The sequence below is a fragment of the Bacillus litorisediminis genome (assembly GCF_022808645.1).
In the GTDB taxonomy this organism is placed as follows: domain Bacteria; phylum Bacillota; class Bacilli; order Bacillales; family JC228; genus Bacillus_BF; species Bacillus_BF litorisediminis.
This window is the reverse complement of the sequence record NZ_JAKZKT010000032.1, coordinates 1-53476: the sequence shown is the minus strand read 5'-3', so window position 1 is coordinate 53476 and position 53476 is coordinate 1. Positions and strand designations below refer to the sequence as shown.

At 39.0% G+C, this 53476-nt stretch carries 54 protein-coding genes, 2 tRNA genes and 3 rRNA genes; 56 read left to right on the top strand and 3 right to left on the bottom strand.

Features of this window, described 5'->3' with window-relative positions:
- From MLE14_RS15735 to rsmI, 13 genes are all read left to right on the top strand, one after another.
- A 23S ribosomal RNA gene (locus MLE14_RS15735) occupies window positions 1–104 on the top strand; the annotation flags it as partial.
- Between the two features lie 81 nt (window positions 105–185).
- A 5S ribosomal RNA gene (gene rrf / locus MLE14_RS15730) occupies window positions 186–302 on the top strand.
- 229 nt (window positions 303–531) lie between these two features.
- On the top strand, window positions 532–735 hold the full coding sequence (locus tag MLE14_RS15725; RefSeq protein ID WP_243299368.1) for a sigma factor G inhibitor Gin: 204 nt from the start codon (window positions 532–534) through the stop codon (window positions 733–735).
- 158 nt (window positions 736–893) lie between these two features.
- Window positions 894–2324: an aminotransferase class I/II-fold pyridoxal phosphate-dependent enzyme gene (locus MLE14_RS15720; protein ID WP_243299367.1), complete on the top strand. Its 1431-nt coding sequence runs from the start codon at window positions 894–896 to the stop codon at window positions 2322–2324.
- Window positions 2325–2337: 13 nt separating this feature from the next.
- Window positions 2338–2982: a dTMP kinase gene (tmk, locus tag MLE14_RS15715; protein WP_243299366.1), complete on the top strand. Its 645-nt coding sequence runs from the start codon at window positions 2338–2340 to the stop codon at window positions 2980–2982.
- A gap of 203 nt (window positions 2983–3185) precedes the next feature.
- The gene (locus MLE14_RS15710; protein WP_243299365.1) at window positions 3186–3515 is read left to right on the top strand and encodes a cyclic-di-AMP receptor; all 330 of its coding nucleotides are present in this window, start codon (window positions 3186–3188) and stop codon (window positions 3513–3515) included.
- Window positions 3516–3622: 107 nt separating this feature from the next.
- On the top strand, window positions 3623–4063 hold the full coding sequence (locus MLE14_RS15705) for a YaaR family protein (RefSeq protein WP_243299364.1): 441 nt from the start codon (window positions 3623–3625) through the stop codon (window positions 4061–4063).
- Between the two features lie 14 nt (window positions 4064–4077).
- Window positions 4078–5076 carry a DNA polymerase III subunit delta' gene (holB, locus tag MLE14_RS15700; protein WP_279326342.1) on the top strand — a complete coding sequence of 333 codons (999 nt, stop codon included), beginning with the start codon at window positions 4078–4080 and terminating at the stop codon, window positions 5074–5076.
- 2 nt (window positions 5077–5078) lie between these two features.
- Complete coding sequence (locus MLE14_RS15695; RefSeq protein WP_243299363.1) at window positions 5079–5894, top strand: PSP1 domain-containing protein; 816 nt, start codon at window positions 5079–5081, stop codon at window positions 5892–5894.
- A gap of 27 nt (window positions 5895–5921) precedes the next feature.
- Window positions 5922–6281, top strand: a complete 360-nt coding sequence (gene yabA, locus MLE14_RS15690) for a DNA replication initiation control protein YabA (RefSeq protein ID WP_243299362.1) — start codon at window positions 5922–5924, stop codon at window positions 6279–6281.
- 104 nt (window positions 6282–6385) lie between these two features.
- Window positions 6386–7129: a tRNA1(Val) (adenine(37)-N6)-methyltransferase gene (locus tag MLE14_RS15685; RefSeq protein ID WP_243299361.1), complete on the top strand. Its 744-nt coding sequence runs from the start codon at window positions 6386–6388 to the stop codon at window positions 7127–7129.
- On the top strand, window positions 7116–7403 hold the full coding sequence (locus MLE14_RS15680; RefSeq protein ID WP_243299360.1) for a GIY-YIG nuclease family protein: 288 nt from the start codon (window positions 7116–7118) through the stop codon (window positions 7401–7403). Before MLE14_RS15685 ends, MLE14_RS15680 begins: the two co-directional genes overlap by 14 nt.
- Window positions 7381–8253: a 16S rRNA (cytidine(1402)-2'-O)-methyltransferase gene (gene rsmI, locus MLE14_RS15675; RefSeq protein ID WP_243299359.1), complete on the top strand. Its 873-nt coding sequence runs from the start codon at window positions 7381–7383 to the stop codon at window positions 8251–8253. The genes MLE14_RS15680 and rsmI overlap by 23 nt, the downstream gene beginning before the upstream one ends.
- Window positions 8254–8485: 232 nt before the next feature.
- Here the strand turns inward: rsmI and MLE14_RS15670 are convergent, their stop codons facing one another.
- On the bottom strand, window positions 8486–8773 hold the full coding sequence (locus MLE14_RS15670) for an AbrB/MazE/SpoVT family DNA-binding domain-containing protein (RefSeq protein WP_243299358.1): 288 nt from the start codon (window positions 8771–8773) through the stop codon (window positions 8486–8488).
- Window positions 8774–9389: 616 nt separating this feature from the next.
- On the opposite strand from MLE14_RS15670, the gene metG reads away from it, so the two are divergent.
- The 26 genes from metG to MLE14_RS15540 all read left to right on the top strand — a co-directional run bounded on the left by metG (window position 9390) and on the right by MLE14_RS15540 (window position 34786).
- Window positions 9390–11351 (top strand): methionine--tRNA ligase, encoded by a 1962-nt coding sequence (metG, locus tag MLE14_RS15665; protein ID WP_243299357.1) that lies wholly within the window; start codon window positions 9390–9392, stop codon window positions 11349–11351.
- A 259-nt stretch (window positions 11352–11610) separates the two neighbouring features.
- A complete protein-coding gene (locus MLE14_RS15660) occupies window positions 11611–12378 on the top strand; it encodes a TatD family hydrolase (RefSeq protein WP_243299356.1) in 768 nt (255 codons plus the stop codon).
- Window positions 12379–12516: 138 nt separating this feature from the next.
- Entirely contained in the window at window positions 12517–13800 is a 1284-nt protein-coding gene (locus tag MLE14_RS15655; protein ID WP_390629005.1) for a ubiquitin-like domain-containing protein, read from the top strand.
- A gap of 158 nt (window positions 13801–13958) precedes the next feature.
- Window positions 13959–14519 carry a ribonuclease M5 gene (rnmV, locus tag MLE14_RS15650; RefSeq protein WP_243299354.1) on the top strand — a complete coding sequence of 187 codons (561 nt, stop codon included), beginning with the start codon at window positions 13959–13961 and terminating at the stop codon, window positions 14517–14519.
- Complete coding sequence (gene rsmA, locus MLE14_RS15645) at window positions 14516–15400, top strand: 16S rRNA (adenine(1518)-N(6)/adenine(1519)-N(6))-dimethyltransferase RsmA (RefSeq protein ID WP_243299353.1); 885 nt, start codon at window positions 14516–14518, stop codon at window positions 15398–15400. Before rnmV ends, rsmA begins: the two co-directional genes overlap by 4 nt.
- Window positions 15401–15558: 158 nt before the next feature.
- On the top strand, window positions 15559–16461 hold the full coding sequence (gene yabG / locus MLE14_RS15640) for a sporulation peptidase YabG (RefSeq protein WP_243299352.1): 903 nt from the start codon (window positions 15559–15561) through the stop codon (window positions 16459–16461).
- 312 nt (window positions 16462–16773) lie between these two features.
- A complete protein-coding gene (gene veg, locus MLE14_RS15635) occupies window positions 16774–17043 on the top strand; it encodes a biofilm formation stimulator Veg (RefSeq protein WP_243299351.1) in 270 nt (89 codons plus the stop codon).
- A gap of 147 nt (window positions 17044–17190) precedes the next feature.
- Window positions 17191–17370, top strand: coding sequence for a small, acid-soluble spore protein, alpha/beta type (locus MLE14_RS15630; protein ID WP_243299350.1), 180 nt, complete (start codon window positions 17191–17193; stop codon window positions 17368–17370).
- A 327-nt stretch (window positions 17371–17697) separates the two neighbouring features.
- Window positions 17698–18567, top strand: coding sequence for a 4-(cytidine 5'-diphospho)-2-C-methyl-D-erythritol kinase (gene ispE, locus MLE14_RS15625; protein WP_243299349.1), 870 nt, complete (start codon window positions 17698–17700; stop codon window positions 18565–18567).
- A 95-nt stretch (window positions 18568–18662) separates the two neighbouring features.
- Window positions 18663–19472 carry a pur operon repressor gene (purR, locus tag MLE14_RS15620; RefSeq protein WP_243299348.1) on the top strand — a complete coding sequence of 270 codons (810 nt, stop codon included), beginning with the start codon at window positions 18663–18665 and terminating at the stop codon, window positions 19470–19472.
- Window positions 19473–19500: 28 nt separating this feature from the next.
- Window positions 19501–19875: a 2-iminobutanoate/2-iminopropanoate deaminase gene (gene ridA, locus MLE14_RS15615; RefSeq protein ID WP_243299347.1), complete on the top strand. Its 375-nt coding sequence runs from the start codon at window positions 19501–19503 to the stop codon at window positions 19873–19875.
- A 149-nt stretch (window positions 19876–20024) separates the two neighbouring features.
- Complete coding sequence (spoVG, locus tag MLE14_RS15610; RefSeq protein WP_097160767.1) at window positions 20025–20318, top strand: septation regulator SpoVG; 294 nt, start codon at window positions 20025–20027, stop codon at window positions 20316–20318.
- A gap of 289 nt (window positions 20319–20607) precedes the next feature.
- Window positions 20608–21981, top strand: a complete 1374-nt coding sequence (glmU, locus tag MLE14_RS15605) for a bifunctional UDP-N-acetylglucosamine diphosphorylase/glucosamine-1-phosphate N-acetyltransferase GlmU (protein WP_243299346.1) — start codon at window positions 20608–20610, stop codon at window positions 21979–21981.
- A 15-nt stretch (window positions 21982–21996) separates the two neighbouring features.
- Window positions 21997–22950, top strand: coding sequence for a ribose-phosphate diphosphokinase (locus MLE14_RS15600; protein WP_243299345.1), 954 nt, complete (start codon window positions 21997–21999; stop codon window positions 22948–22950).
- A 95-nt stretch (window positions 22951–23045) separates the two neighbouring features.
- The gene (locus tag MLE14_RS15595) at window positions 23046–23696 is read left to right on the top strand and encodes a 50S ribosomal protein L25/general stress protein Ctc (RefSeq protein ID WP_243299344.1); all 651 of its coding nucleotides are present in this window, start codon (window positions 23046–23048) and stop codon (window positions 23694–23696) included.
- A 144-nt stretch (window positions 23697–23840) separates the two neighbouring features.
- Window positions 23841–24398, top strand: a complete 558-nt coding sequence (pth, locus tag MLE14_RS15590) for an aminoacyl-tRNA hydrolase (RefSeq protein WP_243299343.1) — start codon at window positions 23841–23843, stop codon at window positions 24396–24398.
- 120 nt (window positions 24399–24518) lie between these two features.
- Window positions 24519–24749, top strand: a complete 231-nt coding sequence (locus MLE14_RS15585) for an anti-sigma-F factor Fin family protein (protein ID WP_243299342.1) — start codon at window positions 24519–24521, stop codon at window positions 24747–24749.
- 82 nt (window positions 24750–24831) lie between these two features.
- Window positions 24832–28365 carry a transcription-repair coupling factor gene (gene mfd / locus MLE14_RS15580; RefSeq protein WP_243299341.1) on the top strand — a complete coding sequence of 1178 codons (3534 nt, stop codon included), beginning with the start codon at window positions 24832–24834 and terminating at the stop codon, window positions 28363–28365.
- Window positions 28366–28688: 323 nt separating this feature from the next.
- The gene (gene spoVT / locus MLE14_RS15575) at window positions 28689–29225 is read left to right on the top strand and encodes a stage V sporulation protein T (RefSeq protein ID WP_243299340.1); all 537 of its coding nucleotides are present in this window, start codon (window positions 28689–28691) and stop codon (window positions 29223–29225) included.
- 129 nt (window positions 29226–29354) lie between these two features.
- Window positions 29355–30917, top strand: a complete 1563-nt coding sequence (locus MLE14_RS15570) for a putative polysaccharide biosynthesis protein (protein ID WP_243299339.1) — start codon at window positions 29355–29357, stop codon at window positions 30915–30917.
- 11 nt (window positions 30918–30928) lie between these two features.
- Window positions 30929–32419, top strand: a complete 1491-nt coding sequence (locus tag MLE14_RS15565; protein ID WP_243299338.1) for a bifunctional methyltransferase/pyrophosphohydrolase YabN — start codon at window positions 30929–30931, stop codon at window positions 32417–32419.
- Window positions 32420–32436: 17 nt separating this feature from the next.
- Window positions 32437–32700: an RNA-binding S4 domain-containing protein gene (locus MLE14_RS15560; protein WP_243299337.1), complete on the top strand. Its 264-nt coding sequence runs from the start codon at window positions 32437–32439 to the stop codon at window positions 32698–32700.
- A 171-nt stretch (window positions 32701–32871) separates the two neighbouring features.
- Window positions 32872–33114 (top strand): sporulation protein YabP, encoded by a 243-nt coding sequence (gene yabP, locus MLE14_RS15555; RefSeq protein ID WP_243299369.1) that lies wholly within the window; start codon window positions 32872–32874, stop codon window positions 33112–33114.
- Window positions 33111–33746: a spore cortex biosynthesis protein YabQ gene (gene yabQ / locus MLE14_RS15550; protein WP_243299336.1), complete on the top strand. Its 636-nt coding sequence runs from the start codon at window positions 33111–33113 to the stop codon at window positions 33744–33746. Before yabP ends, yabQ begins: the two co-directional genes overlap by 4 nt.
- Before the next feature lie 144 nt (window positions 33747–33890).
- Window positions 33891–34280, top strand: a complete 390-nt coding sequence (locus MLE14_RS15545) for an FtsB family cell division protein (protein WP_243299335.1) — start codon at window positions 33891–33893, stop codon at window positions 34278–34280.
- A gap of 74 nt (window positions 34281–34354) precedes the next feature.
- Window positions 34355–34786 carry a S1 domain-containing RNA-binding protein gene (locus MLE14_RS15540; RefSeq protein ID WP_097160754.1) on the top strand — a complete coding sequence of 144 codons (432 nt, stop codon included), beginning with the start codon at window positions 34355–34357 and terminating at the stop codon, window positions 34784–34786.
- Window positions 34787–35031: 245 nt separating this feature from the next.
- On the opposite strand, the gene MLE14_RS15535 is transcribed toward MLE14_RS15540, so the two are convergent.
- Together MLE14_RS15535 and MLE14_RS15530 are read right to left on the bottom strand one after the other, a co-directional pair.
- Window positions 35032–35103: transfer RNA gene (locus tag MLE14_RS15535), tRNA-Glu, on the bottom strand.
- Between the two features lie 26 nt (window positions 35104–35129).
- Window positions 35130–35203 (bottom strand) — tRNA-Met (locus MLE14_RS15530).
- Between the two features lie 340 nt (window positions 35204–35543).
- On the opposite strand from MLE14_RS15530, the gene spoIIE reads away from it, so the two are divergent.
- The 17 genes from spoIIE to MLE14_RS15445 all read left to right on the top strand — a co-directional run.
- Entirely contained in the window at window positions 35544–38015 is a 2472-nt protein-coding gene (gene spoIIE, locus MLE14_RS15525) for a stage II sporulation protein E (protein WP_243299334.1), read from the top strand.
- A gap of 91 nt (window positions 38016–38106) precedes the next feature.
- A complete protein-coding gene (locus tag MLE14_RS15520; RefSeq protein ID WP_243299333.1) occupies window positions 38107–38850 on the top strand; it encodes a VWA domain-containing protein in 744 nt (247 codons plus the stop codon).
- Complete coding sequence (locus MLE14_RS15515) at window positions 38822–39820, top strand: protein kinase domain-containing protein (RefSeq protein WP_313897768.1); 999 nt, start codon at window positions 38822–38824, stop codon at window positions 39818–39820. The genes MLE14_RS15520 and MLE14_RS15515 overlap by 29 nt, the downstream gene beginning before the upstream one ends.
- 195 nt (window positions 39821–40015) lie before the next feature.
- The gene (tilS, locus tag MLE14_RS15510; protein ID WP_243299331.1) at window positions 40016–41395 is read left to right on the top strand and encodes a tRNA lysidine(34) synthetase TilS; all 1380 of its coding nucleotides are present in this window, start codon (window positions 40016–40018) and stop codon (window positions 41393–41395) included.
- Between the two features lie 11 nt (window positions 41396–41406).
- Window positions 41407–41952: a hypoxanthine phosphoribosyltransferase gene (hpt, locus tag MLE14_RS15505; RefSeq protein ID WP_243299330.1), complete on the top strand. Its 546-nt coding sequence runs from the start codon at window positions 41407–41409 to the stop codon at window positions 41950–41952.
- 118 nt (window positions 41953–42070) lie between these two features.
- Entirely contained in the window at window positions 42071–44047 is a 1977-nt protein-coding gene (ftsH, locus tag MLE14_RS15500) for an ATP-dependent zinc metalloprotease FtsH (RefSeq protein WP_243299329.1), read from the top strand.
- A gap of 166 nt (window positions 44048–44213) precedes the next feature.
- Window positions 44214–44996 (top strand): type III pantothenate kinase, encoded by a 783-nt coding sequence (locus MLE14_RS15495; RefSeq protein ID WP_243299328.1) that lies wholly within the window; start codon window positions 44214–44216, stop codon window positions 44994–44996.
- Between the two features lie 24 nt (window positions 44997–45020).
- The gene (hslO, locus tag MLE14_RS15490; RefSeq protein ID WP_243299327.1) at window positions 45021–45902 is read left to right on the top strand and encodes an Hsp33 family molecular chaperone HslO; all 882 of its coding nucleotides are present in this window, start codon (window positions 45021–45023) and stop codon (window positions 45900–45902) included.
- Window positions 45903–46022: 120 nt separating this feature from the next.
- A complete protein-coding gene (locus tag MLE14_RS15485; protein WP_243299326.1) occupies window positions 46023–46910 on the top strand; it encodes a peptidyl-prolyl cis-trans isomerase in 888 nt (295 codons plus the stop codon).
- A gap of 158 nt (window positions 46911–47068) precedes the next feature.
- Complete coding sequence (cysK, locus tag MLE14_RS15480; RefSeq protein WP_243299325.1) at window positions 47069–47998, top strand: cysteine synthase A; 930 nt, start codon at window positions 47069–47071, stop codon at window positions 47996–47998.
- A 161-nt stretch (window positions 47999–48159) separates the two neighbouring features.
- Window positions 48160–48999: a dihydropteroate synthase gene (folP, locus tag MLE14_RS15475; protein ID WP_243299324.1), complete on the top strand. Its 840-nt coding sequence runs from the start codon at window positions 48160–48162 to the stop codon at window positions 48997–48999.
- Window positions 48992–49354 (top strand): dihydroneopterin aldolase, encoded by a 363-nt coding sequence (folB, locus tag MLE14_RS15470; RefSeq protein WP_243299323.1) that lies wholly within the window; start codon window positions 48992–48994, stop codon window positions 49352–49354. Before folP ends, folB begins: the two co-directional genes overlap by 8 nt.
- On the top strand, window positions 49351–49878 hold the full coding sequence (folK, locus tag MLE14_RS15465) for a 2-amino-4-hydroxy-6-hydroxymethyldihydropteridine diphosphokinase (protein ID WP_243299322.1): 528 nt from the start codon (window positions 49351–49353) through the stop codon (window positions 49876–49878). The genes folB and folK overlap by 4 nt, the downstream gene beginning before the upstream one ends.
- Window positions 49830–50042, top strand: coding sequence for a helix-turn-helix domain-containing protein (locus MLE14_RS15460; protein WP_243299321.1), 213 nt, complete (start codon window positions 49830–49832; stop codon window positions 50040–50042). Before folK ends, MLE14_RS15460 begins: the two co-directional genes overlap by 49 nt.
- A 14-nt stretch (window positions 50043–50056) precedes the next feature.
- Entirely contained in the window at window positions 50057–51058 is a 1002-nt protein-coding gene (dusB, locus tag MLE14_RS15455; RefSeq protein ID WP_243299320.1) for a tRNA dihydrouridine synthase DusB, read from the top strand.
- Between the two features lie 200 nt (window positions 51059–51258).
- Window positions 51259–52743 carry a lysine--tRNA ligase gene (lysS, locus tag MLE14_RS15450; RefSeq protein ID WP_243299319.1) on the top strand — a complete coding sequence of 495 codons (1485 nt, stop codon included), beginning with the start codon at window positions 51259–51261 and terminating at the stop codon, window positions 52741–52743.
- Window positions 52744–53274: 531 nt separating this feature from the next.
- Window positions 53275–53476, top strand: a 16S ribosomal RNA gene (locus MLE14_RS15445); the annotation flags it as partial.

Here is a 53476-nt window from a genome sequence, read left to right as displayed (position 1 = left end):
TATGCAAGTAAGATCCCTTGAAGATGACAAGGTAGATAGGTCTGAGGTGGAAGCACGGTGACGTGTGGAGCTGACAGATACTAATCGATCGAGGACTTAACCAAGTTTATGGTGATTTTGGTCCTTACCTTATTCTTTAGTCGTTATCTAGTTTTGAGAGAACGATGTTCTCTGCATTGATAAGGTCTGGTAGCTATGGCGAGAAGGTCACACCCGTTCCCATCCCGAACACGGAAGTTAAGCTTCTCAGCGCCGATGGTAGTTGGGGGCTCTCCCCCTGCGAGAGTAGGACGTTGCCAGGCAAAGCAAAACAACCTAGGGTTTTGATCCTAGGTTGTTTTTTTATTGTCCGAAGGACAAACCGATTAGGTTTGACTAAAAAGTTTGATCCCGACCCGCTCCAATCAGGACATACACGTAATTAAACATAGATCCATACTGTATCTTAGAATGTAAACGATTCAAAAAAGAAGGTAAATTTTGAATAGTTGCTGGGGGATTTGTCCATCCTATCAATATGGAGGTGGAGATATGAGTACAATGCAAAACTCTGGGAAAATAAAGGAATTGTGCATCATCTGTGAAGAAGAAAAAGAACACGGGATTCATTTGTATACATCTTTTCTTTGTTGTGAATGTGAGAAACAAATGCTTACTTTAGAGCCTGGTGATCCATTTTATCAATATTTTATTGAAAAAATGAGAAAGATAAAAAATATCCAGATTTATTCATAGCTTAAAAGAATGATAATGTATGAAGGAAGAACAAACGATTGCTCGGATACGCAATCGTTTTTTGCATGTTAATCTATGACCAAACCATCATGTAACCTTGTTGAATTAGAAAATCGTTGATACAATGAATATATTTGAAAGAATAAGGAGTTTATCCGATGAATGGTCAGGAGCAAATGCCTCTTTACGAAGCTCTACAGCATCACATACAATCTAATCCTCTTTCATTTCATGTTCCTGGTCATAAGGGTGGATTATTATTTAAAGAAAAATCTAAGCTTTTTGCTGCAGATATAACTGAGATTACAGGAATGGATGATCTGTATCATCCGACAGGTATTTTATTGAAGGCCCAAAAACTTTTGACTGATTTGTACGGAAGCGATAATAGTTTATTTTTAGTTAATGGATCAACAGTTGGCAATTTAGCGATGATATATGGGACATGCTCAGAAGGAGATCTCGTCCTTGTTCAGCGTAATTGTCATAAATCCATTATCCATGGTTTAATGCTGGCAAAGGTACGGCCTGTGTTTCTAGAACCAGAATATGAACGGGATTGGGGCATTGCGAAAGGAATATCGATTCAAACACTAGCTGATGCCCTAAAGCTGTATCCAGAAGCAAAAGCCTTAATAGTAACCTATCCTAATTATTATGGAATGGCTGATAAAATTGAGGATTTAATCAAACTTGCCCATAAATATAAAATTCCTGTGCTCGTTGACGAAGCACATGGTGCTCATTTCATTGGAAAGGATCCATTTCTTCGTTCATCTTTACAGCTAGGTGCAGATGTTGTGGTTCAATCGGCTCATAAAACATTGCCTTCGTTAACGATGGGGGCTTATCTTCATATTAGGGAAGGCTTGATTAGGGCAGAATCTATACAACAAGCTCTTTCAATTCTGCAGACAAGCAGTCCTTCTTATTTAATTATGGCATCGCTTGATTATGCAAGATCTTATATAGGGACTTTTACGGAAAATGACCTTCAATTCTGGAGAAAATATAAAGAAGAAATACATGAGCGCCTCAGTGCGATTTCAGGAATTAACATTTATCAGGATCCATTTACAGATCCATTAAAGGTCACTTTAAAATTAACGAATGGAGATAGCGGACAGACTTTTCAGAGGTTATTGGAGGAACAAGGGATATATCCGGAATTTTCAGATCCGGCGAATGTTTTATTGATCTTTCCTTTATTTAAAAAAGCACATGAAAAAGAAGCACTTGCTTATCTAAATGTGTTGGAAGATGCCTTAAAAAAAATAACTATTTATACTGCCAAAGAAAGAGAAAAAAAGCATTCCCCATTTCAGAGCAGCAGTAATCGGGTAAGAACACCTGAAGTGCCTCTTTATCAGGCAAAGGTGTCGGATAAAAGGTGGATACCGATAACTGAAGCACCTGGAAAGGTTTCTGGAGGCATGATTATTCCCTATCCGCCAGGCATTCCTTTGATTATGCCAGGAGAAAGTATTGAGCAACGTCATATAGAGGAATTGAAGCGATTATTGGAACATAAGACACATATCCAAGGTGATGGATGGAATGAAAATCATCAGATACTTGTATTAGCGTGAGGAGAGACCTATTGTGACAAAAGGTTTATTTATTACATTTGAAGGCCCAGAGGGAGCAGGAAAGACAACGGTTCTTCAAATGTTAGCGGAAAATTTACAAGCCAAGTACCCCATTATTGTGACAAGAGAACCTGGGGGTATAACGATAGCAGAGAAAATAAGGGAAGTTATACTGAGTCCCTTACATACAGAAATGGATTCAAAAACAGAGGCATTACTTTATGCAGCATCCCGGCGCCAGCATCTTGTCGAAAAGGTGATTCCAGCTCTTAATAGCGGGAGAATTGTGCTTTGTGACCGGTTTGTTGATGCTTCCCTTGTTTACCAAGGATATGCGCGAGGAATCGGAATTAATGAAGTTTTAGAAATCAATCAATTTGCGATAGAAAATCTTATGCCTGATTTAACGATTTATTTTGATATTCGTCCAGAAATCGGAATGGAACGGATTCAAAAGCATAAAGGCCGAGAAGTAAACCGATTAGATTTGGAGAAAATGGAGTTTCACGAAAAAGTCCGTGAAGGCTACCAAATCGTTGCAAATCGCTTTCCTGAAAGAATAGTTACGGTTAACGCTGAATTATCATTAGATTCAGTTTATAGCCAAGTAGAAAAAACGGTGATGCTTCAATTGGATCAGTGGAGAAGGCACCCTTAATTTTCATAAGGAAAGGAGGATTTTAAGCTATTTTCCACGAAAACATAAGAGAAATTATATTTTAGGATGAAACGTTTTGACATCCGTTCTTCAGGTTATTGGTAAACATGGAAGATGGACATATCATCAGTTCGTTCACCTATGTTTCGTCCCAATAATATATTGGTATAATACAAGATAAAAGAAGAAACGGAGGAAAGGGAATGAAACTCATTTTGGCTGTTGTTCAAGACCAGGATAGTAACCGCCTGCTTAATGCATTGGTAGAAAATAATTTCAGGGCAACGAAGCTTGCATCAACCGGCGGATTTTTAAAATCAGGCAATACAACTTTTTTAATTGGAACTGAGGATATTCGTGTCCAAAAAGCATTAGATATTATAAAAGAAAATTGCAGATCACGAGAACAGCTGGTAGCACCTGTATCACCAATGGGAGGAAATGCAGATTCATATGTGCCTTACCCTGTTGAAATCGAAGTAGGGGGAGCCACCGTATTTGTTCTTCCTGTTGATCAGTTCATGCATTTTTAGTTAAAATTTTAGAAAATCCAAGGTTTTGACAAAGAGAAAAGTAAATGGCCAAGTGCCATTTTCTTATTTGCGCTTAGATTTTATCGCTGAGAATAGGTGATGGGACAGTGAAAATACAACAGGATATCAGAGTTGGGCTTGATTCACTTAAGTTAGAGCAAAAAGCAGCCTATAATCAAAGAAATTCCTTTCAATCGATGATTGAAAAGCAAGGAAGCCGTTTAAAAACAGAAGAACTGGGACGTTTATTGAAAGACATAGATGTGGCCGGACAAAGACTTGCCCGTTCACGCCAGTTTCAGGATTTAGCTAAGTTCAAGACGCTTGTTAAGAGGTTTGTTAAAGAGGCTGTTGATTTTGGTTTTAATTTGAAGCAGTCAAAGAGCTGGAGCGGCTATGGGGAAAATCGGACGCTTCGACTGATTGAAACAATAGATGAAAAGCTCATTTCTTTAACAGAAGAGTTAAGACTGGGTGAAAAGGATTCGCTCAATCTCCTGGAACAAATCGGAGAAATTAAGGGTTTGCTGATAAACCTGTATACATAAAGAGGTGAATACCTTTGAGCGCACAATGGGAAGAATTTAAAGCGAAACAGCCAACAGCAGAGAAGATGCTGCGAAATGCTTTACAGAGAGATCGGTTGGCTCATGCCTATTTATTTGAAGGAATAAAAGGAATCGGAAAGGTACAAGCCAGTAAACTACTTGCCCAAAGCTTTTTCTGTATAAATCAAATAGATCATTATCTGCCATGTGGAGAGTGTCATCACTGCAGAAGAATAGAAAGTGGTAATCATCCTGATGTACATATTATTGAACCTGATGGCCAGTCTATTAAAAAAGGACAAATTCAGGCATTGCAAATGGAGTTTTCAAAATCCGGGATGGAATCAGCAAAAAAATTCTATTGCCTTGTGCATGCAGACCGAATGACAACAAATGCAGCAAATAGCTTATTGAAATTTTTAGAAGAACCGCAAGCTCAAACGATGGCTGTATTAATTACTGAACAGCTCCATAACATGTTAAGTACCATCCTGTCACGTTGTCAGGTTGTTTCATTTAAACCTTTGTCTGCTAATCTTCTAATTAAACAGTTAATCTCAAACGGAATACCACAAGATATGGCTCCCCTTCTTTCCCAATTAACACAAAATGTAGATGAGGCACAACAATTATTTTCGGATGAGTGGTTTGCACAAGCACGAAAAAAAGTGGTAAAATTATATGAAGCCCTACAAAAAAGTGATGAAGAAGCACTTTTGTGGCTTCAGCAAGAATGGTACAAGCATTTCCAAGATCGGGAACAGGTGAATATGGGCCTGCAAATGCTCTTATTTATATATAGAGATCTCTTATCGATTCAGCTGAATCGTAAGGAAAAATTAATTTTTCCCTTTATCATAGGTGATTTAGAGCGATCTGCCTTAAGTATTTCACAGACCACTATCTTAAAATCTATAGAAACCATTTTGAATACCAAGCGGATGTTAGATGCACATACTAATCATCAGCTCCTGATGGAACAAATGGTACTCAGCTTAAAGGAGGGATCGTGAGAGTGTATAAGGTTGTAGGTGTCCGGTTTAAGAAAGCTGGAAAAATCTATTACTTCGATCCAGGGGATTTGCTACTTCAAAAGGACGATTTTGTAATTGTTGAGACTGTCCGAGGTGTTGAATATGGAAGAATTGTCATTGGTCCCAAAGAGGTGGGGGAACATGACGTTGTCCTTCCATTAAAAAAGGTTCTTCGGATTGCAGATCATAAGGATCGTCTTATCGTCGAAGAAAATAAGCAGGCAACAAGAGAGGCTTATCAGGTATGTTGTGAGAAGGTTGAAGAACATGGGCTGGATATGAAGCTGGTCGATGTTGAGTATACATTTGATCGGAATAAAGTTATATTTTATTTTACTGCTGATGGCCGGGTAGATTTTAGAGAATTAGTTAAGGATTTAGCAGCGATTTTCCGGACTCGCATTGAACTGCGTCAAATAGGAGTGCGTGATGAAGCAAAAATGCTAGGCGGAATCGGTCCATGTGGCAGAATGTTGTGTTGTTCAACGTTTTTAGGTGATTTTGAACCCGTTTCTATTAAAATGGCAAAGGATCAAAATCTTTCCTTAAATCCTACAAAGATTTCTGGGTTATGCGGTCGTTTGATGTGTTGCCTAAAATATGAGAATGATGAATATGAAACGGCAAGAAACGAACTTCCGGATATTGGCGAATCCATTCAAACCCCAATTGGAGAAGGAAAAATTGTTGGGTTAAATATTTTAGAGCGGGTCATGCAAATTGAAATCCCAGAACATGGAAGAGTTCTAGAGTACACGCTTGATGAATTAAGAAATCAGGATGCTGTTTCCCACTAATCCGCAAAGTCTTGAGGTGGATAAGCTTTGGAAAAAAAAGAAATTTTCAATGCACTAAGTAGTATGGAGCAACAAATTGGTCATTTGTATCAGCAACTTGGGGAAATGAAGCAGCATTTAGCGGAAATATTAGAGGAAAACAATACGTTAAAGATTGAAAATGACCATCTTCGTAAGCGATTAGAGCAAACCACCTCTAAAGATGCGCAGCATCAAACGGAAGGTGATGGCGAGAATCCATCGGAGCGGGTAATTGATATTGGAGAAGGATATGATAATTTAGCCCGTCTTTATCAAGAAGGATTCCATATCTGTAATCTTCATTTTGGAAGTCCTCGCCGTGAGGGAGACTGTTTGTTTTGTTTATCTTTTCTCAATAAAAAATAAATGAATGAGAGTCTTCCTTTGTGGAAGGCTCTTTTTAACGGGGTTCAGAAAAAGAAATGGTCAAGCCTGTTTTAGACAACACTTATTAATAAAAGGGGTATTTTATGGATTGGTTAAAGGACGATGAAAGGTTAGATTACTTATTAGCAGAGAATTTACGCATTATTCAAAGCCCCACTGTGTTTTCGTTTTCGTTAGATGCTGTTCTTTTAGCTCGTTTTGTGTATGTTCCGATTCAAAAAGGACAAATATTAGATTTATGCAGCGGAAATGGCGTCATTCCTTTACTTTTATCAGGCCGTACGAAAGCTAAGATAACGGGTGTGGAGATTCAGGAACGGTTATATAACATGGCAGTTAGAAGTATTGAGCTAAACTGCCTAGACCACCAAATTCAAATGATTCATGGGGATTTAAAAGAAATGCCTGCCGAATTGGGTCATGCTATATATGACGTAATTACATGTAACCCTCCATATTTTCAGACACTGTCAAAAGAAGTACAAAATCAAAATCAATATTTTGCACTGGCTCGTCATGAGATCGCCTGTACTTTAGAAGATGTAGTCTCTGTGTCCTCTAAATTAGTAAGACCGGGGGGAAAAGTAGCCTTTGTACATCGTCCGGGGAGGTTAATGGATATAGTAACACTAATGAGGCAATATAGGCTTGAGCCGAAGCGACTGCGATTTGTGTATCCAAAGGAAGGAAAAGAGGCCAATATGATTCTGGTAGAGGGAACCAAGGATGCGAATCCGGATTTGAAAATCCTTCCTCCACTTTATATTTATACGAATGCGAATGAGTATACAGAAGAAGTGAAGGAGCTTTTGTATGGAACCCTATAGTCATTTTATATATGTTTTAGAATGTGCGGATGGCAGCTACTATACCGGGTATTCGACTGATGTGAAAAAGCGGGTGTCGGTCCATAACGCCGGAAAAGGGGCCAAATATACACGTTCCCGTTTACCTGTAACATGTATTTATAAAAAAGGCTTTGAAACGAAACAGGAGGCATTACAAGAAGAATATGCATTTAAAAGGCTTTCCCGGAAAGAAAAAGAACGATTTTTAAAAGGTAAGGGGGAACAGGATGATGTGGAAACAGAAAAGCTATAATCAAGAGGATAATCAAGGTATTCTTTTTCTTGTTCCAACTCCAATTGGAAATCTGAAAGATATGACCTATCGTGCCGTTGAAACATTAAAGGAAGCAGACCTGATTGCAGCGGAGGATACCCGTAATACAAGAAAACTTTGCAATCATTTTGATATACATACTCCTCTTACCAGCTATCATGAACATAATAAGGCGACAAGCGGTGAAAAGCTGCTTGCTGCTTTAAAAGAAGGAAGAAAGATAGCGCTTGTTTCCGATGCTGGTTTACCGGCTATTTCAGATCCGGGCTGGGAACTGGTTGAACTATGTCACAAAGATTGTATTCCTGTTATTGCTTTGCCTGGAGCTAATGCTGCCATTACGGCTCTTATTGCTTCAGGGATTAAACCTCAGCCTTTTTATTTCCATGGTTTTTTAAATAGAAGTAAAAAGGAACGGAGAGCTGAGTTGGATGAGCTGCAATATCGACCAGAAACACTTATATTTTATGAAGCTCCGCACCGAATAAAGGAGACATTAGATGACATATTGCTGGTTTTAGGGAATCGTCAGGCAGCAATTTGCAGAGAATTAACCAAGCTGCATGAAGAATACATACGCGGTACGATTGATGAACTGGTGAACGTTGTGAAGGAAGAGCCATTAAAAGGGGAAATTTGCCTTATTATTGAAGGCGGAGAACCGAAAGATGAGGAGAGTGAACTTTGGTGGGCTCCACTTTCAATTGAAGAGCATGTTACCTATTATATAGAAGAAAAAGGGTTAACCTCTAAAGAAGCTATTAAACAAACTGCCACCGACCGTTCGATGGCTAAGCGGGATGTATATCAGGCATTTCATATCGAATAAAGAAAACTTTGCTAGCGCAAAGCCTTTTGGTGCAGGCGATTGCCTAGTTGCGCTTATCACGCTTGAAACGCCACGTCCTGATGTAAAGCTTGACTTGGCCATCCTGGCAGTCGTTCTTTATTCCTTAAAATTTTTACTACATCGAATCCATCTTATTGCAGAAATTTTATGCTTTTTTAAAGTAAAAAAAACAAAGGAATCATAAGATACCTTTGTTTTTTTATGGCTTTGTTTAGTTAGCTTTTGCGTGAAAATGGTTTTGAATTTCATTAATTAACATTTCAGCGCCTTCACGGCTAAGCACAAGTTTACCGCCTGCAAGTGCAATGTTTTGATCGGAAACTTCACCAGTGATGTGGCAAGTCATGTTTGGTTTGTATTTCTTGAGGATAATTTTTTCGTCATCAACATAAATTTCTAAAGCATCTTTTTCAGCAATACCAAGAGTTCTGCGAAGCTCAATTGGAATTACAACACGGCCAAGCTCATCAACTTTTCTTACAATACCAGTGGATTTCATTGGGTTTCTCCTCTCACATTTTTAAAATAGGATTCTATTATTTTCGCTTATTAACTTTCGCCATTATTCGACAAATTTCTATGAATTTATGATACCAGCCTTTCCCAAATCCGTCAATAATTTTATTTTATTGGTATGGCCACTTTTTTGTGAAAATTTTAAAAACCTTATTATTTCAAGGTTTTGTACAGTTTTTTGTATTAGAAACATGCGAAAGAATTTTCGACAAAAATCATTAAAAATTTCGACAAATTTCTGCTCTGGCTATTTTTATAGGATTAATAGAATGCAATAAGAATGAAAAAGTGTCAATGCTTTATCATGTGACAAAAACCCCTCTAGAAAATTGTAATAATAGATACCCCTTTAAGGTACAGGTTTAAACATAGTAAAAGGAAATATGGCAAAACTGTTGTAAAATAGGAATAGATAAGGCTGTTAAAAGGTTACAATTAGATAGGTATACGTTAAAATAGACAGTAGGCATTTTTAAATATTGTCTTTTAATTTTAGATTAAATTAAAGAAAGTCTCCGTCTGGTTTATCCTTTGTTATCTTTTAATTTTTTATTTAACTATTTATAATCGTTTTAGAATAAGTATTGGAGGACGGTAATATGGGAAAATCCGATCAAACATTTTATATTACGACACCTATTTACTACCCTAGCGGTAATCTTCATATAGGTCATGCTTATACAACAGTTGCTGGTGATGCAATGGCCCGTTATAAACGTTTAAGAGGTTTTGATGTTATGTATCTGACGGGTACCGATGAGCATGGGCAAAAAATTCAAAGGAAAGCTGAAGAAAAAGGAGTTACCCCTAAAGCGTATGTTGATGAAATCGTTTTGGGAATTAAGGAACTGTGGGATAAACTCGATATTTCCTACGATGATTTTATTCGGACAACTGAAAACCGTCATAAGGCTGCCGTTGAAAAGATATTTGCCAGGCTCCTTGAACAAGGGGATATTTATTTGGATCAATATGAAGGATGGTATTGTACCCCTTGTGAATCGTTTTTTACAGAGCGCCAATTAGCTGATGGAAATTGCCCTGATTGCGGCCGTCCTGTTGAAAAGGTTAAAGAGGAATCTTATTTCTTTAAAATGAGTAAATATGTAGATCGCTTAGTAAAGTATTACGAGGAACATCCTGAATTTATCCAGCCAGAATCACGTAAAAACGAAATGATAAATAATTTCATTAAGCCTGGGTTAGAAGATTTAGCGGTTTCAAGAACCACCTTTGATTGGGGAATTAAGGTTCCTGGTGATCCAAAACACGTGATTTATGTTTGGATAGATGCTCTTTCCAACTATATTACTGCTCTAGGCTATGGCAGTGAGAATGAGGAGAAGTATCAGAAATATTGGCCGGCTGATGTTCATTTAGTAGGAAAAGAGATTATTCGATTCCACACGATTTATTGGCCAATTATGCTTATGGCATTGGATCTCCCGCTTCCTAAAAAGGTATTTGGTCATGGCTGGCTTCTTATGAAAGATGGAAAGATGTCTAAATCAAAAGGGAATGTGGTTGATCCTGTCACTCTGATTGATCGCTACGGTTTAGATGCACTGCGTTATTATTTATTAAGAGAAGTGCCTTTTGGTTCTGATGGAGTATTTACACCAGAGGGATTTGTTGAAAGAATAAACTTCGATTTAGCCAATGATTTAGGGAATCTGTTAAACCGGACTGTTGCGATGATTGATAGATATTTTGATGGTGAAATTCCGGTGTATAATGGTTCTAATCATTCATTTGAACAAAGCTTATTGGAAGTTAATAAAGAGACAGTAAAGAAATATGAAGCAGCCATGGAGGATATGGAGTTTTCCGTAGCGCTCACTTCATTATGGCAGCTTATAAGCAGAACCAATAAATTTATTGATGAAACTCAACCATGGGTTTTAGCTAAAGAAGAAGCGAAAAGGGACGAATTGGCAAGTGCTATGGTTCACCTTGCCGAATCATTAAGAAGAATTGCTGTTCTGCTTCAGCCTTTTCTTACAAAAACACCAGGTCTAATTTTCGAGCAGCTTCAAATAACTGACCCTGAGTTAAAGTCTTGGGAAAGTCTTGCTGAATTTGGCAAAATCCCTGCCGGAACAAGAGTTAAAAAAGGTGAGCCGTTATTTCCTCGCTTGGAAGTGGAAGAGGAAGTTCAATATATAAAGGAAAAAATGCAAGGCGGGGCACAGCCGCAAAACGAACCTATAAAGAATAATGAAGAGATTAAAGAAGTGAATGAAATCACAATCGATGATTTTATGAAAATTGAACTTCGCGTGGCAGAGGTTATTCACGCAGAGCCGGTTAAAAAGGCCGATAAGCTTTTAAAGCTTCAATTGGACCTAGGCTATGAAAAACGTCAGGTGGTTTCTGGGATTGCTCAATATTACAAGCCTGAGGATCTAATTGGCAAACGAGTTATTTGTGTTACGAATTTAAAGCCTGTTAAGCTCCGTGGCGAGTTGTCGGAAGGTATGATTTTAGCAGGTTCAAAAGATGGAGTTTTATCATTGGCAACAGTAGATAAAGAGTTAGAAATTGGAGCAAAGGTGAAATAACAATTGTTATATCGGTAAAACATAGGAATGTTTCACGTGAAACAAAAACGTGTTACAATCCTATGTTTTTTGTTTCATTTATAAAAAATATTAATGAATTAACCTATATTATAGAAGTTTTTATTTGTAACCAAAAAATATTATTTGTAATATGGCCGGAAGAAACTATATAAGAAAAATGCGTTTGTTTTCTTTCTATAATTTTTAAAGGGTAAAATTATTTGTTTAAGAATGTGCGACAGGATAAGGAGTGTAAAACATGCTTTTTGATACACATGTGCATTTAAATGACAAACAGTTTGAAGAGGATTTGAACGAAGTAATTGAAAGAGCTCTCCAAAAAGATGTAAAAAATATGGTGGTAGTAGGATTTGATCGTAAAACGATAGAGAGGGCAATAAATTTAGCGGAAACCTATGATTTTATCTATGCAAGTGTGGGCTGGCACCCTGTAGATGCTATTGATATGACAGAAGAGGATCTTGAGCTTTTAGAAACACTCTCGGCACATCCAAAGGTAGTAGCTTTAGGAGAGATGGGGCTAGACTATCATTGGGATAAATCGCCCAAAGAAGTGCAACATGATGTGTTCAGAAAGCAAATCCGCCTTGCAAAAAAAGTTAACCTTCCCATCATTATTCATAATCGTGATGCAACAGAAGATGTTGTGAATATTTTAAGGGAAGAAGGGGCCAATGAAGTCGGCGGCATTATGCATTGCTTTAGCGGAAGCGTCGAAATCGCCAAACAGTGTCTGGATTTAAATTTTTATATATCGCTTGGAGGTCCGGTTACGTTTAAAAATGCGAAAAAGCCAAAGGAAGTGGCAGAAGCCATTCCGCTTGATAAGCTTTTGATTGAAACAGATTGTCCCTATTTAGCTCCACATCCATATAGAGGGAAAAGAAACGAACCGTCTTACGTCTCATTAGTGGCAGAAGAAATCGCCACGATTAAAGGGATAACCTACGAAGAGGTAACTGCACAGACAACGGCTAATGCAAAAAAACTTTTCGGCATATCGTGACACCAATTCTTGTCGAAAATTGCATAGACCTGTCCCATTTTTTTCGGATTCTCTAAAGTTCTACACGTCTTCTTTTATTCATAGGATAAACATGTCGATAAGTCTTTCTTCCCTTTTTTGTGAGGGTCATGCATAATTATGACTACCTTCGATAAAGTTTTAGGGGTTGACATGCAGAGTAACTCTCTATATAATCACTTCCGTGAGAAGGAGGCGTTTTTCAACGTGAATAATCCCGTGAAAAACCTGTTTTCCGAAATGAGTAAAAGGAGACTTTTACTGTTATCATTCGGCGCACTAGTCTTTTTGCTGGCGCTTACGCTGATGGTCTACCAAGGCACGAAGAAGACGGTTGCCCTGACGCTAGACGGTGAAGAGAGAATAGTTAAAACTCATGCCGACACTGTAGAAGATATTTTAAGAGAATTAGAGATACAGGTTGGTACAGAAGATTATTTGTTCCCGAAAGCAGAGACAAAAATTAAAAACAACCTAGAAATTGCATGGGAACCAGCAAAACAGGTTACAATTACTTATAACGATAAAGAGCCAAACAAGGTTTGGACAACAGCAGATTCTGTTAAAGAATTGTTGGAACAGCAAGGAATAGAAGTGAAAGAACAGGATCAGATTTCTCCTGGTTTAAATTCATCCATCAAAAATGGTCTGCAAATTAATGTCGAGGAAGCTTTTAAAGTGACATTAGTAGATGGAGGAAAGCTTAAGGAGCTATGGTCCACTTCGACTACGGTCGCTGACTTTTTAAAACAACATGGGATTCAGCTCAACGAATTAGACCGAGTTGAACCTAAGCTAGAACAAACCATTGACGACAAAACAAAAATTAACGTCGTTCGAGTAGAAAAAGTCACCGATGTAGTGGAAGAATCAGTGGATTATGCGGTTGTTACCAAAAATGACAACAGCTTAAAAAAGGGAACTGAGAAGGTCATTCAAGAAGGACGAGAGGGCCAAGTATCCAAGGTCTATCAGGTAGTATTAGAAAATGGCAAAGAAGTGTCTCGTAAACTAGTAGAAACGAAGACTTTACAAGAAAGCCAGAATAAAATTGTTGCTGTTGGAACTCAGGTTCAAACAGCAAGTATTTCCCGTGGCTCCGCACCTGTGAGCGGTAAAGAATTTTACGTCAATTCAACGGCTTACACAGCGTTCTGTAATGGATGTTCTGGCGTTACAGCAACGGGTATTAACCTGCGCTCAAATCCGGACATCAAAGTAATTGCTGTTGATCCGAGTGTCATTCCATTAGGTTCAAAAGTATATGTAGAAGGGTACGGCCATGCCATTGCAGCCGATACTGGTTCTGCGATTAAAGGCAATAAAATTGATGTTTTCTTCGCAACGAAGGAAGAAGCCTATCGCTGGGGAGTCAGAAAAGTAAAAATAACGATTTTAGAATAACAGAGGAACCTATTTCCTCTGTTTTTTTTATTTGCAGTCACATATTGACAGGTAGTTTTGCTCAAATCTCTTTACTATTTTGTGATAAAGGTGTAAAAACTAATCTATGAATATAGACGTTTATGTTACAAAAATGTTTCAGGATAGAGGGTAAAAAATTGAAAAAAATTAAAGAAATTATTGTAGTAGAAGGAAAAGATGATACAGTTGCGGTAAAACGTGCTGTCGAAGCTGATACGATCGAAACAAACGGATCGGCCATACCGCCTTATATAATTGAGCAAATTAAATTAGCACAGTCAACCAGAGGGGTGATTATCCTGACCGATCCAGACTTTCCCGGTCAGCGAATCCGAAATATCATTGAAAAAGAGGTGCCAGGCTGTAAGCACGCTTTTCTCCCAAAACATTTAGCCATTGAAAAGCGGGGTAGAGGTGTGGGGATTGAACATGCATCACCTGAAGCAATACAAGAAGCGCTAAAAGATGCACATACTACAACTGGACTAGCAGACGAAGTCATTACTTTTGATGATTTAATAGATGCAGGTTTAATTGCAGGAAAGCAGGCAAGATCCAGGAGAGAAAAACTCGGTTTAGCCTTAAAAATTGGTTATGCGAACGGAAAACAGCTTCATAAACGGCTGCAAATGTTTCAGATTACACCAGAACAGTTTAAGGCTGCTTTACAAAACTTGGATCAGGAGGAGCTAAAGTGAATAGGGATATTGCCACGGTCGGAAGAACCAAAGAAATATTAGAAAAGTACGGGTTCTCTTTTAAAAAGAGTTTAGGACAAAATTTTTTAATTGACCCTAATGTATTACGAAAGATTGTTTCGTTTGCAGAATTAGAGCCTGAAAGCGGTGCAATTGAAATTGGACCAGGGATTGGCGCATTAACCGAAAATCTGGCGCGAGCTTGTGAGAAGGTAGTAGCCTTTGAAATTGATCAGCGGCTTTTACCGATTTTAGAGGACACATTAGGGGATTATCAAAACATAATGATTATCCATCAGGATGTTTTAAAGGCAGATGTCGGCGCGGTTATGAGAGAGCACTTTAAGGAAGAACAGGATGTAATGGTTGTAGCTAATTTGCCTTATTATGTAACGACCCCCATCCTGATGAAATTGTTGCATGATCAAATTCCTGTCAGAGGGTTTGTTGTGATGATGCAAAAGGAAGTAGCCGAACGTTTGGCTGCTGAACCGGGTTCGAAGGAGTATGGATCTTTATCTATTGCCATTCAGTATTATACAGTACCAGAAAAGGTAATGATTGTACCGAAGTCCGTCTTTATGCCGCAGCCTAATGTAGATTCAGCTGTTGTACGGCTTACAAAAAGGGACCACCCTCCTGTTGAAGTGACCGATGAAGAGTTCTTTTTTACAGTTACGAAAACAGCATTTGCGCAAAGAAGAAAGACATTGCTGAATAATTTAACCTCAGGTCTCGAAAAAGGCAAAGAAAAAAAAGAGGAGATTGTAGCTGTGTTAGAAAGTGTTGATATCGACCCTAGCCGCAGGGGTGAAACATTAAGTATTCAGGAGTTTGCCGCTCTAGCTAATGCCTTATATCCATTAATTGCTGAAAAGTAAACCTGTAAACCTAATGCCCTCCTGCAAATGAGGAATTAAGGCTGATAGCAGGGCAGTTATGAATTTAAGCAAGTCCAAGCGCTCACCTCTTTCTTTTTGGCTGCATAGCCTAAGTAAGAGAAATGCTTTTAGCGCCAAAGGGCTTGGAGTGAAATAAGGTGACATTAAAAAGAAATGACATTGTAGGTCGGAAATCATACCAATGTGATATTTTGTTTCAAATTTTAGATATAACAGAAATTAACGGAAAAAAATGGGCTATTTTAAAGGGTCAGGATTTACGACTCATTGCTGATGCACCGTTAGAGGATTTGGTGCTAATAACGGAGAGTGAGCAAAAACGGTTTGAACGTCAATTTAGATCGCTAGAAAATTACTCCTTGCAGCTATTTCGTCAGGATGTTGAGCTATTAAAGGAAAGACAGGAATACTATGCTACAAACGGCTATGACACAACAGCAAGCTTTTTTCAAATGCCTGGAAGAGTGCTGCATATTGATGGAGATCCGTCCTATTTGGAAAAATGTTTAGCTGTTTATCAAAAAATCGGTGTACCTGTTTACGGGGTCCACTGTGCAGAAAGGGAAATGCCCTACCGAATTGATGAATTGTTAGATCAATATAGACCTGATATTTTAGTGATTACCGGACATGATTCTTATTCAAAATCAAAAGGGAAAAAGTCTGACCTTAATGCATATAGACATTCCAAGCATTTTGTAAGAACAGTCCATAACGCAAGGAGGAAAATTCCTAGTTTAGACCAATTAGTGATTTTTGCAGGTGCATGTCAGTCACATTTTGAATCACTTATACAGGCTGGAGCGAATTTTGCAAGTTCTCCTTCGAGGGTGAATATTCACGCTTTAGACCCTGTTTATATTGTTGCGAAAATAAGCTTTACTCCGTTTGACGATCGAGTTCACGTTTGGGATGTTCTTAGGAACACGCTAACTGGTGAAAAGGGTCTGGGCGGAATTGAAACAAAAGGGCTATTGCGCACAGGGGCACCTTACAATCCGAAATTGGATGCAGAGGATGAAGAAGTTTGGCAGGAATAAGCCACGTTGTAAAATAAGCGTGGCTTTTTCTTTTAAGCTTTGCTAAATGAATCTGCTGTTTTCTTAAAGAAGCGGGCAGTGTTCAAAACCTGCTAGTAATTTCTAGGACGATTTATTACGCAATGGCGAAAAATTTATCATTATTATATACATAATTAGGAAGGAAATGGTTTATCCTAAAAAATGTAGAAATAAAGGAGGATTTGTAGAGATAAAAACGTTGACAAATGATTTTATGTGTTGTTATAATTTAAAATTTATTTGACTTATATCCTCCCCTTTGTTATAATAAATTGAGCGAGGTGGACGGAAATGCCAAAAACTTTAGCGGATATAAAAAAGAATTTAGATTCCCAATTAGGAAAACGTTTGTTGCTTAAAGCCAATGGAGGTCGCAGAAAAACGATTGAGCGCTCAGGCATCTTAGCCGAAACGTATCCATCCGTCTTTGTGGTCGAATTAGACCAAGATGAAAATGCTTTTGAGCGTGTATCTTACAGCTATGCAGATATTCTAACACAAACCGTACAGCTTACTTTTGATGAAGATCAAAATGGGAGCTTAGCATTAGGACAGCAGTAAACCTATTTAGGTTTACTGTTTTTTTATTGTGTATGAAATAGCCTCCCTTATTTTAGAAGTAGTCTTTTTTTTGATCTTGTACAAAATAAGGAATGTCACAGACTGTTATTTGCACCGATATAATGGTTACCAAAGGGGGAAGCGATCATGGCAAGAAGACGCGGTATCATGTCAGATCACTTTAAAGAGGAGTTAGCCAAAGAGCTTGGATTCTATGATGTTGTCCAAAAAGAAGGATGGGGCGGAATTCGAGCACGCGATGCAGGTAATATGGTGAAAAGAGCCATTGAGCTTGCAGAACAACAACTCATGCAGGGCAGAAAATAATAGTTTCTGTTATGGATAACAGCTGTGACAGCGCGGGGAGCATTCCCCGCGTTTTCTTTTTTAAACTTTAAGTATAAAATTTTAGACATGACGTAAATTCACCACAGTCAAACATTATGAATGATTTGCTTTTTAGGAACAATCTTGTTAGTTTGGAAAGAAAACTCTATAGTAAAGGGTAAATGTGGTAAAATACGATAAAGAACTGGGGACAAAGTCGGATCTATACAGTGAGAGGCAATTCCCTGATAACTAATTACACTTTAGAGATGTGACTAAGTTTTAATGTGTAATAAATTGGAAAACTGGTTTGGGGTCGATGTACATATGAAGTATTTGCTAAAAGCACCTGCCAAAATTAATTTATCCCTGGACGTTTTATATAAACGAAAAGATGGTTATCATGAGGTCGAAATGGTTATGACGACCATTGACTTGGCTGACAGGCTCGAAATTGAGGAATTAAGTGACGATGAAATTAAACTTTTTTCACAATATCGTTTTGTTCCGGATGATGATCGAAATCTTGCTTTTCAGGCCGCGAAATTAATTAAAGAACAGTTTGGCATTAAACAAGGTGTGTCTATTTCTTTAGAAAAGAATATTCCAGTTGCAGCTGGACTTGCAGGCGGATCTAGTGATGCCGCAGCTGTATTGCGCGGTCTCAATACGATGTGGGGGCTTGGCCTATCCAGTCATGAATTGGCTAAGCTTGGGGCTGAGATCGGTTCGGATGTCTCTTTTTGCGTGTATGGGGGAACAGCATTAGCTAAAGGCCGAGGTGAATTGATTACCCCACTTCCTTCACCTCCACATTGCTGGGTCATTTTAGCTAAGCCAACCATTGGGGTTTCTACTGCAGATGTATATAAAAGATTGAAACTCGATGAAATTTCCCACCCGGATACTCAAGCGATGATTGACGCGCTTCAAACAAATGACTATAAGAAATTATGCAGTAATCTTGGCAATGTTCTAGAAAATGTTACTTTACAATTATATCCGGAAGTTACGGCAATAAAAGAGCACATGATTAAATTTGGTGCAGATGCAGTTTTAATGAGCGGAAGCGGTCCTACTGTATTTGGATTGGTTCAGTATGAATCGAGACTTCACCGAATTTATAACGCTCTTAGGGGCTTTTGTGATCAGGTATATGCTGTTCGAATGATTGGGGAAGCTTCAGACCTTGCTTAAATCCGTACAATATGGCAAAATAGCCTTAAAATTTTCGGTTTTTTAATGCTCAAACTACTCAAAATGGTGAGCATGATTCGATGGGAGTGAAAATTGTGAAGTTTCGGCGAAGTGAGCGACTTATAGATATGACACATTTTCTATTACAGCATCCTTGCCAAATTGTACCCTTAACTTTATTTGCAGACCGATATGGAGCGGCTAAATCCTCTGTTAGCGAAGATGTAGCCATTATTAAGGAAACATTTGAACAGCAGGGATTTGGAACATTGAAAACCGTAGCAGGTGCTGCTGGAGGAGTTCAGTACTTCCCAGCGGTTTCGGAGAAAGAACGAGAAACATTTATTCAATTGCTGTGCAGGCGACTATCCGAGCCGGAACGGCTGCTGCCGGGCGGGTATCTTTACATGGCAGATATTGTAGGAAATCCTGAAATTGTAAAAGTGGTTGGCAAATTATTTGCTGCCAAGTTTGTCAATGAAAAAGTAGATGTAGTCATGACTGTTGCTACTAAGGGAATCCCCTTGGCCTATGCTGCTGCGAGTGAACTCAATGTTCCGGTTGTCATAGTAAGACGGGACAGTAAAGTAACTGAAGGGCCAACGGTAAGTATTAACTATGTTTCAGGGTCATCCAAACGAATCCAAACAATGGCTTTATCAAAAAGAAGTCTTCAAGAGGGAAGCAATGTATTAATTATTGATGACTTTATGAAAGCTGGCGGTACCATTAACGGTATGATCAGCTTACTTGAAGAATTTAAAGCGAGTGTTGCGGGGATTGGAGTATTAGTTGAAGCTGAACATTCGGAGGAACGCTTAGTTGAACATTATTATTCAATTGTTAAACTTTCAAAAGTAGATATAAAAGAAAAAAAGATTGAAGTTACAAAAGGAACATTATAATTAGTTTATTTGGAAGGGGAAATGTCAGATGAAAATTGTATCAACTACAAAGGCTCCAGCTGCAATCGGACCTTATTCACAAGGGATTGTTGTTAATAATATGTTTTATAGTTCTGGCCAAATTCCATTAACGCCTGAGGGAACTATGATAGAAGGTGGAGTTATTGAACAAACGCACCAAGTATTTGCAAACTTAAAAGCAGTATTAGAAGAAGCCGGCGCATCGCTTGAAACCGTTGTAAAAGCAACTGTTTTTATTAAGAATATGGACGACTTTGCCAGTGTAAATGAAGTTTATGGCCAATACTTCTCAAGTCATAAACCAGCGAGGTCGTGCGTAGAAGTAGCGCGACTTCCAAAAGATGCCCTTGTTGAAATTGAAGTTGTGGCTTTAGTAAAATAAATAATAAATTAGCAAAAACACCTTTATTTTCCTGTTTTTATAATTTGTGCTAAAATTTTTTAAAAAATTTTAAAAGTAAAGAAGGATTTCACATAATTTTGCAGAATATTTAGTACTAGATTTATCCAGGGGAAAAGGTGGTGAACAGGGTGGAAGTTACTGACGTAAGATTAAGACGCGTCAATACCGATGGCCGTATGCGAGCGATTGCTTCAATTACTTTAGACAACGAATTTGTTGTTCATGACATTCGTGTTATTGACGGGAACAACGGCTTGTTTGTTGCAATGCCAAGCAAGCGAACTCCAGATGGAGAATTCCGCGACATTGCACATCCTATCAACTCAGGTACTAGAGGTAAAATTCAGGAAGCCGTACTAGCGGAATACCACCGTTTAGGAGAAGTTGAAGATGTCGAGTACGAAGAAGCGGGAGCTTCTTAAAAAAGTAACAAAAATACAACAAGGGCCTACTTCTAAAGTATGGCTCTTTTTATTTTTTCCCCGAAAATTCTCCGTAAAGCTTTCTAAGATTCCTTCGCATACAATATCTAATCATGGCAATTATTTGTACTTTCTGGACTTTCCTTGAAAATCTAGGGTATTTAAGATATATTCAATTTGACAAAAAAGATCGATTTAAAAATAGATTTATTATTTTAGTTTTTAAATTTGATAATCGACCTTCCTAATCTAGTAAAAAGCTTGGGAAATTAATCATTGGAGGAATTGTATGAATCGTTATGCAGTCATTCTTGCAGCCGGAAAAGGAACAAGAATGAAATCCAAAATATATAAAGTTTTACATCCAGTCTGCGGAAAAGCGATGGTGCAGCATGTAATTGATCAAGTGTCTAAACTTCATGTTCAGTCAATTTATACGATTATTGGCTTTGGAGCCGAAGAAGTGAAGGCACAGGTTGGGGATGTCACAAATTATATCTTACAGGAAGAACAATTAGGAACCGGACATGCAGTCATGCAAGCTCGAGAGCAACTCGCCGGGAAGCCGGGGACTACGGTTGTATTATGCGGTGACACCCCGCTCTTAACAGCTGATACCCTTCAGGCTCTTATGAAGCAGCATGAAGAAGAAAAAGCGGCAGTAACGGTATTAACCGCAAAAGCTGATGATCCTGCAGGATACGGAAGAGTTATAAGAAATCAAGACGGCAGTGTTAAAAAAATTGTGGAACATAAAGATGCAACTGAGGAAGAAAGAAAAGTACAAGAAATTAACACAGGGACATATTGCTTTGATAATTCTCTTCTTTTTCATGCATTAAGCCAAGTTTCAAACGATAATGCTCAAGGTGAGTATTACCTGCCTGATTGTATAGAAATTTTGAGAAGAGAAGGACATAAAGTTTCAGCCTATCAGACCAAAGATTTTAACGAAACGATGGGTGTTAATGACAGAGTTGCATTAAGCCGTGCAGAAGCGATTATGAGGGAGAGAATCAATCGGACTCATATGCTGAATGGAGTTACTATTGTTGACCCGTCGAATACGTATATTGATGCAACCGTAGAAATCGGCCAGGATACTGTGATTCACCCAGGTACAATTTTAAAAGGAAACACAGCAGTTGGTGAGGATTGTATCATTGGACCAAATACGGAAATAACAAATTGTAAAGTGGGAGACCGTAATCATATACGTCAATCAGTCTTATCAGAAAGTGAAATTGGGAATGAAGTCCAAATCGGGCCGTTTGCCCATATTCGTCCAGAGTCAATGATTCATGATAAGGTGAAGGTTGGTAACTTTGTCGAAATTAAAAAGACTGTATTTGGGGAAGGCAGCAAGGCTTCACATTTAAGCTATATCGGTGATGCTGAAGTCGGGAAAGATGTCAATCTCGGCTGTGGATCCATTACGGTTAATTATGATGGAAAAAGAAAATATTTAACTAAGATTGAGGATCATGTTTTCGTAGGCTGCAACTCTAATCTTGTTGCACCTGTAACGATTGGCAAGGGGGCTTATATTGCTGCTGGATCCACTATTACGGATGATGTTCCAGGAGAAGCTCTTTCCATTGCACGGGCAAGACAAGTCAATAAAGAAAACTATGTGTCCAAATTAAAAATGAATAATAAATAATCTGGAGGTTCTCCCATGTCCAACTCATATGTAAATTCAAATTTAAAACTGTTTTCTCTTAATTCAAACCGCGGATTAGCTGAAGAGATTGCAAAAGTTATCGGGATTGAACTTAGCAAAAGCTCTGTTTCCACCTTTAGTGACGGAGAAATCCAAATTAATATTGAAGAAAGTATCCGTGGCTGTGATGTGTTCGTTATTCAATCTACGAGTGCTCCTGTTAACCAAAACCTGATGGAGCTTCTTATCATGATTGATGCCCTTAAACGAGCTTCTGCACAAACGATCAATATTGTGATGCCGTATTATGGATATGCACGACAAGATCGTAAGGCGCGGGCCCGTGAACCGATCACAGCAAAGCTTGTCGCGAATTTATTAGAAACAGCCGGAGCAACAAGAGTCATCGCCTTAGATTTACATGCCCCGCAAATTCAAGGCTTCTTTGATATTCCTATTGACCATTTAATGGGAGTGCCGATTCTTTCTGAGTATTTTAAAGGGAAAGAATGGAATGATGATGTTGTCGTTGTATCACCGGATCATGGGGGCGTTACCAGAGCCAGAAAAATGGCAGAGTTATTAAAGGCACCTATTGCGATTATTGATAAACGCCGTCCTCGTCCAAATGTAGCTGAGGTTATGAATATAGTCGGTAATATTGATGGGAAAATTGCGATCATCATTGATGATATTATTGATACGGCTGGTACGATCACTTTAGCGGCAAACGCATTAGTAGAAAATGGAGCGAAGGAAGTGTATGCATGTTGTACGCATCCGGTTCTTTCGGGGCCAGCGATTGAACGAATTGATAATTCGAGAATTAAAGAATTGGTTGTGACTAATACCATTCAACTTCCTGAAGAGAAGAAAATTGATAAGGTTGTTCAGCTGTCAGTTGCTCCTCTTATTGGAGAAGCCATTATACGGATTTACGAGAAGCAATCCGTCTCCATCCTCTTTTAAAAACAAACTATGTTTAGCCTGTCCTTTTTAGGGATAAAACTATAAAGAGTATTTGACTTCTAAAGTTTTGATCTAAAAAAGGAAGGGGTACAAAGATGGCAACCTATACTCTTGAAGCTGAGAAAAGGGAAAAGTCACGCCATTCAGTATTAACGGAGCTTAGACAAAAAGGGATGATTCCGGCTGTTGTCTATGGACGGAAAACCGGAAGCACGCCTATTTCTATAAGTGAAAAGGATTTTTTAAAAACTGTTAGAGAAGCGGGAAAAAACGGGATTATCTCCTTAAACATCGATGGAGATAAAACAGATGTCATTTTAACCGATTATCAGCATGATTTTTTAAAGAATGAAATTATTCATGCCGATTTCTTTGCCGTTGATATGTCCTCTGACATTGAAGTAGAGGTCCCGCTTGTTTTGATCGGTGAAGCCGCGGGGGTAAAAGACGGCGGTGTTTTACAGCAAGCAACCCACGAGCTTTCTATTAAGGCCAAACCTAAAGAAATTCCTGCGAGCATCGAAATTGATATTACCAATCTCCAGGTTGGAGATACAGTCACAGTAGCCGATATTAAAACAAAAGGCACCACCACTTATGAGATTAAGCATGACGATTCATTAGTGATTGCTTCGATTCTTCCTCCAAAACAAGAGGAAGAAATCAATTCAGGGGAAGAGCAGGCTGAAGGGACTCCTGAAAAAGAAGAGGGCCGTGAAACAGAACCTGATGCAAATGAAGAATAACAAAAGGCGTAGCCAGGGGGTTACGCCTTCTTCCGTTAAAAAAGTGGGCTGGTCAGTTCGTTATCACCTCATTTTTAATCTCTGCATCTTTTAATATATTCTGGTAGAATCAGTTTGTATGGTACGTAAATAGAGGTGAGTATGATGAAATTAATCGTTGGACTTGGCAACCCCGGTTCACAATATGATAAAACAAGACATAATATAGGATTTGAAGTAATAGACCAATTATCAGAGCAGCTTCAAACTCCTTTAGATATTCAAAAGCATAAAGGAATCCTGGGAAAGGGTTCATACAGCGGGGAATCATTTATCCTGTTAAAACCATTGACTTATATGAATCTTTCAGGGGAATCAATCAGTGAAGTGTGCCATTTTTATAAAATTGAACCTTCAGATATCGTTGTATTGTATGATGATTTAGATCTTCCAGCCGGAAAAATCCGCCTGAGGCAAAAGGGAAGTGCTGGAGGTCACAATGGCATTAAATCAACCATTCAGCATTTAGGGACAACTGAATTTAATCGGATTCGGATTGGAATCGATCGTCCTGCTGCAGGAGTTCCTGTTCCGCAATATGTATTAGGAAAATTTACGAAGGAAGAACAGGACATAATGGTTGAAGTAGTAAGGACTGCCGCTAATGCATGTAAGGCTTGGTTAACGAAGCCGTTTTTACAGGTAATGAACGAATTTAATTAAAAACACTCTAAGTTCATCATTGGAATTAAAAATAGAAATCACATCCGACATGTGCCAATAGGTGAATAAATTCCCTTCAGGACGTAAATACTAAAAAAAAATGCACCAGGAGGGAAATTTATGTCACTCCATTATTTTTGCAAGCATTGCGGTACGAAAATCGGTTCATTAGATCAAGTTTCTTTGCATACAGAAAGGTTAGGGTTTCATAAATTAACAGAAGAAGAAAGGCAAGAAATGATTGAATATTCACCTAATGGCGATATTCATATTAAAAGTATTTGTGAAGATTGCCAAGAGGCATTGCAACGAAACCCGGATTTATACTATTCAGATTTCATTATTCAATAAACAAAGCTTTGGACTTAACTCCAAAGCATTTTTCTATTTACTTCAAAACTATTGGATATAGTTTTTTGGGGAGGGGCAAGTATTGAAAGGATTGCTTCAGCATTTTCTAGAACAGGACGATGTAGGATCGGTTCTAGAAGGAATTCGGGAAGGGCTAGAGGAACAGTTAGTGACCGGTTTGTCAGGTTCATCAAGAGCTATTTTGATGGCAGCTGTTCATGAACATATAAAGAGGCCTTTAATTATAGTAACCTACAATCTTTTACAAGCACAAAAGCTATACGATGATATGAGTTCTCTTTTACCTGAGGAGTATGTATATCTATATCCTGCCAATGACTTAATTGTTGCGGACTTTAGTGCTGCCAGCCCAGAGCTGAAGGCACAAAGAATTGAAACCTTAAATCAAATGGTAAGAGGCAATATTCGTGTTTTAATTGTCCCAATTGCAGGACTAAGAAGATTACTTCCGCCCCGAACAATTTGGGAAAGCTATCAGCTGTTGTTTCAAACCGGGGAAGATGTTGATCTGGACCAATTACTGCAAACACTTATTCAGATGGGATATACCCGAACCGAGATGGTGCAATCACCAGGTGAGTTTAGTCTGCGTGGCGGAATTTTAGATTTGTATACGCTAACAGAAGAAGACCCGATTCGAATTGAATTTTTCGATACTGAGGTAGATTCGATTCGTACTTTTTCGATTGATGATCAGCGTTCAAAAGAAAAGTTAGAGTCTATTATTATCGGTCCTGTTCAGGAATCACTTTTAGATGATGTTCATTTAGAGCGGATGTCTAAAGGTTTAGAAGCAGGAAGAGCCAAAAGTCTTCAGAAACTAAAAGATGATACGGTAAAGAAAAAACTAGTAGAATTTATTCAAATCGAGAAAGAGCGGATTGGACAGAGAAAAGATGAATATACCTACCGTTACTTATCTCTTGCCTATGATGATCCTGCAAGTTTACTAGATTATGCACCTGCTGATTCGGTTGTTTTTATCGATGAATACAACAGAATCATGGAAACAAATCAGACGTTAGAAAAAGAAGAAATGGAATGGTACACGAGTTTACTTTCTGAAGGACAAATGATCCATGATATTTTCTTTTCTTATTCATTGGATAAAATCTTGAAAGGGACTCATTTTCCGCTTCTATTTTTATCGCTGTTTTTAAAACAGGTTCCGGGCTTTAGCCCACAAAATATTGTTAGTTTTTCTTGCAAGCCTATGCAGCAGTTTCATGGGCAAATGAATTTATTGAAGCAAGAATTAGCACGATGGGAAAAGAGCGGATTTACGGTCTTATTTACAGGTGCGACTCAGGACAGAGTAAAAAAGCTAGAGAGGGTCCTAGAGGATTACGAAATCGACAGCATGCTCTTGCAAGATAACTCTGCCTTGCTGAAGGGGAAAACCCAAATAGCCTTCGTTCCGCTTCAAAGCGGATTTGAGCTTCCCATGCAAAAACTTGCTGTTATAACTGAAGAAGAACTCTTTCAAAAGAAAGCCAGAAAGACAAATAGAAGACAAAAGCTTTCTAATGCAGAACGAATTAAAAACTATTCCGAATTAAAACCAGGCGATCATGTCGTTCATGTTAACCATGGGATTGGAAAGTACTTAGGCATTGAAACGCTTGAAATTAATGGTATTCACAAAGACTATCTCCATATTCGTTACCAAGGAGATGACAAGCTTTACGTTCCGATTGAACAAATTGATTTAGTGCAAAAATATGTAGGTTCTGAAGGGAAAGAACCGAAAATCTATAAGCTGGGCGGGAGTGAATGGAAGCGAGTTAAGAAAAAAGTTGAGTCTTCGGTTCAGGATATTGCGGAAGATTTAATTAAACTCTATGCAGAACGCGAAGCTTCGAAAGGGTTTGCTTTTTCACCTGATAGTGATCTGCAGCGGGAATTTGAGGCTACCTTCCCTTACCAGGAAACAGAGGATCAGCTTAGATCGATTAACGAAATTAAGCGTGATATGGAAAGGGAACGGCCAATGGACCGTCTGCTCTGCGGAGATGTAGGCTATGGCAAAACGGAGGTGGCAATTCGCGCTGCCTTTAAGGCTGTTATGGATGGAAAGCAAGTAGCCTTTTTAGTACCAACTACAATCTTGGCTCAGCAGCATTATGAAACAATGCGGGAGAGATTTCAGGATTTCCCAGTTCAAGTTGGATTAATGAGCCGTTTCAGGACTAAAAAGCAGCAACAAGAAACCATTAAGGGACTTAAAAATGGGACCATTGATGTTGTCGTCGGCACACATAGGATTCTTTCAAAGGATATTCAATATCATGACCTTGGTCTGCTTATTATTGATGAAGAACAGCGTTTTGGCGTGACCCATAAGGAAAAGATTAAGCAGCTTAAAGCTAATATTGATGTATTAACGTTAACTGCTACACCTATTCCAAGAACGTTACACATGTCTATGCTGGGGGTAAGAGATTTGTCTGTTATTGAAACCCCTCCAGAGAATCGTTTCCCAGTGCAAACCTATGTAATGGAATATAACGGATCTCTTGTCAGAGAAGCGATTGAAAGAGAACTGGCACGTGATGGACAGGTTTATTTCCTTTACAATCGGGTGGAGGATATCGAAAGAAAGGCTGAGGAAATATCGATGCTTGTTCCCGAGGCCAGGGTGGTTTATGCCCATGGAAAAATGACGGAAAGTGAACTAGAGTCTGTCATTTTAAGCTTTATTGAAGGGGAAGCGGACGTATTAGTAAGTACGACAATTATTGAGACTGGTGTGGATATTCCAAATGTGAACACCTTAATCGTTCATGATGCGGATAAAATGGGTCTATCCCAGCTCTATCAATTGAGGGGACGAGTTGGGAGAACAAATCGGGTTGCCTATGCTTATTTTACGTATCGCCGTGATAAGGTGTTAACGGAAGTAGCTGAAAAACGTCTGCAAGCGATTAAGGAATTCACAGAATTAGGTTCAGGGTTTAAAATTGCAATGCGTGATTTATCAATCCGTGGCGCAGGGAATTTATTGGGGGCACAACAGCATGGCTTTATCGATTCGGTTGGCTTTGATCTTTACTCTGAAATGTTGAGGGAGGCCATTGAAGAAAGAAAAGGCCGTGATCATACAATAGAAGAAAAAAGATCGGTTGAGATTGATCTGGAGCTCGATGCCTATATTCCTGACGCCTATATTTCGGATGGGAAGCAGAAGATTGAGATGTATAAACGATTCCGCAACCTTTCAACCTTTGAGGAAATTGATGAATTAAGAGAAGAAATGGTAGACCGGTTTGGTGATTATCCAATTGAGGTAGAGCGACTCTTTACCATCTCAGAAATTAAGGTCCGAGCGGGATTAATTCAGCTGGAATCGATTAAGCAAGTGAAGGATTCCGTCACTATTCTTGTTTCTGAGCAAGGAAGTCAGCTAATCAATGGCGAAAAGCTGTTTATCATGACAAGCTCGCTTGGGAGAAAAGTCGGTCTCGGAATGGAAGGGAATCAATTAAAAGTGGTTTTACATCTCCAGGGTCTGGAAACAAAAGAATGGCTGTCGCTGCTTGAAAAAATCATTGTTGGAATGACTGACGCCCTTAAACAAGAAAATTATGTATCATAAATATGGAAATTGAAACAAAACTGTAACTTACATGTAACTAAACAAGGTTTACTAATTAAAAAAATGGGTAAATAATTGTTACATTTCATAATTATGGAATCCAGCTCGGCCAAAACAGTCTCAAAATTACTGTTTTAGGTTCCTCTGCAGAATTGGATAGCTGTACCGTCTATTCCAAACTTTTTAAAGTAGAGAAAAAAATGTTGTGAAATGTATAGAACTTTCCATATGAAAAATACTAAGGGCAAATAGGAAAAGAAATTGAAAAAAAGTTAATCATTTATTATCAACTTATCCAACAGATGAAAGTGAGGCAGCATAAGATGAAAGCAACTGGTATCGTTCGACGTATTGATGATTTAGGACGAGTTGTCATTCCAAAAGAAATTCGCAGAACTCTAAGAATTAGAGAAGGAGATCCACTCGAGATTTTCGTTGATCGTGATGGTGAGGTTATTTTAAAGAAATATTCACCGATTAGTGAGTTAAGTGATTTCGCTAAAGAATATGCTGAGGCCTTATTTGATAGCTTAGGAAACCCTGTTATTATATGTGACCGTGATATGGTCATTGCGGTTGCAGGGGGATCAAAGAAGGAATATATGAATAAAAACATCAGTGAAATGGTCGAAAAAATTATGGATGAAAGAAGCTCAGTGTTAGTGACTTCACAAAGTGAAGTATCTCTTGTAGATGGCCATGAGGAAACACTTAACTCTTATACAGTTGGACCTATTGTAGCCAATGGCGACCCAATAGGTGCAGTTATTATCTTCTCAAAAGACGGTACAGTCGGAGAGGTCGAGCAAAAAGCTGTAGAAACAGCAGCAGGATTTTTAGCAAGACAAATGGAGCAATAATGTTAAGGAGGAGGCAGCCGGGTGCGCTGCCTCTTTTTCTTTTTGATCTCCATATTCCCAGATCTTTCGTTCATGAATGGGCTCTGTGCTATAATCAAATAACATGAACGAAAAGACAGGAGATTTTGTATGTCGAAAATGAATCCGTGGGTAAAGGGTGCATTCATCCTTTCTGTAGCTGGCATAATCACGAAAATTTTAAGTGCCGGTTATCGTGTTCCTTTTCAAAATATGGTGGGAGACCGCGGTTTTTACATATACCAGCAAGTGTACCCCTTTTACGGAATGATTGTAGCATTTATGATGTTTGGATTTCCAATGGCTATATCGAAGCTATATGCGGAAGGGAACAGGAAGAAAGAGGATTTTACTAGTATTTTTTTAGGCTTATGCATAATTGGATTTTCAGGATTTTTGCTTTTGTATTTTGGCTCGCCGCTTTTAGCCAATTGGATGAAGGATGAAGAGTTAGCTCCTTTGTTTCAAACATTATCTTATTTATTCCTGCTTTTTCCTGTTATTTCGATGAAAAGAGGTTTGTTTCAAGGGAAGGGAAACATGGTTCCAACGGCTTTATCACAAATTGGCGAGCAATTGGTTAGAGTGATTACGATTTTAATGGGAGCCTTTTTATTAACAAAAGCCAATCGCGATCTTTATGAGGTAGGAAACGCAGCTGTATTTGGTTCCATTACTGGCGGAATCATGGCATTATTTATTCTGGCGGTTTATTCTCCATGGCAAAATTGGATCAGATGGGCAGGGCTGCGGATTGACTGGGGGTTCATGAAGTCCTTTATTGGACTTGGTATTATTTTTTCACTAAATACACTGTTATTTATTTTTTTGCAGCTGGCAGATTCATTGCAGCTTTATCAGCTATTGTTGGCTGAAGGAGAGAGTCCGTTCCGTTCAAAGGAATTAAAAGGAATTTATGACAGAGGGCAGCCTTTAATTCAGCTTGGCGTAGTTTTGGCCACTTCCTTTTCCTTGGCACTGGTTCCGGGACTTGCTAAATTAAAATCGGAAAAAAAACAGAAAGAAATTAAAAAATATATTCAGCTCTCTGTAAAGATGAGTGTTGTTATTGGCATGGCGGCAACAGTCGGATATGCTTTAATCATGGAGCCTCTCAATGAAATGCTATTTGAGACAAACGAAGGAACAGACGTTTTAATCGTTCTATCAGCTTCTGTTGTTCTTGGTTCTATCAGCATGACAGGGTTTGGGATTATGCAAGGGTTAGGCATACATCGGCCTTTAATCTGGCTTAGTATTAGTGTTTTTTTAGGAAAAGTCATTTTAAACTTTTTATTTATACCGCTCTTAGGAACGTTGGGAGCAGCAATCAGTACGGTTACCATTCTGATTTTGCTGACAACGGGAATAATTCGTATATTATCAGCTAAAGGATACAAACTAAAGGCTTCTCCTGCCTTTATTAAAAAAATGGCAATATCCTTAGCCGGAATGGCTGCAACGGTTTTAATCTTACTATTTATTATGCAAATCGATGGCTGGTTTTCTGACAGTCCAAGGGCAAAATCTGCGTTCCAGGCCATTACCTCAAGTATGGCAGGGGCTGCGGTTTATTTTTGGTTACTAATGCGGCTTGAGGTTTTCTCAAAAGAAGAGCTTCATGTGTTTCCTAGAGGGAAAAATATTCTTACGCTTTTTACTTTGCGTAAATAAGGAGTATGTGTATGAATGGGAAAATAATAGTGGCAGGATTGGGAGCAGGTGATCTCGACCAGCTGCCCTTAGGAATCTATAAATTACTGAAACAGGCTAATCAAATTTTCTTAAGAACCAAAGAACATCCTGTTGTAGAGGAGTTAGAAAAAGAAGGGCTTACCTATACAAGCTTTGATGGCATTTATGAAAAGTATAATCAGTTTGATGCGGTTTATGAAGAAATTGTTGAAGAACTATTTAAAGAAGCCAATAACAGAGAAATTCTCTATTGTGTGCCTGGTCATCCGCTGGTAGCAGAAAAAACGGTCGAGCTGTTGCTAGCTGAGCAGAAACAAAAAGGCATTCAGGTTGAGATTAAAGGCGGACAGAGCTTTTTAGATGCCATGTTTCAGGCGATTCAGGTAGATCCGATTGATGGCTTTCAATTATCAGACGCTGCCACTCTTCAAGTGGATGAAGTTGATTTAAGAAAGCACCAGATTATCGGACAGGTTTATGATGTATACGTAGCCTCTCATGTGAAGCTTACTTTATTAGAGCTTTTGCCTTATGATTATCCGGTTCAAGTTGTCGCCTATGCAGGGATGGAAAAGGAAGAGGTGCGAACCGTTCCCCTATTTGAACTAGATCATGAACCCATCTTTCATAATCTAACCAGTCTTTATATACCGCCTGTTCAAGATAAAGAGCTTTTATATAATCAGTTTGCTACATTCAAAAGAATTATCGCAGCTCTTAGAGGACCAGGAGGCTGTCCGTGGGATCAGAAGCAAACTCATGTCACATTAAAACCTTATTTAATTGAAGAGGCATATGAACTGTTAGATGCAATTGATAAGGAAGATGTGGATGGCATGATTGAGGAGCTGGGTGATGTGCTTCTGCAAGTATTGCTGCATGCACAAATCGGTGAAGATGAGGGGCTGTTTACGATTCGCGATGTTATCGCCTCAATCAGCAGTAAAATGGTAAGGCGTCATCCCCATGTTTTTGGGGAAAAGAGCGTTCAAAGTGTTGATGAAGTCATTTCAAACTGGCAGGATATTAAGGCCGGGGAAAAGAATCAAGATGAGCGAAAAACATCTATATTGGACCGGATTGAAAAAAGCCTTCCTAGTCTATTAAAAGCATACGAGCTACAGAAAGAAGCCGGCAAAGTAGGTTTTGATTGGGAAGAAGCGGGACCTGCTCTGCAAAAGGTAAAAGAAGAAATAGAAGAATTGGAAGCAGAGTTAAGTGTACAGCCAATCGACCGTAACAAATTGGCTAAAGAAATAGGAGACCTGCTATTTGCCAGTGTCAACCTAGCGAGGTTAACAAAAATTCATCCAGAAGATGCTTTGCGCATGACGAATGAAAAATTCATGACGAGGTTTCAGCATATAGAAGAGAGAGTAAAGCAATCTGGCAAATCATTTAAGGACTTTACCTTAGAGGAGCTTGACGAATATTGGGACGAGGCTAAAAAAATTGAAAAGCACGGTACCGAAATGGAATAATGAGGAGGCAAATCATTTTGCGGCTAGATAAATTTTTAAAAGTATCACGTCTGATTAAAAGAAGGACGCTGGCAAAAGAAGTAGCCGAGCAGGGACGGATTACCATCAACGGAAATGAAGCGAAAGCCAGCACGATTGTGAAGGAAGGCGATGAGCTTTCGATTCGCTTTGGACAAAAACTAGTAACGGTCCAAGTAAATGAAATTAAGGAAAATGTAAGAAAAGAAGAGGCAGACCAAATGTATACGGTCATCTCTGAAAAGCGGTTAAACGAAGAATAAGAAATTAAAGAGCTTGTTCTATTTCCTCCTTGTCCTACATACATATAGTAACAAAACCATGTGGACAAGTGCCTACAAAGGTAATGATCCTTTTGAAAGCGAGGGAGTAGAGTGAGTCAAAATTTTGATCAATCTATTAGAAGCACTTCTCAACCAGACCATGACGTGATAATGAGAGGCAGAAGACTACTTGATATTACAGGGGTTAAACAGGTAGAAAGCTTTGACAACGAAGAATTTCTATTGGAAACATCGATGGGGTTTCTCTCCATCCGCGGGCAAAATCTTCAAATGAAAAATTTAGATGTCGATAAAGGTGTTGTTTCCATTAAAGGAAAGGTCTTTGACCTAGAATATATAGACCAGCAGTCTGGGGATAAGGCTAAAGGGTTCTTTAGCAAGTTGTTCAAATGACGCTCTCCACCCAATTTTATACGCTGCTAGCCATGATCGGAATGGGCAGCTGCTTTGGGATCGCATTGGATACCTATAATCGATTTTTAAAACGGGGCAAGAGAAAAAGATGGATCGTATTTATAAACGATCTTCTTTTTTGGATTGCCCAAACTCTCCTAATATTTTATGTGCTTTTTATCGTCAATCACGGAGAGCTGCGGTTTTATTTATTCCTAGCGATATTATGCGGATTCGCTGCATACCAAAGCCTCATGAAAAGCATGTATAACCGGCTGCTGGAAAGCGTGATACAATTCGTTATCCATCTTTGGAGACTGTTGGTCAAAGCTTTTACCCATATGATCTTTCAGCCGATCAAATCCATAATCATCTTCTTAGTTTCGGTTGTGGTTTTTGTCGGAAAAGGTCTATTGACCCTTGTCAAACGAATCGGATCCCTTCTATTATGGATTTTAAAGATAGTAGTGACACCACTTAAGTGGATGATTGTCTCTTTATGGGGATTGCTTCCGAAAAAGGCCACAAAAACCGTCGAAAAGATTTATGGCAAAGGGGCAGGATTTTTGAAAAAAAGTAAGAATACTATACTTCACTATATGAAAAAGGTGAAAGAGAAACGAAAAAAGTAAAAAGACAAGCTGTAGGCGTACGTTCATGTAAGGTTAAAAAATTATATAATTATAGGAGTCAACCCTTGCTCTTTAGGTGTTAAGGACGTACACTATAATTGTTATACATGAAGACTATTAAAGCACATCATAGGAGGTGAGAAAATGGGTGCCCATTCAAAGAAAAAGGTTACCACGATTCATGAACAATATGTGCAGGAACGCGCAGTCGTAACCGAGCAAAACACGAAAAAGAAAAAGTATTTAGTAAGAAGATTAACTGTATTTTTTATTTTTGCCTGTGTACTTACAGGCTATCTGGTCTCTTCCATTTTCTCACAAGCCTCCGCTGTTGAGCAAAAAAAGAAAGAATTGCAGAACCTAGAAGCTAAATTAGAGAAATTGCAAGAGGATCAAACGATTCTCGAGGAACAAATTCAAAAGCTGAATGATGATGAATATTTAGGCCAGCTCGCCAGAAAATATTATTACCTCTCAGACGACAATGAGATTATTTTCGATCTGCCAGAGGATGATGAAAGTAGCTCTAATTGACACTTATTTCTTGATTTTTATATAATATATTATAACTGTGATCTTTTAAATCTTTAAGGAGGAAACACTTTTTTATGTCAATTGAAGTAGGCAGCAAGTTACAAGGTAAGGTAACAGGCATTACTCACTTTGGAGCGTTTGTAGAGTTACCTGATGGCTCAACAGGTCTCGTCCATATCAGTGAGGTTGCCGACAACTATGTGAAAGACATCAATGAACACCTAAAAGTAGACGACGAGGTAACGGTAAAAGTTATCAACGTTGAAAAGGATGGAAAAATTGGCCTTTCCATTAAAAAGGCGATTGACCGTCCGGCACCGCCACGTGGAGGCCGACCACGCGGAAACGACCGTCCGAGAAATGACAGACCAAAAAATGATCGGGCCAGAACGGAAAACTTTGAACAAAAAATGGCTCGTTTTTTAAAGGATAGTGAAGATCGATTGTCATCTTTAAAACGCCACACAGAATCAAAACGTGGTGGAAGAGGTGCTAGAAGAGGGTAACTTGCTGTCTCATCATATAAATTAAGATTGTTTGATGTATTTTTAAAGCACGGCGCGGAAAATGACTCAGCTCGGGAAAATGAGCGGGGTCTTTTTTTGTTGATTGCATAAATGAACAGTAGCCTGAAATCTTGACACATTGGGAAAATGACGATTAGCGCATGAAAATGTAAATTACCGCTTGAAACTAAAAATCCAAATAGAAAACCCCCATGCACACCAGGTGCATGGGGGTTTTTCAGTAGTGACCCGTACGGGATTCGAACCCGTGTTACCGCCGTGAAAGGGCGGTGTCTTAACCACTTGACCAACGGGCCATATTAGCGGATTTCGCTTTTCGTAATAGCGGCGGAGGGGATCGAACCCCCGACCTCACGGGTATGAACCGTACGCTCTAGCCAGCTGAGCTACGCCGCCAAAAAAATCACACAAGACTTATCTTACTGAGAACAGGCAATACTGTCAACCCCCAAAAAATTTTGTCACAAAATTAAATAGACTTCGAATTATGTCCGACTATCTGGAGTCCTCGAAATTGGCTGATTACCATCGCCTTCCTATTAAACAGAGCCCTCCGCATTTATGAGCGAAATACGAAAATAGAAGGTTCGCTATTTACATCCTTTGTCCACTTATCTGTGTTTTTAATGAAAAAGGTCGAAAGATTCTTTGAAGTCATTCTGTCATTTTGACAAACTTTGAGACTTGTCCCTTTTATAATGAACAGAACGATAAACGATGAAGGAGTGTTGAGAAAATGGAAAAGGTAGAACGTAACCTAGTAGAACCTGTTCAGAACATCAACATGAACCAGACGAGGGCCAGATTCTCAAAAGGAATGGAATTTCTCCTAAAAAAAATTGAGGCATTATTTATTCAAAAGGGTCTGCTTATTTTCATGATCGGCTTCTTATTAGGAAGAGCATTTATTTTATCTCAGCTGACGCCATTTAGTCTGCCATTCTTTGCGGCTGTTTTAATGCTGAAAAAACAGCATGCACCAATCGCTTTAATAGGGGTAGTCAGTGGAGCTATTACTATCTCATTTGGACATACGGCTCATTCCTTTTTCCTCTCTCTTGCTTTTCTCCTATTTTTTAAAGTAACAAAGCAAGGAAAAAGGAATCCATATCGATCCCTGCCGTTAGCCATCTTTGCTTTTACTTTAGTAGGTAACATTACAGCAGCTTTTATTACAAACGGTTTTATATCTTTATACGATATTATGATGGGTTCGGTAGAAGGTTGTTTAGCCTTTATTTTGACATTAATTTTTCTTCAAAGCATTCCGCTTCTGGCTGTAAAAAAACGGAAGCAGGCATTAAAAACAGAAGAGATTGTTTGTCTAATTATTTTATTGGCTTCGGTCATGACCGGAACAATCGGATGGACTCTGTACGGTATTTCAATTGAACATGTGATGTCCAGATATTTGGTGTTAATTTTTGCTTTTGTGGCCGGTGCGACTGTTGGGTCGACTGTAGGGGTAGTAACCGGATTAATTTTCAGTCTCGCAAACATTTCAAGTTTCTTTCATATGAGTCTCCTTGCCTTTTCAGGCCTGTTAGGAGGTTTGCTGAAGGAAGGAAAAAAACCAGGTGTTGCAATTGGCCTTTTTATCTCAACTTTACTGATTGGGATGTATGGTCAAGGGGAAGGTACCCTTGTCAAAAGTTTATATGAATCCTTTGCAGCAATCGTATTGTTTTTCTTAACCCCCAAGGTTTTAACGAGCCGGATTGCCAAATATATTCCTGGGACTACTGAATATGCTCAAGAACAGCAGCTTTATATGAGAAAGGTAAGGGACGTTACCGCTAAAAGAGTCAACCAATTTTCAGCTGTGTTTCAGGCTTTGTCCAATAGTTTTCAACAAATCGAAAGCGCAGACGAGGAGGACGAGAGTAAAGAACTTGATTATTTTTTAAGCAAAGTAACTGAAAAGACGTGTCAAACCTGCTTTAAAAAGGATTACTGTTGGGCAAAGAACTTTAATACAACCTATGATGGCATGAGTAAAATTATGCAGGATTTAGAAAACAATCATGGACAGCTTTCGCAAAAAGTGAAGCGGGATTGGTCTAAGCATTGTACACGATCTAATCAAGTTGTTGAAGCAATTAGGCATGAATTGACGTTTTATCAGGCAAATCAAAAGCTCAAAAGGCAGGTGAAAGAGAGCCGGAAGCTTGTAGCCAATCAATTGCAGGGAGTTTCCGAGGTAATGGGTAATTTTGCGAGGGAAATCCAGCGTGAAAGAGAAAATCACGAAGCACAAGAGGAACAAATTTTAGATGCTCTTCAGTCTTTTGGGCTCGATGTCAGTCAGGTGGAGATTTTTAGTCTTACACAAGGAAATGTTGATATCGAAATGACTGTTCCTAGCAGCTATGCGAATGGTGAATGTGAAAAGCTTATTGCCCCACTTCTTTCTGATATTTGCGGAGAGAATATCGTCGTTCAGCAAAAGGAACAGCTATTTTTGGGAGGAGATATTCATGTAACGTTCCGATCATCCAAACGATTTACAGTTTCAGTTGGAGTTGCCCATGCTGCAAAAGATGGGGGACTCGTTTCAGGAGACAGTTATTCTACCATAGAGCTTGGAATGGGGAAATATGCTATTGCTATTAGTGATGGTATGGGTAACGGGGAACGTGCTCACCATGAAAGTAATGAAACGCTTCAGCTGTTAAGAAAAATTCTGCTTTCAGGAATAGAGGAAAAAGTTGCAATTAAATCAGTTAACTCCATTTTGTCTTTGCGGACAACAGATGAAATTTTTTCTACGCTCGACCTGGCCATTATTGACCTCCAGGATGCAAGCTCCCGGTTTTTAAAAATCGGGTCAACACCAAGTTTTATAAAAAGAGGAAACCAAATTAAAAAGATCCAGGCCAGCAACCTTCCAATAGGTATCATTCAGGAATTTGAGGTAGACGTTGTTTCTGAGCAGCTTAAAGCAGGCGACATATTAGTGATGATGAGTGATGGTGTATTTGAAGGTCCGCGTCATGTCGAAAACTATGAATTATGGATGAAACGGAAATTGAAGGAACTGCAAACCGATGAGCCACAGGAAATTGCCGATTTAATTATGGAGGAGGTTATCCGTTCCGGCACGGGCGAAATCAAGGATGACATGACCATTATTGTAGCAAGATTAGAGCATAATACGCCAAAATGGGCTGCAATTCCATTAAATTTAACGAAAAGAAAAGCATTATAACCAGTCTTTAAGGGGTGATTTAAAAAGCTGTAAGTATATTTCTCCCTCAATCGGTCGAAGATGGTAACAACAATTTGTTGGAGGGAGAACGATGAAACCAGGTACTTTAAAGCAAATTTTGCTGATAACGGACGGTTGCTCAAATCATGGAGAAGACCCGATTGCTATGGCTGCTTTAGCTAATGAAGAGGGTATTACAGTTAATGTGATTGGTGTTATGGAAAATGACGTGATTGATGAGTCTGGTATGAAGGAAATAGAAGAAATCGCACTTTCGGGCGGAGGAGTCAGCCAAGTTGTATATTCCCAAAGCTTGTCGCAGACTGTTCAGATGGTTACGAGAAAAGCGATGACACAAACCATTCAGGGAGTTGTCAATAAAGAATTACAGCAAATTTTGGGACGTTCACAAACATTAGAAAGCTTGCCGCCTGAAAAAAGAGGAGAAGTGATGGAGGTAGTGGACGAGCTAGGGGAAACTGTAGACCTGGAAGTGCTGATTCTTGTCGATACGTCTGCAAGTATGAAGCACAAACTGCCAACCGTTAAAGAAGCATTGCTGGACTTATCTTTAAGCCTAAATGCACGGATGGGAAATAACCTGTTTTCACTTTATGTATTTCCCGGGAAAAGGAAAGATGTCGAAAAATTGTTGGATTGGACACCTAAGCTAGAATCTTTAACCAGTGTTTTTTCAAAACTGTCGGTTGGAGGTATTACGCCAACAGGACCTGCGATAAGAGAAGCCATTCAACAATTTAGGCCAAAGCGTTCAAGCTTAAAGGGATACTCGAGGAGAAATGACGATGAATCCTACTATGAAGAGTCCGTTTAAGCTGCCCCCTGGAACGGTGATTCAAGGGAAATGGCATCAGGAAATGTATCGGATAAAAAAGGAACTGGGCTATGGAGCAAATGGAACCGTTTATCTCGCTGAAACCAGCGGGCATTTAGCGGTGGCCATTAAATTAAGCACTGAAACATCAATTGTTGCCTCGGAAGTAAATGTATTGAAAGCATTAGCGAAGGTCCAAGGGTCTGCCCTCGGACCTTCTTTATACGATGTCGATGATTGGGAAGTAAAAGGTATTTCTATTCCGTTTTATTCAATGGAATATATAAAAGGAAAAGATATGATGGGCTTCATTCAAGAGAGAGGCTCATCATGGATTATGGTACTTATTATCCAGCTCCTGAAAGATCTCCACGAACTGCATCAGTTAGGATGGGTATTCGGAGATTTAAAACCTGAAAATTTAATGATATCTGGTCCTCCGCCTAGAATCAGGTGTGTCGATGTAGGCGGGACTACTCAAATAGGCAGGTCGATAAAGGAATTTACTGAATTCTATGACCGGGGGTATTGGGGGCTCGGTTCGAGAAAGGCGGAACCGAGCTATGACCTTTTTGCGGTCGTTATGGTCATTCTTACTCTTTATTATGGCGGACGTTTTGAGAAAAAAGGAGATTCATTTAGTTTAATTAGGAAGAAGATAGAAGGTATAAATGAATTAAAACCGTTTGAACCTATTTTAATAAAAGCAATTAAGGGAGAATTCCAATCAGCTTTCGAAATGAGAAAAGCATTGCTTGAATGTAAATCGTATAAACAAGCTGCTGTCACAGCTAATTCATCTGGCATGATCAACAACAATCCTGTAAGCCATTCTCAGATTCAGAATGCTTCTCGCTACCAAAAAAGGAAAAAAAGAAAAGTGGGATCGGTTCTTGAAACCATATTGCTTGTGGCCGTTGTAGCGGTTTTTTATACCCTATACATTGTTTATGAAATGGTGGGCGGATAATTTTTTCTGGACTGTATCTTTGAACAATTTGTGAAAAATCGATAAAAATGCAGGCTAACTTTTGCCCTCTAAGTAATGGAGTGGTACGATATTCATACGTTACATTCATTTGAATGAACATATGTATTAATAGTAATAAACAAATTCCTCAGGAGAACGTATGTAACTGAATTAATCCAAAATGAGGACGATAACATGTTTGATCAAAAAGTTCATTCATTTATTCAAAAACATAGGCTGATTGAAAAAGGTGACATCTTAGTTGTGGGTGTATCAGGGGGACCTGATTCTCTTGCATTACTTCATTTTTTACATAAATATAGGCAACACTATCAAATAGATCTTATTTGTACTCATGTTGACCATATGTTTAGAGGGCAACAGTCCTATGAAGACCTGCTTTATGTAAAAGGGTTTTGTGAAACTTTGGAAATACCGTTTGAAGGTAAACAGATTGATGTAACACGTTATCAGGAAGAGAAAAAGTTAAGTTCACAGAAAGCCGCAAGGATTTGCAGATATTCATTTTTTAAAGAGGTCATGGAACGATACAAGGCTACTAAGCTTGTTCTAGCCCACCACGGAGATGATCAGATTGAAACAATATTGATGAGTCTGACCAGAGGAAGTACCATGATGGGCAGAAGCGGTATTCCCTATAAAAGGCCATTTGCGAATGGACATATTATTAGGCCTTTTTTGTCGGTTGAAAAAACTGAAATTGAACAATACTGCCGTTCCTTTCATTTAGAGCCTCGCAGAGACCCAACCAATGATAAATTGGATTACACAAGAAACCGTTTTAGACATTTAGTCCTGCCATCATTAAAAAATGAGAATCCTGAGGTTTCTAAACAATTTCAGCGTTTTAGTGAAGAGTTAATCGAGGATGAGGCTTATCTGCAGGTATTAACAGACGAGTATTTGAATAAAGTAGTGAAAAGGAAAAAAGCAGGCTTGTTTACAATCTCTGTAGAGAAGTATTTGCAACTACCTCAACCTTTACAAAGAAGAGGGATTCATCTAATATTAAACTATCTTTATAAGGAAGTACCCTCTAATTTGTCTGCCGTACATATTGAACAGATCCTACATTTGTTCAAAGGCCATCCCTCTGGAACTGTATATCTTCCTAAAGGCCTATTTTTCATTCGTTCCTATGATAACGGTATATTTACATACGAGAATGAAGAAGAGGAAATTTACGAGCACCTTTTCAATCCGGGGGATTCAATATCCTTGCCTAATGGTGCCACTCTATCCTTTGAGAAGATTGTAGAGGATCCGGATTCAGATCAAAACTCCCTTTCTATTTTTCGTCTAGCAGAAGGCACTAAAATACCGCTCATTGTAAGAACGCGACGGTCAGGAGACCGAATCAAGCCTTTCGGTCTAAATGGCCATAAGAAAATTAAGGATTTATTTATTGATGAAAAAATTCCTTTGCAGCAAAGAAATGTCTGGCCAATTGTAACAGATCAATCGGGAAACATATTATGGGTACCAGGTTTAAAAAAATCCAGTTATGAAGCAAGAAGTTCTAAAGAAGCAATATACATACTCCGATATAGATAGGGGACGCAACCATGAAAGAAGATATTGAAAAAGTCTTAATATCAGAGCAAGAAATACACGAAAAAATTGCAGAATTGGCAAATCAGCTAACAAAAGATTATCAAGACCGCTTTCCATTAGTGATAGGCGTATTAAAGGGAGCCATGCTCTTTATGGGTGATTTAGTAAAACGAATTGACACTCATTTAGAGATGGACTTTATGGATGTATCCAGCTATGGAAACTCTACTGTTTCTTCAGGTGAAGTGAAGATTTTAAAGGATCTGGATACTTCTGTAGAAGGCAGAGAGATACTTATTATTGAGGATATCATTGACAGTGGTTTAACACTGAGCTATTTAGTGGAACTCTTTCGATATCGAAAAGCGAAATCCATTAAAATTGTCACCCTCTTAGATAAGCCAACAGGCAGAAAAGCGGATATTCAAGCAGATTATGTCGGGTTTATTGTACCTGATGAATTTGTTGTAGGATACGGATTAGATTACGCTGAGAAATACAGGAATTTGCCTTATATAGGTGTACTAAAGCCAGAAGTATACCAAAATAACGATTAACACATATACATTAAATGCTTGGATTATCGTTCACCTTAGTCAATTCAAATCATTGTACTGTGCATAATCTCTATGATACTATTGAATATAGTTTGTTTCCCATGTGAGGAGGTAAGAGATGAACCGGATCTTCCGAAACACCATCTTTTATTTATTAATTTTTTTGGTCATAATTGGCGTTGTTAGTTTTTTTAACAATAACAATGAACCAACAAAAAGTCTAAAATACAATGAATTCATCGCTCACCTGGAGGCGGGTGATGTTGAAAACTTCTCGATGCAGCCCGAGCGCGGGGTGTATGAGGTACGCGGGCATCTCGAAGGAGATCCTGAAAATCAATTTTTTGTAACGTATGTTCCTATTGATAGCACAACAATCGAAATTGTAAATAAATCTGCAGCTGAAACAGATACAGAGGTTGAAGTTTTACAGGCTGAAGAGCAAAGTGGATGGGTTTCATTCTTCACCACAATGATTCCATTCATCATCATCTTCATTTTATTCTTCTTCTTACTGAACCAAGCGCAAGGCGGCGGCAGCCGTGTTATGAACTTTGGGAAAAGTAAGGCAAAGCTTTATAATGAAGAAAAGAAAAAGGTTAGATTTAAAGATGTAGCTGGCGCTGATGAAGAGAAAGCAGAACTTGTGGAAGTGGTAGACTTCCTCAAAGACCCTCGCAAATTTGCCAGTGTCGGTGCCCGTATCCCTAAAGGAATCTTGCTTGTCGGACCTCCTGGAACAGGTAAAACCTTACTAGCAAGAGCCGCTGCAGGCGAAGCTGGAGTTCCTTTCTTCTCGATAAGCGGTTCAGACTTTGTTGAAATGTTTGTCGGTGTCGGTGCTTCTCGTGTTCGTGACTTATTTGAGAATGCCAAGAAAAACGCACCTTGTATCATTTTTATCGACGAAATTGATGCAGTAGGACGTCAGCGTGGAGCTGGTTTGGGCGGGGGTCATGACGAACGTGAACAAACCCTTAACCAGTTACTAGTTGAAATGGATGGTTTTGGTGCAAATGAAGGAATCATTATCATTGCAGCTACTAACAGACCTGACATTTTGGACCCAGCCTTGCTGAGACCTGGACGTTTTGACCGTCAAATCACTGTTGATCGCCCTGATTTAAAAGGTCGGGAAGAAGTATTGAAGGTTCACGCGCGCAATAAGCCTTTAGATGAATCCATTGATTTAAAAGCGATTGCATCCCGTACACCTGGATTCTCTGGTGCAGATTTAGAGAACCTGTTAAACGAAGCTGCGCTTGTTGCAGCCAGACGTAATAAAAAGAAAATCGATATGTCTGATATTGACGAGGCAACGGATCGTGTAATTGCTGGTCCAGCTAAGAAAAGCCGTGTTATATCAGAAAAGGAAAGAAAAATTGTTGCGTTTCACGAAGGTGGTCACACCATTATTGGTGTCGTGCTGGATGATGCGGAAATGGTTCATAAAGTAACGATCGTTCCTCGCGGCCGCGCTGGCGGTTATGCGGTTATGCTTCCAAAAGAAGACCGTTACTTCATGACAAAACCAGAACTTCTGGATAAAATCACCGGATTACTTGGCGGCCGGGTAGCGGAGGAAATCGTATTTGGCGAAGTAAGCACGGGTGCCCATAACGATTTTCAGCGTGCAACCGGAATTGCAAGAAGCATGGTAACCGAATACGGTATGAGTGAAAAATTAGGACCGCTTCAATTTGGCCAATCTCAAGGCGGAAATGTCTTCTTAGGCAGAGATTTCAATAACGATCAAAACTACTCAGATGCGATTGCTTATGAAATTGACCTAGAAATTCAGCGTATCATTAAAGAGTGCTATGACAGAGCGAAGAAAATCTTAACAGAAAATCGTGATAAACTGGATTTGGTGGCGAATACGCTGCTTGAGGTAGAAACATTAGATGCTGAACAAATTAAGCATCTAATCGATCATGGTACACTTCCTAACCGTGAAAACAAATCCGCTTCTACCGAAGATGTAACCGTAAATATCGGCAAAAAAGCGGATGATACGGAAGACGGCACTGTGAATGAAAATGACGAAACTTCTCAAGACCCTACTAATGAAGATGAAATAAATAATAAAGGCTGATTAAAAGGGCCGGGTTCCTATATTTGGAATCCGGCTCTTTGTATTACACGATCAATCTGTCTGCAATCATGCGAATTGTTATATAGGTGTAGTCACTGTCAACCCAAAATAAAAATGTGGTATGATGTTGGCGTATACAGAATATGAAAAGTGAGGATATCGGCTTATGATTTTTGTCTTGGATGTGGGAAATACAAATATTGTGTTAGGGGTCTATGAAGGAGATCATTTGAAATATCATTGGCGAGTTGAAACCAATCGACATCGAACTGAAGATGAATATGCCATGATCGTTAAAGGCTTATATGACCACTCAGGTTTATCCTTTTCTGATATAGATGGAATTATTATTTCCTCTGTCGTTCCGCCGATTATGTTTTCCTTAGAAAGAATGTGTGTCAAGTACTTTAACATTGATCCATTAATTGTGGGTCCAGGTGTAAAGACACGACTTAATATAAAATATGATAATCCTAAGGAAGTAGGTGCTGACCGGATTGTTAATGCGGTTGCTGCGATTCATGATTATGGCAGCCCGCTCATCATTGTCGACTTTGGTACAGCCACTACATATTGTTATATTGATGAGCATAAGCAATATTGCGGCGGTGCCATTGCACCAGGGATTAGCATATCAACAGAAGCACTTTATTCGAAAGCGGCAAAGCTTCCAAGAATTGAAATTGCAAAACCCGATCAAATTGTCGGAAGAAATACAGTTTCCGCGATGCAATCGGGAATATTATATGGGTACGTCGGCCAGGTAGAAGGGATCGTATCCAGAATGAAAAAACAAAGTCATCAAAATCCTACCGTTATTGCAACAGGGGGCTTAGCTAATTTAATTTCAGAAGAATGCGATGTTATTGACATTGTCGACCCTTTTCTAACTTTAAAGGGATTACGCCTTATTTATGAGCGAAATATGGAGAGTATAAAAAATAAATAAAAGTACTTGAGGTGTTAACAGAAAATGAATGATTATTTAATCAAAGCATTGGCATTTGATGGACAAGTTAGAGCGTATGCTGTTTCTTCAACGGATACAGTTTCAGAAGCGCAAAGACGCCATCACACATGGCCAACTGCATCTGCCGCATTAGGCCGTACAATGACCGCTGCAGTTATGATGGGCGCCATGTTAAAAGGAGATGCCAAGCTAACTGTAAAAATTGAAGGAAAGGGTCCGATTGGCGTTATTTTAGCTGATAGTAATGCCAGAGGTGATGTAAGAGGATATGTAACAAATCCGCAAACACATATTGAAGAAAGAAATGCGGAAGGTAAGTTAAATGTCGGAGCAGCAGTTGGAACAGATGGAACCCTGACGGTCGTTAAAGATTTAGGACTAAGAGAGAATTTTTCTGGACAAGTTCCACTTGTCTCAGGAGAACTTGGGGACGATTTTACCTATTATTTTGTTACATCTGAACAAACACCCTCTTCTGTAGGAGTCGGAGTTTTGGTTAATCCTGATAACTCAATAAAAGCGAGCGGAGGCTTCATTATACAGCTACTCCCAAATTGCGAGGAAGAAACCATTAGCTTTATCGAGCAAAGGTTAGGCAAAATCCCTCCTGTGTCTACTATGATTGACCGCGGTCTTGCTCCAGAAGAGATCTTGCATGAATTGCTAGGCAAAGAAAACGTAAAAGTATTAGAAAAAATGCCAGTCCAATTTACCTGCACTTGTTCAAAGGAAAGGTTCGCCAATGCTATCATCAGTTTAGGTAAAGATGAGATTCGCGAGATGATAGAAGAGGACGGGGAAGCGGAAGCATCTTGCCATTTCTGTAACTCCAAGTATCATTACTCTAAGGCAGAATTAGAGGAATTATTAGAGGAAGCAAAATAGTTTCAAGAAGTACAAATATAACATTATTTATGCAGAGAAAAATTTAGAACAACTGGGCAATCATTAAGACCTTACTGGGCTTGGTGCTTGCCAAGTTTTCTTTATGGGGAGAGAGAAGACTTGCCAAAATCGTTGTCTGCCTTTGTCATAATAGGACTGTTATTTACCAATTGTCTGACCATAGCCTTTTTCTCCTATAAGAATTTATCTGCAGAACCCGTTATGCAGCAAGGGGAAACCGTGGCGAAAGTTGGAGATGTCGAGATTACCCGCGAGGAATGGATGAATCGTTTAGAACAGCAATATGGAAAAATGACTCTAAAAGACTTAATCAATGATAAGGTGATTGACCAGTTAGCCGAGGAATATGATATTGAAGTAGACGAAGAAGAAGTTACGAGGGAGAGCACCTATTTTAATACTATGTATGGGATGAATCCTTCGGAGAATTTCAGTGAAGATGAGTGGAAAGATGAAATTAAAAGGGTCATTATTTTAGAGGAACTTCTTACAAAAGATGTAGCGATACCTGAAGAAGATATGCAGCGTTACTATGAAGAAAATCAGCACTTATTTACTGTGCCGGATACATATCACCTCGCTCATATTTTGGTCAAGACGGAGGAAGAAGCCAAGCAAACGATTGAAGAGTTAGAGGGCGGCTCAAGCTTTGCTGTACTAGCCATGGAGCGTTCGTTAGATGAATTTACATCTTCGCAAGGAGGCAGTTTAGGTTTTGTATCTCTTAAGAATCATACAATCCCTACTGCTTATGAGGATGTTTTGGCGGAAATGGAACCCGAAACCTGGTCAGACCCGATCAAGCTGGAAAAAGAATATGCCATCCTTTATTTGCATGAAAAAATAGAGGGACAGTCTTGGGGATATGAAGAAGTAAAAGATCAAATTCGCCGAAAAATTGCATTAGAACAAATTGAAACTCCAATTTCGGCAAGTGAGTTTTGGGACGACCTTGAAGTAGAATGGTTCTATGGTGAACAGAGATAAAATTGTGATAAAAGACGGCTTGCGTGCAGAGATTACCTGATTTCAATCATTTCGGAACTACTTCCATTCTTTCAATTGTTTTAATTGACTTTTTAGGAAATTGTGGTAAATTCGAAATAAACCTATAAAAATAGTCGGGAATACGGAGGTGCCAGTAAATGGTGAAAATAGTGAACTCAATCACAGAATTAATAGGTGAAACACCTATTGTGAAACTAAATCGCCTGGTTGATGAAGATTCGGCCGAAGTTTATGCAAAACTTGAGTATATGAACCCAGGAAGCAGTGTAAAAGACAGAATTGCTTTAGCTATGATAGAAGCTGCTGAAAAAGACGGAACACTAAAAGCTGGAGACGCTATAATTGAGCCAACGAGCGGAAATACAGGAATTGGTATTGCAATGGTAGCGGCAGCCAAAGGATATAAAACGATTATTGTGATGCCAGAAACGATGAGTATGGAACGACGGAATTTATTACGTGCATATGGAGCTGAGCTTGTTTTAACTCCTGGGCCAGAAGGAATGAGGGGCGCTGTCCAAAAGGCTGAAGAACTTGCAAAAGAAAATGGATACTTTATGCCTCAGCAGTTTAAAAACTTGGCAAATCCGAAAGTTCACCGACGTACGACGGGAAAAGAAATTGTCGAGCAAATGGGTGATCAATTAGATGCATTTGTTGCAGGAATCGGGACAGGCGGAACCATTTCAGGCGCTGGAGAAGTATTAAAGGAAAAATACCCTGGCATTCATATTATTGCAGTAGAGCCAAAGGATTCTCCAATTTTGGCGGGTGGGAAACCGGGTCCTCATAAATTACAAGGACTTGGACCAAACTTTGTTCCTGACACATTAAATACGGAAATCTATGAAGAAATTATTCATGTGACCACTGAAGAAGCATTTGAATACGCAAGAAAGGCAGCAAAGGAAGAAGGAATCTTAGGCGGTATTTCTTCGGGAGCGGCTATTTGTGCAGCATTGCAGGTTGCTAAAAGACTGGGAAAAGGGAAAAAAGTCTTAACGGTCCTTCCAAGTAACGGAGAACGCTACTTAAGCACACCGCTTTATCAATTCGACGAACAATAAAACGGCAAGTCTACTCACGATGTGGGTAGACTTTTTTTAGTAGAAAAAAGGAAAAACAAAACGTCCACTCAACATACGGGCCGCTTTTTGTCTGAAGAAGTTGTTTATTTTGTCGATTTTTATGTATGATGAATGTAGCAGGAATAAACAGAGGTGAAAACATGTATCAAAAAACGGTTATTCCATGTGGGAAATATCAGCTGGATTTTTCAAACAAGACTCTCATCATGGGAATTATAAATGTAACACCCGATTCATTTTCGGACGGCGGTCAATTTAATAGTGTTGAAAAAGCGGTAGAGTATGCCGAACGTCTTGTCCAAGAAGGCGCGGATCTATTAGATATCGGGGGAGAATCAACCAGACCTGGACATAAGCCCGTGTCAGCTGAAGAAGAATTAGAACGGGTTATCCCGGTTATAGAAGCGATTACTAAACGGGTATCCGTCCCTCTTTCGGTTGATACATATAAAGCGGAAGTGGCGAAACAAGCAATTGAAGCGGGAGCCTCTATCATTAATGATATTTGGGGAGCGAAAAAAGAGCCAGAGATTGCCGTGGTGGCTAAACAGTATAATGTTCCAATCATTTTAATGCATAATCGGGAGGAGCTTCCTTATAACGATTTTTTAAAGGATGCCTTTGGTGACTTAAGGGAAAGTATTGCGATTGCCAAAGAGGCTGGGGTTCCAGACGAACAAATTATTTTAGATCCTGGGATTGGCTTTGCTAAAACCTTTGAAGAAAATGTGATGATGATGCAGCATTTAGATGAACTTGTCGCGATGGGTTATCCAGTCCTGCTTGCCACTTCCCGAAAAAGAATGATTGGTCATATATTGGACCTCCCTGTTACAGAACGAATGGAAGGAACCGGCGCAACCGTTTGTTATGGAATCCAAAAAGGCTGTCAGCTTGTACGTGTTCATGATGTGAAGGAAATTAAAAGAATGGTAGATGTAATGGATGTTTTATGCGGAAAGAGGATCATGAATGGATAAAATCTTTCTTAACCGAATGGCATTTTACGGGTATCATGGTGTTTTACCGGAAGAGACCCGGCTTGGGCAGCGGTTTTACGTTGATGTGATTCTTGAACTAGATTTGAAAAAAGCAGGGGAGCGGGATGATTTAAAAGAAACCGTCAATTATGCAGATGTCTATCGTGTTTGTTTGGACATAGTCGAAGGCAATAAATATAAACTTATTGAAGCCGTGACAGAAAAAATTGCGGAAACCATTTTACGCCAGTTTGAAAAAGTACAAGCCTGTACGATAAAAGTGATTAAACCAGACCCTCCTATTCCCGGTCATTATGAAAGTGTCGCGGTGGAAATTACGAGGCGGCGATCATGATGAGTAAAGCTTACCTGTCACTAGGAACTAATATGGGGGATCGTTTAGGCTATCTAAACAAGGCCATATCCCTTTTAAAGATGCAAGGATCGATTCAGATTAAAAAAATGTCGTCCATTTACGAGACTGACCCTGTTGGTTTTGAAGATCAGTCCCCTTTTTTGAATATGGTAATCGAAATTGAGACAGCTGAATCCCCCTTTCGATTACTGGAAATAATTTTACAAATCGAAGAAAAACTAGGCAGGATAAGGCTTTTTAAATGGGGGCCCCGGACAATAGACCTTGACATTTTGCTGTATAATCAAGACAATATTGAAACAGAGCAATTAATTGTTCCGCATCCTCGAATGCATGAGCGGGCTTTTGTCTTAATACCGCTCTTAGAAATAAATGATAAGTTAATGCATCCTGCTTTGGGAAAAGAGTTTAAGCAAATCTTAAGTGAAATTCCGAAAGAAAAAGGAGTCAGGCGATGGAAGCAGATAGATGGGGAAGACGAATTCGCGCATTTAGAAAGTTAAAAGGCTTTACTCAGGAAGGTCTAGCAAAGGAAATAGGAGTATCTGTCTCTGTTTTAGGTGAAATCGAACGCGGATATCGGGCTCCGTCAGATGATATGGTAGATCTCATTGCAGAGGCCCTTAGCATTACAAAGGAAGAGTTAGACCCTACTACACAAGAATAGGAGGTAGTTTCATTATGTTTAAAATTGGAGATATCCAATTAAAAAATAGAGTGGTTTTAGCACCAATGGCTGGTGTTTGTAATTCAGCCTTTCGATTGACTGTCAAAGAGTTTGGTGCAGGGTTAGTTTGTGCAGAAATGGTAAGTGACAAGGGAATCTTGTTCGGAAACGAAAAGACTATAAACATGCTCTATATTGATGAGCGGGAAAAACCAATGAGTCTTCAAATTTTCGGAGGAGAAAAAGAAACATTAGTAGAAGCAGCTAAATTTGTTGATAAAAACTCTACTGCTGACATTATTGATATTAATATGGGATGCCCTGTGCCGAAAATTACAAAATGTGATGCTGGCGCAAAGTGGTTGCTTGACCCAAATAAAATCTATGAAATGGTTTCAGCTGTAGTTGATGCAGTAGATAAACCAGTAACGGTAAAAATGCGAATGGGTTGGGATGAAGACCATATTTTTGCTGTAGAAAATGCAAGGGCTGTTGAAAAAGCAGGAGGAAAAGCAGTTGCTCTTCACGGCCGCACAAGAGTACAAATGTATGAGGGTACAGCAAATTGGGATATCATCCGTGAAGTTAAACAATCTGTTAACATTCCTGTCATTGGAAACGGGGATGTGAAAACCCCTGAAGATGCAAAGCGAATGCTTGATGAGACTGGTTGTGACGGTGTCATGATTGGCCGTGCGGCATTAGGGAACCCATGGATGATTTACAGAACGGTTCATTATCTAGATACTGGTGAATTATTAGGAGAACCATCTGTTCGTGAAAAAATGGATGTTTGTAAACTGCATTTAGACCGTCTTATCAACCTTAAAGGAGAGCGTGTTGCGATCAGAGAAATGAGAAAACATGCTGCCTGGTATTTAAAAGGAATCCGCGGCAATGCAAGAGTGAGAAATGAAATCAATTCTTGCGAAACACGAGAACAGCTTGTATCATTGCTAGATAGCTTTACAGCGGAAATGGAAGAAAAAGAGCTGCAGCAAACAAAAGCGGTTTAATCTATTTGACAGCTTTGTTTATCATTTTCTATAATATGAGTTTGTACAGTATATACTGCCAGTTTTACACTGGCAGTTTTACTATATGTATGCGTTTTTTGAGTCTTTCAATTTTTACTGATAAAACCCTGAAATTTAGGGTTACATAAAAAGATTACAGCGTAAAGAATTAGAATTTAAATTGATGGAGTTGATTATTCATGAACCAAGAGGAACTCAATGACCAATTGCGAGTCCGTCTGGAAAAAATGGAGGAACTGCGGGGAAAAGGGATTGACCCATTCGGCCGCCGTTTTGAACGAACTGACTTAGCCCAAGACCTCATCGATCAGTATGGCGAGTTATCAAAAGAAGAATTAGAAGAAAAGAATGTTGAGACTGTCATTGCTGGTCGTGTTATGACAAAAAGAGGGAAAGGGAAGGCTGGATTTGCACATATCCAGGATTTATCAGGACAAATCCAAATCTACGTTAAAAAAGATGCAATCGGCGATGAAGCATATGAAGTTTTTGATTCTGTTGACCTAGGAGATATTGTTGGAGTTAAAGGAACTGTCTTTAAAACTAAAGTAGGCGAATTATCTATCAAGGTATCGGAGTTTGAGTTTTTAACAAAAGCGCTTCGTTCTCTTCCAGATAAGTATCACGGTCTTAAAGATATTGAGCAGCGCTATCGTCAGCGCTATTTAGATCTAATTACAAATCAGGAGAGCCGTAATACTTTTATTACACGGAGCCGTATCATTCAAGAAATGCGACGCTACTTAGAAGCCCGCGGATATTTAGAAGTGGAAACACCATTATTGCATGCAATTGCAGGCGGGGCAGCGGCAAAACCATTTATAACACACCATAATGCTCTTGATATGCAACTCTATTTACGGATTGCGATTGAGCTGCATTTAAAACGGCTAATCGTGGGCGGTCTTGAAAAAGTCTATGAAATTGGACGGGTTTTCCGTAATGAAGGAGTCTCAACAAGACATAATCCTGAATTTACATTATTGGAGTTATATGAGGCATATGCCGATTTCCGAGACATCATGTCCTTAACTGAAAACCTAATTGCTCATATTGCTAAGGAAGTTCTTGGTACTACTGTTATCCAATATGGTGAACATGAAGTGGATTTAACACCTGAATGGAAAAGACTGCATATGGTAGATGCCATTAAAGAATATACAGGTGTTGATTTCTGGAAGCAAATGACCGCAGAAGAGGCCCAAGAATTAGCAAAACAACATGGTGTTGAAGTTGATGCTAATATGAAGTTTGGGCATATCGTAAATGAATTCTTTGAACAAAAAGTAGAAGATAAATTAATCCAGCCTACTTTTATTTACGGACATCCTGTTGAGATTTCTCCTTTAGCTAAAAAGAATGAAGAAGACCCTAGGTTTACGGACCGCTTCGAATTATTTATTGTCGGCCGTGAACATGCAAATGCATTTACTGAATTAAATGATCCAATTGATCAAAGAGAAAGATTCGAAGCACAAATCAAAGAGCGTGAGCAGGGAAATGATGAAGCACATATGATGGATGAAGATTTCGTTGAAGCACTTGAATACGGAATGCCTCCAACCGGTGGACTCGGTATTGGTATTGATCGTCTCATTATGCTACTGACTAACTCTCCATCAATTCGGGATGTTCTGTTATTCCCATTAATGCGTCATCGTTAAGCCAAGCATTTAAAGCCAAGAAAATTAATCTTCTTGGCTTTTTTAGTTATCAAATTTTGAGATTGCTGAGGGAAGAGCGAGAAACGCTTTTTTTGAAAAAAGTTGATTTCTATAATTTATCGGACTTACATAAAAGACTGGACTATTTTTGTTCGGTCTTTTTTATGATTGTTTTACTGATGAGTTAAAGTATTTGAGTGATATGGATGCACATGTTTGATTTTGTTAAAATTTACTATTGCCTGCAATAAAAAACGGTGGTATAGTATTCCTTGCTGTTCAGATTAGACAGCTTTCGATTATAAAAAACAATGAAAAAAGTCGTTGACATTTATAGCTGACCTTGGTAATATATAAAGGTCGCTGAAAAAAAGAAATAGCGACTTACTCATAAAAATCCAAATGAAATTTTAAAAAATGTTGTTGACACGATATCGATTGTGTGATACAATGTAGCCTTGTTCCTTGAAAACTGAACAAAGAAAAGCGTCAACGTTAATTCTATTTTTTTAAAGAGCTACATCAAACACTTTTATGGAGAGTTTGATCCTGGCTCAGGACGAACGCTGGCGGCGTGCCTAATACATGCAAGTCGAGCGGACCTGAGGGAGCTTGCTCCCAAAGGTTAGCGGCGGACGGGTGAGTAACACGTGGATAACCTGCCTGTAAGACTGGGATAACTCCGGGAAACCGGGGCTAATACCGGATAGGATTTCGGTTCGCATGAACCGAA

Excerpts from the sequence above, each read along its gene's own strand:
- MLE14_RS15460 (WP_243299321.1), top strand. The coding sequence starts at position 49,830 with ATGGAAGCAGATAGATGGGGAAGACGAATTCGCGCATTTAGAAAGTTA.
- MLE14_RS15720 (WP_243299367.1), top strand. The coding sequence starts at position 894 with ATGAATGGTCAGGAGCAAATGCCTCTTTACGAAGCTCTACAGCATCAC.
- yabP (WP_243299369.1), top strand. The coding sequence starts at position 32,872 with ATGAGAGGCAGAAGACTACTTGATATTACAGGGGTTAAACAGGTAGAA.
- yabQ (WP_243299336.1), top strand. The coding sequence starts at position 33,111 with ATGACGCTCTCCACCCAATTTTATACGCTGCTAGCCATGATCGGAATG.
- ridA (WP_243299347.1), top strand. The coding sequence starts at position 19,501 with ATGAAAATTGTATCAACTACAAAGGCTCCAGCTGCAATCGGACCTTAT.
- MLE14_RS15725 (WP_243299368.1), top strand. The coding sequence starts at position 532 with ATGAGTACAATGCAAAACTCTGGGAAAATAAAGGAATTGTGCATCATC.
- folB (WP_243299323.1), top strand. The coding sequence starts at position 48,992 with ATGGATAAAATCTTTCTTAACCGAATGGCATTTTACGGGTATCATGGT.
- metG (WP_243299357.1), top strand. The coding sequence starts at position 9,390 with ATGGGAAAATCCGATCAAACATTTTATATTACGACACCTATTTACTAC.
- hpt (WP_243299330.1), top strand. The coding sequence starts at position 41,407 with ATGAAAGAAGATATTGAAAAAGTCTTAATATCAGAGCAAGAAATACAC.
- spoIIE (WP_243299334.1), top strand. The coding sequence starts at position 35,544 with ATGGAAAAGGTAGAACGTAACCTAGTAGAACCTGTTCAGAACATCAAC.
- MLE14_RS15655 (WP_390629005.1), top strand. The coding sequence starts at position 12,517 with ATGACTACCTTCGATAAAGTTTTAGGGGTTGACATGCAGAGTAACTCT.
- pth (WP_243299343.1), top strand. The coding sequence starts at position 23,841 with ATGAAATTAATCGTTGGACTTGGCAACCCCGGTTCACAATATGATAAA.
- tilS (WP_243299331.1), top strand. The coding sequence starts at position 40,016 with ATGTTTGATCAAAAAGTTCATTCATTTATTCAAAAACATAGGCTGATT.
- MLE14_RS15515 (WP_313897768.1), top strand. The coding sequence starts at position 38,822 with ATGAATCCTACTATGAAGAGTCCGTTTAAGCTGCCCCCTGGAACGGTG.
- MLE14_RS15710 (WP_243299365.1), top strand. The coding sequence starts at position 3,186 with ATGAAACTCATTTTGGCTGTTGTTCAAGACCAGGATAGTAACCGCCTG.
- spoVT (WP_243299340.1), top strand. The coding sequence starts at position 28,689 with ATGAAAGCAACTGGTATCGTTCGACGTATTGATGATTTAGGACGAGTT.
- hslO (WP_243299327.1), top strand. The coding sequence starts at position 45,021 with ATGAATGATTATTTAATCAAAGCATTGGCATTTGATGGACAAGTTAGA.
- cysK (WP_243299325.1), top strand. The coding sequence starts at position 47,069 with ATGGTGAAAATAGTGAACTCAATCACAGAATTAATAGGTGAAACACCT.
- rsmI (WP_243299359.1), top strand. The coding sequence starts at position 7,381 with ATGTGGAAACAGAAAAGCTATAATCAAGAGGATAATCAAGGTATTCTT.
- MLE14_RS15685 (WP_243299361.1), top strand. The coding sequence starts at position 6,386 with ATGGATTGGTTAAAGGACGATGAAAGGTTAGATTACTTATTAGCAGAG.
- MLE14_RS15680 (WP_243299360.1), top strand. The coding sequence starts at position 7,116 with ATGGAACCCTATAGTCATTTTATATATGTTTTAGAATGTGCGGATGGC.
- MLE14_RS15545 (WP_243299335.1), top strand. The coding sequence starts at position 33,891 with ATGGGTGCCCATTCAAAGAAAAAGGTTACCACGATTCATGAACAATAT.
- ftsH (WP_243299329.1), top strand. The coding sequence starts at position 42,071 with ATGAACCGGATCTTCCGAAACACCATCTTTTATTTATTAATTTTTTTG.
- lysS (WP_243299319.1), top strand. The coding sequence starts at position 51,259 with ATGAACCAAGAGGAACTCAATGACCAATTGCGAGTCCGTCTGGAAAAA.
- MLE14_RS15520 (WP_243299333.1), top strand. The coding sequence starts at position 38,107 with ATGAAACCAGGTACTTTAAAGCAAATTTTGCTGATAACGGACGGTTGC.
- folK (WP_243299322.1), top strand. The coding sequence starts at position 49,351 with ATGATGAGTAAAGCTTACCTGTCACTAGGAACTAATATGGGGGATCGT.
- MLE14_RS15585 (WP_243299342.1), top strand. The coding sequence starts at position 24,519 with ATGTCACTCCATTATTTTTGCAAGCATTGCGGTACGAAAATCGGTTCA.
- veg (WP_243299351.1), top strand. The coding sequence starts at position 16,774 with ATGCCAAAAACTTTAGCGGATATAAAAAAGAATTTAGATTCCCAATTA.
- MLE14_RS15600 (WP_243299345.1), top strand. The coding sequence starts at position 21,997 with ATGTCCAACTCATATGTAAATTCAAATTTAAAACTGTTTTCTCTTAAT.
- MLE14_RS15630 (WP_243299350.1), top strand. The coding sequence starts at position 17,191 with ATGGCAAGAAGACGCGGTATCATGTCAGATCACTTTAAAGAGGAGTTA.
- MLE14_RS15660 (WP_243299356.1), top strand. The coding sequence starts at position 11,611 with ATGCTTTTTGATACACATGTGCATTTAAATGACAAACAGTTTGAAGAG.
- folP (WP_243299324.1), top strand. The coding sequence starts at position 48,160 with ATGTATCAAAAAACGGTTATTCCATGTGGGAAATATCAGCTGGATTTT.
- MLE14_RS15565 (WP_243299338.1), top strand. The coding sequence starts at position 30,929 with ATGAATGGGAAAATAATAGTGGCAGGATTGGGAGCAGGTGATCTCGAC.
- MLE14_RS15540 (WP_097160754.1), top strand. The coding sequence starts at position 34,355 with ATGTCAATTGAAGTAGGCAGCAAGTTACAAGGTAAGGTAACAGGCATT.
- MLE14_RS15595 (WP_243299344.1), top strand. The coding sequence starts at position 23,046 with ATGGCAACCTATACTCTTGAAGCTGAGAAAAGGGAAAAGTCACGCCAT.
- ispE (WP_243299349.1), top strand. The coding sequence starts at position 17,698 with ATGAAGTATTTGCTAAAAGCACCTGCCAAAATTAATTTATCCCTGGAC.
- glmU (WP_243299346.1), top strand. The coding sequence starts at position 20,608 with ATGAATCGTTATGCAGTCATTCTTGCAGCCGGAAAAGGAACAAGAATG.
- MLE14_RS15495 (WP_243299328.1), top strand. The coding sequence starts at position 44,214 with ATGATTTTTGTCTTGGATGTGGGAAATACAAATATTGTGTTAGGGGTC.
- MLE14_RS15570 (WP_243299339.1), top strand. The coding sequence starts at position 29,355 with ATGTCGAAAATGAATCCGTGGGTAAAGGGTGCATTCATCCTTTCTGTA.
- dusB (WP_243299320.1), top strand. The coding sequence starts at position 50,057 with ATGTTTAAAATTGGAGATATCCAATTAAAAAATAGAGTGGTTTTAGCA.
- MLE14_RS15670 (WP_243299358.1), bottom strand. The coding sequence starts at position 8,773 with ATGAAATCCACTGGTATTGTAAGAAAAGTTGATGAGCTTGGCCGTGTT.